Origin of the sequence: Kribbella pratensis, from assembly GCF_004365355.1 — a bacterium.
Taxonomy (GTDB): domain Bacteria; phylum Actinomycetota; class Actinomycetes; order Propionibacteriales; family Kribbellaceae; genus Kribbella.
Window position 1 is genome coordinate 568,520 of the sequence record NZ_SODP01000004.1, and the last position, 56,849, is coordinate 625,368.

Here is a 56,849-nt window from a genome sequence, read left to right on the forward strand (position 1 = left end):
CCCTCGCTCCAGCTGAAGCTGCTGGGGTCCGGCCAGCCGATCGCGGTGGTCGGCGGCCGCGAGATCGCGCTGACGTTGCGGCGGGCCGAAGTACTCGCACTGTTATTACTGCACCCGTCGGGTCTCACTGCGGAGCAGCTGATGCTCCAGCTGTACGGCGACGAGGGCAACCCGACGACTGTGCGCGCGGAGATGCACCGGCTACGCAATCTGCTCGGCGGCGGCGTACTCGACACCAAGCCGTACCGCATCATCGCCGACGTCACCGGAGACGTGACCCAGGTCCAGACCGCTCTGCGCCAGGGAAACCTGGACACCGCGCTCAGTCTGTACGCCGGTCCGCTCCTCGCCCGATCCGATGCCCCGGCTCTCCGAGCGGAGCGCGACGAACTCGACGCCACCATCCGCCGCGCTGTCCTCGACACGCACAGTCCGGACGTCCTGTGGCAGTTCGCCCAGACGACCACCGGCGCGGAGGACGTCGAGATCTTCGAGTCGCTGGCCGCCGTACTGCCGACGGACGATCCACGCCGCGCCGCGGTCGCCGCACGTCTCGCCCGGCTGCTCGACTGAGCACAACGTGACACACAACACGCGGGCGTGATGATGACCGCAAGCACATGACTGACGAGTAACCAACCAATAACATCGCTGGTATGCAGATCCTCGCCATCGTCGTCTCGCTCGCGGTGACGCTCGTCGCCGTTGCGCTGTTCGGCAAGACGATCGGGCACATCGTGTCCGTCATCAAGCTCGGACAGCCGGCCGGCCGGACCGACAACCCAGGCAAGCGGACCGCCACCCTGGCCAAGGAGACCCTCGGCCACACCCGGATGCTGCAGTGGAGTCACATCGGGGTGATGCACTGGTTCGTCGCGTTCGGGTTCATCGGACTGTTCCTGACCCTGGTGACGGCGTTCGGCCAGCTGTTCGACCCGCACTGGGCGTTGCCGGTCATCGGCCACTGGTTCGTGTTCGAGTGGGTCAGCGAGGCCCTCACCTGGACCGGTCTGGTCTCGATCATCGGGCTGATCCTGATTCGGCTGCGTCATCTGCCGAACGGCTCAGAGGGTCGCTACAGCCGGTTCTACGGTTCGACGTCCTGGCAGGCGTACTACGTCGAGTACACGATCCTCGGCGTACTGGTCTGCATCCTGCTGCTCCGCGGACTCGAGTACCAACTCGGCGACGGTGACAAGTTCCACTTCCCGATGACGTTCTTCATCGGGTCCGGGCTGTTCGGCGGGCTGAGCGAGCACGGACTCGAGAACGCGATCTACCTGGTCGCGATGATCAAGATCCTGATCTCGTTCGCGTGGATGATCACGATCTCGCTGAACGCGACGATGGGTGTGGCCTGGCACCGGTTCACCGCCTGGCCGAACATCTGGTTCAAGCGCAAGGCAGACGGCGGTACGGCGCTGGGCGCGCTGCAGCCGATCATGGTCAACGGCGCACCGATCGACTTCGAGAACATCGACGAGCTCGACGAGGACGCGGCGCTGGGCGTCGGCAAGGTCGAGGACTTCACCTGGAAGGGCCTGCTCGACTTCACCACCTGCACCGAGTGCGGCCGCTGCCAGTCGCAGTGCCCGGCCTGGAACACCGACAAGCCGTTGTCGCCGAAGCTCATCATGATGAACCTGCGCGAGCACGCGTACGCCAAAGCGCCGTACCTGCTGGCGAGCGACGACGACACCCGCAAGTCGCTGCCGGAGCTCGTGCTCGCCGAGCAGGACAAGCCGTTGGTCGGTCCCGCGGATGTTGCGGTCATCGACGAGGACGCGCTGTGGGCCTGTACGTCGTGTGGCGCGTGCGTGCAGCAGTGCCCCGTCGACATCGAGCACGTCGACGCGATCATGGACATGCGCCGGTACCAGGTGCTGATCGAGTCGTCGTTCCCGTCCGAGCTCAACGGGTTGTTCAAGGGCCTGGAGAACAAGGGCAACCCGTGGAACATGAACCCGTCCGGCCGGATGGACTGGGCCAAGGACCTGCCGTTCGAGGTCAAGCAGGTCGGCACGGACGTCGAGTCGCTGGACGAGGTCGAGTACCTGTTCTGGGTCGGCTGCGCCGGCGCGTTCGAGGATCGCGCGAAGAAGACCACCCAGGCGGTGGCCGAGCTGCTGAACATCGCCGGCGTGACCTTCGCCGTACTCGGTGACGGCGAGACCTGCACCGGAGACCCGGCCCGGCGGTCCGGCAACGAGTTCGTCTTCCAGCAGCTGGCGATGCAGAACGCCGAGGTCTTCAAGGAGACCAAGGTCCGCAAGGTCGTCTCCACCTGCGCGCACTGCTTCAACACGTTGAAGAACGAGTACTCGCAGCTCGGTGTCGAGCTCGACGTCATCCACCACACCCAGCTGCTCAACCGCCTCGTCCGCGACGGCAAGCTGACCCCGGTCGCGCCGGCGGACAGCTCGCTCAACGGCCAGACGATCACCTACCACGACCCGTGCTACCTCGGCCGCCACAACCAGGTGTACGACGCCCCCCGCGAGCTGCTCGACATCATCCCGGGAGCGCAGTACGCCGAGATGCCGCGCAACCAGACGAAGTCGTTCTGCTGCGGCGCGGGCGGTGCCCGGATGTGGATGGAAGAGAAGCTCGGCACCCGCATCAACCTCAACCGCACCACCGAGGCGGTCGAGACCGGCGCCGACAAGATCGCCACCGGCTGCCCGTTCTGCCGGGTCATGCTGTCCGACGGCCTCACCGCGAAGCAGGCGGACGGCTCGGCCCGCGAGTCCGTCGAGGTCCAGGACGTCGCCCAGCTGCTGCTCGCCTCTGTAAAGCGTGGCGAAAGCTGACCTGCAACTAGCTGCAAATCTCTTCCTCCCCAGGTGGTCCAGACCGTAAGATCCGACGGCTGCGCATCACCTGGGGAGGACAAAGTCCATGAAGTACCGCGCTGCGGTGGCCACGCTGGCCGCCGTACCACTCGCTCTCGGCCTGGCCGCCTGCGGCAACAGCGACCCGAAAGCCACCGGCTACCGCCCGTCGATCCCGGCCGAGACACCGACCGCGGTCACCACCAAGACCGCACCGCCGATCGTGAAGGCTCCGGCCGCCCGCTTGAACCGGGTCACCTTCGTCCCGGCGATGAACTCCGCGCTGACCAAGCAGAAGTCGTGGCGCATCGTCGGCAAGATGACCGTGGACGGCACGACCGTGATGACCATGGACGGCTTCCAGACCGCGAAGCCGCCGGCCGCGTCGCTGACGATGACCGGCGGCGCGTTCGGGGGCAAGAGCTTCAAGGTGCTGGCGATCGGGAAGACCGCCTACCTGTCGATCCCGGGGATGACCCCTGCCGGCAAGTACCTGAAGGTCACGGGCGCGCAGGCCGGTGACGTGGGCCAAATGCTCGACGGCGGCGACCCGACCAAGATCGTCAAGTCGTTCGGCGGGGGCGTCGGCAGCGTGAATTTCGTCCGCTCGGAGCGGATCGACGGCGAGCTGCTCGACCGGTACGACGTCTCGATCAGCACCGCCAAGGCGCTCAACCTGCAGGGCAGGAAGCTGCCCGCCGGAGCACCCAGGACCATCACGTACAAGCTGTGGATGGACAAGTCCCACCTGGTCCGCCGGATGACCTTCGAGCTCGAGGGCCTGTCGATGGTGATGACCATGTCCGACTACAACAAGCCGGTCCACATCACCACCCCACCCGCCTCGAAGATCGTCACCCGCTGAGGCCGGATGCGGTCATATCCCCACCCGATTGTGTGAACTTCTCGTAATCTCCCGTTACGGATGTGATCACCTCTCGATGATCGGGTGGGGCCTGTGCCGATGCGGAGTAGTCGACGAAGCTTTCTGACAGCGACCGGGGCGGCGGCAGCGCTCGCGCTGACCGGCAGTCTCCCGGAGATCAAGAGTGCCGCGGCCGGCTGGACCGGCCGTCCGGACCGGCGGGACCCGTTCACGCTCGGCGTCGCGTCCGGCGATCCGCTCCCGGACGCGGTCGTGATCTGGACCCGGCTCGCGCCGGATCCGCTCGCGCCGTTCGGCGGGATGGATCGCCGCCCGGTCGACGTGGAGTGGCAGGTCGCGGAGGACGAGCACTTCCGTCGCGTCGTCCGCCACGGTGCGGTGAAGGCCGGTCCCGAAGCGAGTCACTCGGTCCACGTCGACGTCCGCGGGCTGCGTCCGTGGCGGCACTACTGGTACCGCTTCCGCGTGAACGGTCACCTCAGCCCGGTCGGCCGGACGAAGACCGCGCCGACCGCCGACACCGAGCTGTCGAAGCTTTCTCTGGCGTTCGCGTCCTGCCAGGCGTGGTGGGAGGGCTGGTACACGGCGTACGCAGATCTGGCGCAGCGCGACCACGACGTCGTGTTCTTCCTCGGCGACTACATCTACGAGTTCGGCATCGACCGCGGCATCCGCCCGCACTCGAACGAGCCGTACATCACCCAGCAGACCGTGACGCTGGACGAGTACCGGCAGCGCTATGCGGCGTACAAGCTGGACGCGGATCTCCAGACCGCGCACGCGAACGCGCCCTGGATCGTCACGCTCGACGACCACGAGGTGGTCGACAACTGGGCCGACGAGGCGCATCCGAGCGCTCCGCCCGCGCAGTTCCGCGTACGCCGCGCCAACGCGTTCCGCGCGTACTGGGAGCACATGCCGCTGCGGCTGGCGCAACTGCCGACAGGCCCGGACATGCAGCTCTACCGGCGGATCAAGTACGGGCGGCTCGCGGAGTTCAACGTGCTGGACACGCGGCAGTACCGATCGGACCAGGCGTACGGCGACGGCACGAAGGCGCCCGGACCGGAGACCGCCGATCCGGCCCGCACGATCACGGGGGACGCGCAGGAGAAGTGGTTGCTCGACGGCTGGTCGGCGTCGCAGGCGCGGTGGAACGTGATGGCGCACCAGACCGCGATCGCCCGCCTCGACACCAAGGACGGGCCGGAGGTGCTCGTCCCGATGGACACCTGGGACGGGTACGAGGCGTCGCGGAACCGGATCCTCGGTGGCGCCGCGCAGCGCAAGGTCCGCAACCTCGTGTCGATCGCCGGCGACCTGCACCGCAGCGTCGCGTCGGATCTGAAGCTCGACTTCACCGATCCGGCGTCGGCGACCGTCGGCGCGGAGTTCGTCGGTACGTCGATCTCGTCCGGGATGGACGGCGAGGACCTGGATGCGGGTGGGGCCGCCTTGCTGCGGGAGAACCCGCACATGAAGTTCGGCAACTTCCAGCGCGGCTACGTCAGCTGCACGATCACACCGCAGCAGTGGGTCTCGGACTACCGCGTCGTCGACAAGGTGTCGGTCCAGCACGGCACTGTCAGCACCCGCGCCAAGCTCCTCGTCGAGGACGGCCGCCCCGGCATCTCGGAGGTCCAGGAATGAACATCCCCCGGCAGACCGTGATCGCGGCCGGCACGCTCGTGGCGGCCGCGCTGCTCGGCTCCAGCTCGGTGCCCAAGGCAACTACTTCGGACGTGGCGGTGAGCATCGCTCCGGAGCAGCTGAGCGTCGTCGGCCTCCCGTGCTTCCCCGGCCTGCTCAACCTGACGATGACCAACACCGGCTCGCAGGACCGGTACGCCGACCTCACGCTCGACCCGACCGGCCCGCTGCAACTGTCGCGCACCTTGTTCTCGTCCTGGCTGCCCGCACTCGATCCCGACCAGCCGGTCTCTGCGCCCGTGGAGGTCCGCGTACCGCGCGACGCCAAGCCCGGCTCGTACACGATCGGCGTCGAGGTCGACCGCAAGCGCGTGACCGTACCGGTGACCGTCACCCCGCTACCGCCGAAGGGTCCAGGCGACAACCTCGCGCTCGGCGAGCAGGCGACAGCATCCTCCACCCACGGCAACTTCACCCTCTGCGGCGCCGTCGACGGCGACAAGGACTCCGAGCACTGGGACACGCTGACCGGCTGGAACGACGGCACCCGCGCCGCCTTCCCCGACACGTACGATGTGGCTCTGTCGACGCCGGCCACCATCAACAGGGTCGAGCTCTACACGCTGGACTCCGCGAAGTACCCGGCCCGCGTCAACGGCCTCAAGGACTGGGACGTCCAGGTCAAGTCCGGCGGCACCTGGCAGACCGTAGCCCAGGTCCGCGGCAACACCGTCGGACACGTCACCTCCACGTTCACCCCCGTCCAGGCGGACGCCGTCCGCATCCTCTGCCTCGACGGCAACGACCACACGTACTCCCGCATCGTCGAACTCGAGGTCTACGGAAGCTGACAGACCGGCAGCTTCAGACGGAGCAGGGCACCGGTCCGGGACGGCACGGCTTCGGCCGTCCCGCCATGCGCCTCGGCGACCTGCCGGACGATGGCCAGACCTAGCCCGGAGCCGGGATGCGCACGGGCGGCGGGCGAACGGTAGAAGCGGTCGAAGACGAACCTGAGGTCGCTGTCGGGGATCCCCGGGCCGGCGTCCGCGACATCGAGAGCGCCCGCCTCGAGGCTGATCAGGACCCTGCCGCCAGGCGGGCTCCACTTCACGGCGTTGTCGACGAGGTTCGCAACGGCGCGTTCCAGGGCGTCAGGATCGCCGTGGACGAGGGTGGGCGCACACGCCAGATCGAATCCGATCTCTGTTGCCCGGCGTGCCGCCCGGGCCGCGACGCGCTCCGCGACCAGATCGAGACGGACGTCCTCGGTGTGGAAAGCGGGTTGACCGTAGCGGGCGAGGTCGACCAGGTCATTGATCAGTGTCCTGAGTTCGCCGGCCTGGCCGAGCGCTTCGGCAGCCAGGTGCGGGGCCTGGGTGTCGGCCAGGTTCTCGGCCAGGAGCTCGAGATTCACGGTCAGGCTCGTGAGTGGTGTGCGCAGTTCGTGCGACGCATCTGCGACCAGGCGCCGCTGGGCACCGACGGAGTCGTCCAGCGCGGCGGTCATCCCTGCGAACGCGGAGCCGAGCCGGCCGATCTCGTCCTGGCTGTCGGTGGGGATCGGGATGGCCAGGTCTCCGGTCGTGCGGATCAGTTCGACAGTCTCCGTGAGCCGGCGCACCGGGCGCAGTACGCGGCGTGCCGCCAGGCGTGAGGCGAGTGCGGCCAGGAGTCCTGCGGCTACCGTCGATCCGGCGAGCAGCCAGGCGAGTTGGTGCAGGGTAGGCGCCGGATCGGATTGCGGGATCGCTGTGCGCACGAGCGTTCCGGGTGCCCCTGGGAAGGGGGCGGTGTAGATGCGGTAGGCGACACCGTCGTACACCGCCGTACGGAAGTAGGCAGCGGCCGTTCCTTTCGCCACCTCGACGTCGCGGGCGGTGACGTCGACGAACTCCGTCGACGGCCCGGCCCGGACCGGGTCCGGCACGATCTGCAGCTGGGTACTCCCGATGCCCAGCGGAACACTCGGGAAGGACGATTCGTTGGCCGTCCCCTTGAACTTCTCCTTGATGGCTTTGGCCACGTCCGGGGCCTTTCCGGCCGCGGCCACCAGCGAGCTGTCGATCTGGCCACGGAGGTTGGCCTCTACGGCCGGGTACAGAACCACCGACACGAGCAGCATCGCGCCCGCGGCGATGGAGCCTCCGGCGATGGCCAGCCGGGTGCGCAGGTTCACGGCTCCTCACGCAGGACGTACCCGAGGCCGCGCACCGTCTGGATCAGTCTGCTGCCGCCGTACGCTTCGAGCTTCCTGCGCAGGTAGCTGATGTAGACCCATAGCGCGTTCGACTCCGGGCCGAAGTCGTAGCCCCACACCGACTCGAAGATCTGGGTCCGGCTGAGCACCCGTTCGGGATTGCGCAAGAACAGCTCCAGCAGGGACAACTCTGTCTTGGTCAGCTCGAGGCGCCGACCGGCGCGTTCGACCCGACGGCCGCTCAGGTCCAGATCGACGTCGGCGAAGTGCAGCACCTCGGCTCGTGCGCCGCTACGCCGCAGCAGGGCTCGAAGCCGAGCCCGCAACTCCTCCAGCGCAAAGGGCTTCGCCAGGTAGTCGTCGGCCCCCGCGTCGAGCCCGGCGACCCGGTCGGTGACCAGATCCCGGGCCGTGAGCATCAGGATCGGCGTGTCGTGCCCGCCCGAACGCAGCCGCCGGCAGACCTCGAGGCCGTTCGGTTCGGGCATGAGGACGTCGAGCACCACCGCGTCCGGACGGAAGACACCGTGCTCGGCGAGGGCGGACGACCCGTCCATGGCGGATGCCACGTCGTACCCGTCCCGGCGCAACGCACTCTCCAACGACCGCCGTACCGCCGGGTCGTCGTCCACGACAAGTATCCGCATGGTCGTCCATCCTCGCCGTCAATCATGAAGGTCTGATGAGGTCAGACACAACGGCTGTCAGCCGTTGACCAAGGACTGCTTCAGCTCTCCCAACGCGGTCATGAGGCGGTCAGGGCTGACTCCGAGAGAGGCGGCGACCTGACGGAAGCCCTTGGAGGTCGGAGTGATGCCGTTCGGTGCCGACACCAAGGTGATCAGGGCGGCCTTGGCCTTGGCTTGCGAGACGCCGAGCTTCGCCGCCAACTGTGCCGCCGCGGCGTTCGACGCGAACGGCGAGTTCTTCGGGTCCCCTTCGCCCTTGCCCTTGGGCTCCTTGTCGCCGGCACGAGGGCGCCCGGGCTGGAGTAACAGCGGTTCCACGGCTGCTTTGACCCGGGAAACTGGCAGCCCCAGATTGGCCGCGACCGCCGCGACGAATGCCTGCGGCGTCACGTTGGTCCGGCCGGCCAGTGACCGCTTCGCGGCGACCAGCGCGGCGGTGAGCCGGTCGGTCGTCACCCCGAGCTTCGCCGCGATCCTGGCGAAGTCGGCATCCGCGGTCGGCTTGGACTTCCCGTCCGCCTTTGCCGCGGCACCGGATTTCGCAGCGGGTTTCGGATCCGAACCGGACGTCCCCGCCGACGCCGTACCGGTCGTGGCCAGCGCAGCGAGCACGACCGTGGCCACGATCCGCTGTGAGCGTTTCATCATCGTGAGTCCCCTTCGTCCACAGAGCGCGCCGGTCGAGAACCGGCGCCGTGGGAACAACACAAACAGCGCGCCCTCAGGTGTGGTTTCAGCCAGCTTTAGAGCTTCCTTAGAAACGCGGCCGCGCTACGGAACTGAACAACACGAACGGTTGGCCCGGGCAACGGTTTCCGCCTGGGTCAACCGTTTGAATCAGCCGAGCGCCGGGAGCAGGGTCGCGAGCAGGACCAGAGCGAAGATTCCCCCGACCACGCCGAGGAGCGTGCCGATACCCTTCCGCTTCACCTTGCTGTGGCCGATGCTCCCGGACGTGAACTGGTGGTACGGCGACGCGTAGAAGACCGGCACCGCCTGGTTGGGCTGCACCGTGCAGTCGAGCGCGGCCTTGCCATAGGTGCGAATCCACTGCGAGTGGATGTCGATGTGCAGCGGTCCGGCAAGGACCGGGATGTCGTTCCGTCCGTACTTGACCGGCACCGGATAACCGTTCAGATGCACCGTCGGCGGAATCATGTTGGACGTCAACGCGCTGCCCTGGATGGTCAGGTGCAGCATCCCCATCGGACCCTGCGGCGGGTACTGCTGCTGCGGCTGGTACTGCTGCGGTTGGTACTGAGGTGGCTGGAACTGGGGCGGCGGCTGCTGCGGGTAGCTCATGCCGCCAAACGATAGAGCGTGTCAGGAGCGTCACGGGCACACGACCGGTTCCAGGTCACTGACATGACTCAGCCCCGGGACGGAAACCTGCTTCCGACCCGGGGCTGAGGTGTGGAGCGGGTGACGGGAATCGAACCCGCACTGTCAGCTTGGGAAGCTGATGTTCTGCCATTGAACTACACCCGCGCGTCCGCCGGATCTCCCGGCAGCAGTGACGAGGATAGCCGATCACGGGGCTCGCAACCACGCCGGGTCCGCGCGTCGGTTGTTGCGCGGTCAGCGGCTTGTCCGCAGAAGGTGCCGAATGCATCGAAAAGAGGGGTACGGACGGTTTGCGCCGGGGGTTCTTGGGCAGTTTTCCACAAAGGGCGCGTTCAGGACTGGGCAGGTACGTCATCTTCTGGCAGATTAGAACGCGTTGCCGGGGGCAACATTCGACGCAACGTGAGGACGCGGTCCTCCGGACCGGACAAGATGGTTGCGGGGCAACTGGATGAAGGGGTGAACGGTGGCAACAGACACAAGTGACGCGGTGGACAACCTCGAGAAGGAGCTCGTCACGTTGGCACGGCGGCTGCGGGGTCTGCAGCGGACGCTGTCCGACGAGGCGCACCCGGACCTGGAGCCGGCGCAGTACGCGTTGCTGAACCACGTCGAGGACCTGGCGCCGGTGCGGATGGCCGACCTGGTGGCAGCACTCGAGGTGGACAAAGGTCCGGTCAGCCGGGCCTGCGCGCGACTCGAGGAAGAGGGTCTGCTGAAGCGTGCCGCCGACAAGTCGGACGCGCGGGCGACCCTGCTGACACTGACCGCGGCCGGCAAGCGCAAGCTGACGGCGGCCCGGAAGAAGCGGCACAAGGTGATCGAGGACCTGCTCAAGGACTGGTCGCCGGCCCAGGTGAAGACCTTCGCCAGCCAGGTGTCGAAGTTCAACAAGCTGTCCGACTGAGGTAGTTGCCTCAGGCCCAGGTTGGTGGTGCGATCCTGCCGGAGAGCTGAGGGCTCCGGACGACTTCACCACCAGCCCGCGGGAAGGGCCTGACGCTGTGCGGATGAGCAGCACGCTGCTAACGTGCGACCGTGCTGCTCTCCGACCGTGACATCCTGGCCGAGCTCGACGCGAAGCGGGTCCACCTGGACCCGTTCGATGCTGCGATGGTGCAGCCGTCGAGTGTCGACGTGCGGCTGGACCGGTTCTTCCGGGTGTTCGAGAACCACAGATACCCGCACATCGACCCCGCCGAGGAACAGCCGGATCTGACCCGGCTGGTCGAACCGGACGGCGAGGAGCCGTTCATCCTGCATCCCGGTGAGTTCGTCCTGGGATCGACGTACGAGCTGGTCACGCTCCCCGACGACGTCGCGGCCCGCCTCGAGGGCAAGTCTTCGCTCGGCCGGCTGGGGCTGCTGACGCACTCGACGGCCGGCTTCATCGACCCGGGCTTCTCCGGGCACGTGACGCTGGAGCTGTCGAACGTCGCGACACTGCCGATCAAACTCTGGCCGGGGATGAAGATCGGCCAGCTCTGCTTCTTCCGCCTCTCCTCCCCCGCGGAACACCCGTACGGCTCGGAGAAGTACGGCTCCCGCTACCAGGGCCAGCGCGGCCCGACGCCGTCCCGCTCCTACCGCAACTTCCACCGCAGCGACGTCTGACCACAGAAAAGTAAGGCCCGGGACGAGAGTCCCGGGCCTTTACGTCTGACAGCGATCAGGCGGTCGCCTTGACGAAGATGCAGACCGACTCGAGATCCGACGAGTCGTTGCCGGTCGGCAACTGCCGGTAGACGCCTCCGAACGGCGAGACGGCAACGGGCGACTCCTGCTTGCCGTTGTAGAGGGTCAGGCCCAGGTCGCCGTTGCCCGGCGTGCCGTTGTCCGACGGGGAGTCGCTCTCGGACGGGGTGTCACCGGTCGACGGGCTGTCACCTGACGAGGGCGTGACACCGGACGAGGGCGTGTCACTCGAGCTCGGGCCGCCCGACGGCGCCGCGCTCGGCAGGTCCTGGCCGGACTTCGCGTCGAGCAGCACCGGCTGCGCCTCGGCCTTCGCGTACACGACACCGTGGTATGCGGCCGTCACGGTGGGCACGACCCGGCTTCCGGACTTGCTGGTGAAGCCCCAGACCTTCTTGCCGGTCGCGTCGTCGAAACCCATGATCTCCTGCGGGCCTTGGGAGATCGTCGTGGTGGCGCAGACGACCGAGGTCGCCTGGTCCGCGTAGCAGGCAATGGTGGTGTCGGACTCGAACGGGACCGCGGGCACCGTCTGCACCATCGCGCCGGTCGACAGATCGACCGAGATGATCGCCTCGGCGGTCGTCCCCTGGCCGTAGTTCGTGTACCTCGAGCCGTAGAAGTACGCGTGCTTGGCAGCGCCGGCGACCGGCTTCAGCACACCCTCCTTGGCCGGGATCTGCTTGGTGACCTTCCCGCTCGCACCGTCGACGAGCAGGACCATGGCGTCCTGGGAGTTCTCGCCCGGGCTGGCGGCCTTCGCGCCCGCGACCACGCCGTTGGCTACGGCGGCCGCGATGATGCCCGGCACGACCGTCGACTTCTGCGTCTTCGGGTCCGCGAAGACCGTCATCTCGATGCTTTTCACGGACACGCTCCCGGCCGCCGACACTCCGACGGCGACCTGCCCGGTCTCCGGGTCGTACGCGGTGTTCATCAGGCTCGGGGAGCCGACCGCGCCGTCGCCCTCACCCTGCACCGTGCTCACCGGCGTGGACACCTCGCCGATCTTCTTGCCGGACATCACGTCGATCCACTGGACGACGACCAGGCCCTTCGGCTTCTGCGTGCCGTTGCCCTTGTCGGTCTCGGCGTAGGCAACCACCGCGACATCCTTGCCGTCGATCTTGGCCGCCATCGGCTTGCTGGCGCCGCTGACTGTGGTGGTGTCGGCCGCCTTCGACGGGATCATCCACTGGTTGTTCGGATTGGCGACGTCGTGCCCGCTGAGGCCGGCAAAGCCGCCGATCAGCGCGACCTGGCCGGCGATGCCCATCTGGGCCTCGTCGAGACTCGAGCGTCCTTGGTAGTCGGCCGACGGGAACGCTGCCGCGACGGTGAGCGCCTTGGGCGGATCGAAGGACGGGACCGTCGGAGTCGACGGTGTGGCGGAGGTGGTGGACTGACCGCCGTTGCCGGAGCCCGAGTCGGATTTCTTGTCGCTGCCGCCGCAACCGGCCACGAGGATCAGGGCGGCGGTGACGGCTGTAGTTGCCACCATCGGGCGCAACATCGTTGGTAACTCTCCCCAAGGTCGACCGAGAATGATCGACTGAACGCTAGCAGTGTCCATGGGTCGGCCCGGCAGTTATCCACAGGCGTTGCACCAAGCTGCAGCGTCCGGAGAATCTCAGCTCGTCCGGGCGAGTCCCAGACGCTGCAGCAGGTGATAGAGCGCGGCGGCAGTGCCGTTCAGCGGTACGCCGTTCTGCTTGACACCGTTCATCGGACGATCGAGAGCCCGGTCCGGCGGTGGCGGGGCTGCTGGTCGGCCAGGACCCGGGACGCGGGCTCGGCCAGGCGGCTGGGCTCCAGCCGGTCGGCCAGCCGGCGCAGTGCGCTGGCGAGGCCCTCGCGCGGGCTGGTGCGGTTCGCCTTGCGGTCGTGAAGCATGGCGCGGGCCTCGGCGGCGCGCAGCTGCTCGGCAACTCGGTAGCGGGCAACTTCCTGGTGTTCGGTGATCATGATCGTGTTCCCCTTCGGATAATTCCGGTGCAGTAGTGGTTTTCGGCAATGCTTCGCCCGGGTCCCGCCCCAGTCGGCGGGACCTTGATCGCTTACATCAACCCAACGAACCCGACCGCGCCGATCCGACGCGTGCGGCGTTACTCGGGGTCAGACCTTGTAGACCGTGATGTCGCCGGAGACGGTGCGGGCCCGGAGCATCAGGGCGCGCTCCCCCTCGGCCGGCTTCTCGCCGGGCTCGAGATCACAGCTGATCTGCCCGGTGACGGTCTTCAGGTCGAGGTACGTCGGGAGGCCTTCGGGCACCCCGATCTGGACATCGCCGCGGGCCGTCTCGGCCTGGACGCTCGGTCCGTCGGCGATCTCGACCCTGACGTCGCCGGAACCGGAGGTGGCGACCGAGTGGTCGCGGATCCGCTCGATGGTGATGTCACCCGAGCCGACCTTGACCGACGTGGGACCGTTGGCCTCGCCCACGGTGACGTCGCCGGAGCCGGTGCTCAGGCCGAGCGCGTCGCCGGCCTCGTCGATGTCGATCGAACCGGAGCCGGTGCTGGCCTTGACCGCGCCGTCGACCTGCTCGACCTTGACGTCACCGCTGCCGGTGTTGACACCCAGCTCGCCCTCGACCCGGGTCAGCTGTACGTCGCCGGAGCCGGTGGACAGTCGGGCCGGACCGAGCGGAACCTCGGAGGTGATGTCTCCGGAACCGGTCTTCACCCTGGCCTCGAGGACCGCCGAGGTGGCGATCCGGACCTGGATCTCCGGTCCGCGGCGGACGTTGCGCGGGCCCTCGATGATCAGCTCACCGTCGACGACCTCCACGATCACGTCCTCCTCCCGGCCCTGGTCGACCTCGATGGCGACCGCGGTCCCCGCACCGTCCGGGTTGGCCTTGAGCTCGACCAGGCCGGAGCCGATCTCGATCCGGATCCGCTCGATCCGATCGTTCTCGTCGTCAGTGATCTGCTGGCTGAAGCCGCTCATTCGACCCATCCCGTCATCCGTTGTCCCGGGCCGTGTCCGCTCTTGCGTCGTTCCTTGTCCTCGCGGCGCCGGTCGCGGTCGTCACGCCGGCGGTCGCGGTCCCGGCGGCTGCGCTCCGGGCCGAAGACGCCCTCGTCGCCGAAGGGTCCGTTCGGGCCGAACACGCCGTTCGGACCGAAGACACCGTCGGGGCCGAGCGGGCCGTTCGGGCCCAGCGGGCCTTCGGGACCGAAGACCGGACCGCGCGGCGGACGCGGCGGCCGGGGCGGACGCGAGCCGCCGCGGCGGCCACGGTCGCTCAGCTCGGTCATCACGGTGCGCATCAGCCACGCGTTCGAGGAGATGCCCTCGGCATTCGCGGCCTCGTCCACCTTGTTCTTGATCGACATCGGCAGCCGGAGCGTGATCCGTGCGGTCGGCTCGTCGGCGTCGAACACGAACTGCTCGCTCGCCTCCGCGTCGGCCTCGTCGTCGATGTCGTCGTCGGTCTCGTCCGGACCGGTCAGCTGGCTGGGCGCCGGCGTGACCACGAACTCAGGACGGCCACCGGCCATCCGGAGCTCGACCGAGCCCGGGGACAGCTCGCGGCTGATCTCCCCGGCGGCGTCGGACAGGGCTGAGATGAGGGCCAGGCGGCCCGCGTCATCCAGCGTTGCCCCGAGGCGCTGGGCCACGGAGCGGGTTTGCTCGTCGGCCAGGGCGGTGGCGTTCTCGACGCTCCGCCGCACCGACTCGAGGTAGTGGTCAAGTTCCATGACAGCAAGCATGACGTCATCGTGACGTCACTGTCAACCCCTTCTGATGTCAGGTCGTCGTCAGAGTGGCGGCACAGGCAGAATGACGTGCAGTCAACCAAGGGAGGATCCGTGTCCAGAGGGGTACTCATCACCGGCGCGTCCAGGGGCGTCGGCGCGGCCGCCGCGCAAGCGTTCGCACGAGCCGGCGACCGGGTCGTGCTGCACTGCCGCGGGGCGGTCGACCGCGCCGAGGAGATCCGGGCCGGACTGCCTGGCGACGGCCATGCGGTGATCGCCGCGGACCTCGGCGACGCGGCCGCAATCCCTGCCCTGGTTGACGAATCGGCCACCACGCTCGGACGGATCGACGTACTCGTCAACAACGCGGCGATGTTCGTCGACGAGCCGGTCGGCGGTTCGCGCCGGGTCGGCCACCCGCTGGCCGAGACGTCGTACGAGGAGTGGGTCGCGACCTGGCGCCGTACGTTGGCCGTCAACCTCGAGGGGGCGGCCCATGTGACATGGTGTGTGGCGCGGCAGATGCTCGACAAGAACCCGGCGGACGGCGTACGGCGGGGCGCGATCGTCAACGTCGGATCGCGCGGCGCCTATCGCGGCGAGCCGGATGTGCCCGCGTACGGCGCCTCGAAGGCCGGACTGCACTCGCTCGGGCAGTCGTTGGCGGCATCGTTGGCGCCACATGACATCAGCGTGACGTCAATCGCGCCCGGATTCATCGCCACGGACATGACCGAGAGCTTCCTGGCGGGTCCCGGCGGCGACGCGATCCGGGCGCAGAGCCCGTTCGACCGGGTCGCCACCGCCGAGGAGGTCGGCGACGCGATCTTCTGGCTCGCCTCACCGCAGGCGAACTGGGCGAGCGGAGCGGTCCTCGACTTCAACGGCGCGTCGTACCTGCACTGAACCGGCAACCTGTTGCCGATGGCCACGGACGTCCGCTGCACCCGTCTGAGCCCGGTCCCGTAACAGATCCTTGTTGGCTCAGTTATCTAGTAACAACGGGTGAGCTTCCGGATACCTGGAGAGGGGTCCGGACCGGTCAACCCGCCGTCCGGTGCACCCGTCCGTCGCCGGGCTCGTCGTACAACGGGAGCCTCTTCATGCGTTTCGCCCGCATCACCCTGGGCCTGCTGCTGTCGCTGGCAGGCCTGGTGGCCACCGTGGCCGGAGCCGTCGCCGCCTTCTGGCTGGTCGGTCCGGACAACACGATCTCGACCCCCAGCCGTGAGTTCGCCAGTTCGGGTCTCGCGGTCGTCACCGCGCCCACGCTGCTCGACCGGCACGGCCCGACGCTGCACGTCAACGCGTCCGGCGACAAGCCGCTGTTCGTCGGTATCGGGCAGGACCTCGACGTTCGCGACTATCTCGCCGGGTCGGCGCACACCCAACTGATCCGCTTCGAGCCGCCGGGCACGTTCGGCACGCAGGACCTGCGCGGCCGCAACGGCAAGCTGACGCCGCCCGGCCAGCTCGACTGGTGGGTCGCGCAGTCGGCCTCCGGCTCGCAGTCGCTGAGCTGGCCCATGCAGGACGGCCGGTACGAGGTCGTCGTGATGAACGCGGACGGCACCCCGGCCGTCGGAGCGCACGTGAGCTTCGGGGTGCAGATGCACCGGCTCTTCGGTATTTGCCTGCTGGTCTTGGGTGCGGGTGTCTTGGTGCTGGCGCTGGGGCTGGCGCTGATGTTCCGTCGCCCGAAGGTCGCGGTCGCGGCTGACGCCGAGGCGACGACCGAGATCCCGCTGCCCGTCACCTCGCGCATCCCGGTCCTGGTTCCAGTCGCAGCCAGTACGTCGGACGCCAACGAGCCGGCGTACCGGGTGTCGCCATTCGCGCCTGAGCGGGTCAGCCCGTTCGCCACTACCCAGCCGAAGCCCCCGGCCGCCAAGCCGAAGCCGGCAACGCCCGCTCCGATCAAGCCGACGCCGCTGCCGGCCGCGCCGATGTTCATGTCGGCCGCGGCTGTCGCCCGGGCCAAGTCGCCGGCCCTGATCGGCGCCGGCGCCTCCCAGCAGCCCGAGTCGCCGCTGTACGCCGAACCGGTGGACCGCACCGGGACCATCGAGCACGCCGAGACCGTCCAGAGCACCGAAACTGTCGAGCACGCGGAGACCGTCCAGCACACCGAGACGATCGAGCGCACCGAGACCGTCGAGCGCACCGAGACCGTGGAGCGCACCGAGACCGTCGAGCCGGAGACCGTTCCGCTCGCCGCGTCGCCCGAGTTCGAGAAGAGCGACGAGGCGGTCCGCCGTACGGCCGCCCTGCTGGCCAGCGGTGCTTTGTTGCTGACGACAACGAGCTGCGGTCTGATGCCGCCGAAGAACAGCCTGGCCGCGCCGGACAGCCGTCCGGCCGTCACGCTCGCCGACGCACAGGCCGTCGTCCAGCGCTACAACCAGCTCAACAACCAGGCGAACCGGACACGCGACGCCAAGCTCTCCGCGACGATCGAGGGCAACCCGACGCTCGCGCAGACCCAGGCGGGCTTCGCGATCGGGCGCAAGCTCGATGCCGCCGGCAAGGACGTCTCGAAGCCGTTCAGCTACACCGACCCGGAGATCGGCGCACCGCAGTTCGCGTCGTACCCGATGCGGTTCGTGGTCAGCTCGGGCGTCTCCAATGCGCCGGGCAACCGGCAGCTCGGCGTCTGGCAGCGGCAGAACGCCGGCAGCCCGTGGCTGTTGACTCACTCGGTCTACCCGCCGAAGGGGGTCGAGTTGCCGTCGGTCGACGGTATGCGCACGCCGGAGAAGAGCGACCTGAAGAAGCTGCAGAGTCAGCCGGCAACAGTCGCGAAGGACCTCGCGGCGTACCTGAGCGGCGGCCCGAACGCGCCGCAGTCGAAGCTGTTCACGCCGTCACCCGCCCTCTCGAGCCTGCGCAAGCTGCGTGCGACGTCGAAGGCCAATGACACCGCGGAGCCGTACATCGCGAGCGTGACCGACGCGTTCGCAGCGTCCGGCGAGCCGCTGACCTTCATCACGTCGTCCGGCGACGCACTGGTGTTCCTCACGCTCACCGAGCAGTATCTGCAGCGTGTCGAGCCGGGCTCGAACGCGTACTGGACCAGCGGCGAGGCGACCGCCTTCAGCAGCATGGTCAAGTACACGCAGAGCCTGCACCAGGACTACCTCCACCAGGTCGCCCTGGTCATCCCCACCAAGTCCACCGACGAAGCAGTCCGCGTCCTCTCCATCGACCCCCAACTAATCGGCGCCGGCGGGTCCTGACATCAGCCACCGCCATCGCGGCTGCTCAGTCACCACACAGGCAGCCGCGAGCACGCTGACGACCACCGCGACGATGACCGGCCACGCGAACCACGCGGCCACGACGGCGGCGACCAGTTGCAGCAGCACCAGCAAGACGGTGACGACGCCAGGCACCGGTACGACGACGCGCGGCTTGTCGCCCGGCGTCTGGAAGATCGTCGGCAGGCCGATGAGCACGACGACCGAGGCGATCGCCAGCAGGATCGAATGCGGCGCGAGCGCCCACGGTGTACCGATCCAGGCGATCAACTCGGTGGCAAAGCGGAGCGCTGAGGCAAGGCGACTGTCCGGCGCGGTCTGCGTGGTCACGGCGGAACGATGTCATATCTCGTTGAGAAGTCAGTGGCAAGCGGTTGCCGGAAGATAGTTCCGGCTGATTGACTCTCGGGGTGAGGTTTTTCCCACCGCCTGGGAGTTTCAGTGGATATCACCCGTCGCCGCCTGCTGTCCTTCGTTCCCGCCACCGCCCTGTTGACCGCGGTCAACCCGGCTCCGGCCGCCCGTGCTGACGGGCGGACGGTGAGCGCCGAGCCCGGTCAGTTGCTGGCCAATGCGATCGCGATCTACGCCGGTACGGCGGAATCGAACGCGCGCGCCGAGGTCGCCGCGAAGGTCGCCTCGATCGACAGCACGGCGCGGACCTGGTTGGCCGCGCTCGACCGCGCCGGTGCCGGCGAGCTGTTCGCCGGCCTGCCCCTGGGCACGAGCGATCCGAACCTCAGCTCGTCGTACCAGCACCTCTACGAGATCGCGCTCGCCTTCCGCCGGCCCGGTCCGGCATCCGACCTGCAGGGCAACGAGCAGGTGCGCGCCAGGATCGCGGAGAAACTGCTCTGGCTGCACGAGAACTATTACGGCGACCAGTCGAAGGGCTACTACGGCAACTGGTTCACCTGGGAGATCGGCATCTCGACGTTCGTGTCGAAGACGCTCGCGCTGATCGACGCCCCGACCGACCTGATCACGCAGTACGTCGCCTCGATGGACGCGTACCTGCGCAACGGGAAGGACGGGGACGTCGACCTCGACTCGCGCTTCCACACCGGCGCGAACCTCGTCGACATCACCGCGAACCGCGTACTCCAGGGCGCCCTGCTGAACGACGACGCGCGGATCCGGAAGGCGCTGCAGGACCAGTTCACGGTCTTCGCGACGATCGACCCGTACAACCTCCAGCACGACGTCACCGACGGGTACTACGCGGACGGCTCGTTCATCCAGCACGCGTCGGTCGCGTACACGGGTTCGTACGGAAAGGGCCTGCTCAGCCGGGTCGTGCAGACGATCAAGACACTCGCGGGGACCGACTACGCGCAGGGTGGCGACCTGGTCGGCGTGGTGCAGGGCTGGGTCGAGGACGGGTTCGCGCCGCTGATCTTCGAGGGCTGGATGATGGAGATCGTCAAGGGTCGCGCGGTCTCGCGGACGGCGACCGGGTACGACGACGTCGCGGTCGTCGTCGAGGCGATCGTCGACCTGGCCGACTACGCGACCGGCGTGGATGCCCTGCGCCTGAAGGCGTTCGCGAAGTTCACCGCGCGGCCCACGATCAACCTGAACTCGTTCGTCTCGCCGGTCAGCATCGGCCGGTTCGCGGATCTGAAGAACGATCCCGCCATCGTCCCGGCTGACCTGAATCCCGAGGCGAGTACGACGGCCTTCAACGCCATGGACCGGACCGTGCATCGACGGCCCGGGTACGCGTTCGCGGTCGCGCGGAACTCGCAGCGGATCAGCAAGTACGAGTACATGAGCGGCGAGAACCTGATGCCATGGTTCCAGGGCGACGGCGCGCACTACCTCTACCTGGCGGGCGAGGACCAGACGAAGTCGTTCGGCATCGACTACTACACGACGGTCTCGCCGTACGCGCTCGGCGGCGTGACGGCGCCGGTCGAGACGCGCAAGACGGTGCCGGAGCTGTACGGGACGGCGTACTACGACAATCCGCCGACCTTCACCGCGTCGTCGGAGTCGCAGAACACCTACGTGTACTTCCCGAGCGGCACCAACGTCCACTCCGGCGGCGCGACCCTCGACGCGTACGGCGCGGTCGGCTGGATGCAGTCGGACGATTTCGCGTACGCGTCGCGCGCGAGCCTGCCGGACGACTTCGTGGTCTACAAGAACGCGTCGGCGACCAAGTCGTGGTTCCTCCTCGACGACGAGGTCGTCGTACTCGCGGCCGGCGTCGGCGACGCGACCCGCGCGGTCACAACCACCCTCGACACCCGCATCGCCGGCGCAACCGACCCTGTCACGATCACCGGCGTACGTCGCGACGGCCGCCCGTGGACCGGCTCCGGCACGGTCACCCCACGATGGCTCCGGTACGCCAACAGCACGGCCTCCATCGGCTACCACTTCCTCCAGCCGACCGAGCTTTCAGTCGATGTGCAGGCGATCACCCGGAGCCGGCGCGTCGTACGCACGTCCAACCCGGACACCGCGATCACCAAACAGGTCTTCGCTCTCACCGCCACCCAACCCGCCGGCGCCAACGGATCCTTGGCTTACGCATTGGTGCCTAACGCAACAGAGTCCGCGCTGAAGGCGTACCAGCACAACCGGATCCTGACCCTTGCCAACACCGTTAAAGTGCAGGCGATCCAGCACCTGGGCCTGCGCCTGACGGCTGCCAACACCTTCACCCCCGGAGCTCACAACCTTCCCGGGCTCACGATCGACGGTCCAGCGTCGCTGCTCCTCCGCCGTCAATCGTCGAGCGTGCAGGTTGCGGTGTCCGATCCGACGGCGCAGCGCGACACGATCACCCTCAACCTCTGGGCGCAGTACCTTAAGCCCGCGACGCCCGTACCAGGCGTTCAGGTGACGCGGACACTCACCGGCACGCGACTGACCTTCACCACCCGCCACACCTACGGGAGCAGTCTGGCGATCAAGCTTCTTCCAGCTTGGTGATGATCGCCTGCATGGTGGCGAGCGTCGTCCGGAGGTCGTCGAGGTCGACGGCCTTCGCGAGCTGCGACGTCCACGGGTGCTGGGCGACCGCGATCTGGCGGATCGCCCAGTAGCCGGCCTCGGTGCAGGCGAGCAGCTTCGCGCGCCGGTGGGCCGGGTTCGGTCGGTACTCCGCCAGCCTGCGCTCCACAAGCAGGTCCGCGATGCGCTGCACACCCTGCCGGCTGACGCCCATGATCCGGCCGACGTCGGCGACCGACCGCGGCTCGTCGAGCACCCCGCCCAGCACCTGCCACCACGCAGCCGTCAGGCCGCCGTGCGCAGCGAGGTCCTGGGCGGCCTCCATCAGCCGCGCGTTCAGCCGGAAGGTGGCGAGGACGACATCCGTCAACACCGCACCACCTTCCGACTGTTTCGTCGGCTTCGGCCACTCTTCCCGAGGTGGAACCGTCATCCGACCATCATCGGGTACGCCGGTCCGCGCCAGCCGAACCGGCTCTCGCGTCATCCCACCAGTACCGCGTACGCCGCGGGGTCGGCGCGATGGAACACGCCTTCGTACGCATCCAGCTTTCGCTCGTCCGCCAGCTCGAGCCGCTGCAACACCGCCCGCGCGAACTGCACCGGCGAGTCCGGCCCCGCCGTGATCAGGTCCCCACCGACAACAGCCCGCTCGTCGACGTAGTTGCCGACGCCCTGGTATCCGGTCGCCTGCAGATACTCCTTCGCGGCACTCGTGTGCTTGCGCTCATCCAGCAGCCCCGCCCGAGCGAGCCCAGCAGTCGCGCCGCAGATAGCCGCCACCGGCACCGATGCCTCGAGGAACCGCGCCGCCAACTTCGCGAACGCGTCCCCACCCCCGTTGTCCCACTGCCCCGACCCAGCCAGCACCAGCAGGTCACCCGTATCCGGCTCGACGTCGGCAATCGTCACGTCCGGCACGACCCGCATCCCACCCATGGTCACCACCGGCTCCAGCGACTCCCCCACCGTCACCACAGCCCACGGCACCCCGGTAAACCGCCCCGTCCGCAACTCCACCACCAGGTGCCCGATCTCCCAATCCGCCAACGTCTCATAAACCGCCACATAAGCTGTCCTCATAGACAACATGCTGTCATTTAGACAACATATTGTCAATGAGTCAGGTAGGTGCGTCGACAGTCAGGCCGGCTGCTCGGGCCGCGTCGGCGAGGCGTTTGTCGTAGGTGACGAAGGCGGTGAGCGGCTGGATGCGGAGGGCGGTCGCGAGGTGGATAGCATCCAGGCTCCGCACGGTCGCCGGCCGAACGGTCTGCGCGAGAATCCGCGTACCTACATCCAGGTCGACGAGGTCGATGAGATCCAGGACCAGATGCAGTCGAGACACCGCGTGAGGAGCGTGCCGGGCCAAGGCCCGGAACGACTCGATCTCGGCGAGGACGGAGCTCACCCAACCCACCTCGGCCCGCTCGTCCAGCCAGTCACGGAGAGCCTGCGATTCGGTCTCGGCGTGGACCAGCTTCACGATCGCGGCCGAGTCGAGGTAGATCATTCAGCGCTCACCGTCCCGGTCCTGGGACAGCTCGCCCCCGACGTCGATGCCATCCGGCTCGCCGAGCGGCATTCGCAGTACGGCTCGGCGCATCTCCGCGGCCCGCTCCCGGCGGGACGCCGCCTCGAGCACCGCTTGTCTGATGACCGCCGAGCGCGAACGCCCGCCCTGCGTCAGCACCGCCAGCGCATGCTCGGTCTCCGCGTCGGTACGAATCGTGATCGTGTCCGCCATACCACCAGCGTAAGACGATCTGTCTTACGAAACCAGAAATTGGATGGTTGGAAGGTGGGTCTACTGGAAGGGTGAGGGGATGGGTGTGCGGGAGTTGGCGGTGGAGGACTGGAGGCGGCTGTGGCCCTTGGTGAAGGGGTTCGGGACTGAGTTTTCGGAGGTGGAGTCGCGGGGGTTCTTCGAGGAATTGGTGGAGGATCCGCGGTGGGTGGCGTTGGGGTACGACGATGCTGGGGAGCTGATTGGCTATGCCGTGGTGCAGGACTACGGGACGCACTTGCGGGCGGGGCGGAGACATCACGGGCGGTTGCACGATCTGTACGTCATGCCGGGGCGGCGGCGCGGTGGGGTTGGGCGGGCGTTGATGGATGCGGTCGCGGAGTGGGCGTCGACGCGGGTCCGGCATCTCGAGTGGCAGGGCCATCACGAGCGGGCGGCGCCGTTCTACGAGAAGCTGGGGTATCGCGGTGAGCCGTGTCCGCAGCCGGACTACCCGACCTTCGAGATCGACTTCGGCAGGTAGGCGCGGACCTGGAGGAGGCCGGCGAGTGCGGTCGCGGCGGCGAGGATGAGCGCACGGTGTACGTCGAGCGTGGCGAGGAGATTCGTCGACACGATCAGCGGAAGGGTCTGCACCAACGACAGCAGCGACTGAAGCCGAGTCAGATGCGATGTCGGCGTACTGCGAACGAACACCGGCGCAAGGTGGGACGTGAAGAGCCCGATACCGACGCCCTGGAGAAGAGTCGCGCCGACCGCCAGGGAGACGGACGGCGCCACCACGAGACCCGAGATCCCGAGCGCGGCGAGAAGGCACCCGACGCCGCCCGCCAGTTCGGCGCGCTCGAACGTGCCGAACCGGGCGACCAGGATCGTCACGACCAGCCCACCACAAACGTTGCCCGCCACAACAAATCCTGCTTGCCCGGCCGCCCAGCCGTGCGATCGGGCGAGCAACGGAATGCACAACGACGTGACCGGCAGAACGAATGCTGCGACCAATGCCACCACAGCCAGAACCATCCGCAGCACAGGATCCCCAGCAGCAACCCGCAACCCATCCAGCGCCTCGCGGACAACGGAACGGACGACGGAACGGCCGACGCGGCCCGCTGGGTTCACGTCGTACGGCGGCCTGAGCATGAACAGCACGAGGAACTGCACCGCGAACGTCAGCCCGTCGAGCATCAGCGCCCCGACCAGCCCGACCGTCGCAACGAGCAACCCACTGAGCGGTCCGCCGGCCAGCGTGATGAGCTGCGTGGCCGACGTGCGCAGAGCCATTGCCCTAGGCAACTGATCGTCCGCCACGAACAGCCGCGGCAGCACCCCCGCCGCCGGCAGCGCGAAGGCATCAACCGTCCCGACAGCCACCGCCGTCAGCAACAGCAGACCGGCCGCAGTCCCACGGATCCCGACCACCGCGGCCAGCAGGAAGCAGCACGTGCCGACGATCGCGCTGCAGGCGAGCAGCAGCCGGCGCGGACCGATCCGGTCGCCAAGGACGCCACCGAGCAGGAGCAGTACGGCACGCGGCAGGGTGAACCCGGTCAGCACCAGCGCGGCGACCTGCGGGCCGATGCCCGTCGCCGCCCAACCGAGCGCGAAGAACAGCGCGGTGTCGCCGAGTACCGAGAGAGTCGATCCTGCCAGCCAGCCGTAGTACGACCGCGTCACCCGTCCAGCCGGACGGGCATAACGAGCGTGGTGAACGTGCCCTGGTCGGCCGACCGTACGACGACCGGTCGCGCCGGCTCGCAGATCTCGAGCAGCACGTCCGGCCCGACACTCGTCTCCAGCGCGGCGGCGAGCATACTCGCGGTGAGCCCGACCCGCACCGCCCCGGACCCGATCGCGTCGAGCTTCACCTCGTCGCCGATCGACAGGCTCCCGGAGTCGATGTCAAAGGCAACAACATCCCGCCCGACCAGGGCGTCGAGCAGCTGGACCCGATCCACCACCACCCGGCAGACCGGCGGCGTCAACCCGTCGAGAATCTGCTGGTACGCCGGATACTCCGCATCAACCACGGCCAGCTCACGCGACTCGTCACCCCGCACCAGCACGAGCCCGCCGTCGACCTCGACCCGCACAACATCCCCTGCCGCGGCCCACCGACTCACCTGCGCGAGCTCGTCCGCCCGTACCAGGACGCGCCCGGCCACCCCACCGAATTCCACCGGCCGAACCGTCCGCACCGCCAGCCGATAGCGATCGGTCGCCACGAACGTGATCTCGTCGGGCGAGAACTCGATCAGCACACAGTCCAGGCCGGGGTACTCAGCTGTCGCGGCCGCGGTCGGCGAGACCTGGCGGATCGCGCTGGCAAGTTCAGGTCCACCCAGGGCTGCTGTCGTTTGGTGCGAGAGGAGCTGAGTGAGGAGGCGGGTGGCAGCCTCCCGGGTGGCAGTCGACTTGGCTTCGAGCGTGCGGAGATGGGAGCGGACGAGGTCGGCAACGTCGGCAGGGTCGGCATCCAGCGCGATGCGGACCTCTGGGAGCGGGAGGTCGATCTCGCGCAGGTCGCGCAGCAGCCGAGCCCTGGTTTGTTGCGACCTGTCGTAGTACCGATAACCGTTCGCCGCGTCCACAAAAGCAGGCGGCAGCAGCCCGCAGTCGTCGTAGAACCGCAGGGCGCTCGGGGCCAGCCCCACTACCCGCGCAAACTCACTGATCGTCAGCCTCATGGGCCCGACCCTGATCCCTGAACCAACTCGAAGGTCAACTCCGGAGCCGGCCCCACAGGTTGAGGGTCTTACCGAAGCGTTCACCGCGGATCCAGTCGAGGATGCTGCGGGCGACGCGGTCGGGCGAGAGGTCGCCGCGGACCGAGCGCGGGACCCGGGTCCGGAGTTCGGCCGCGTCGGCGAGGGCGTCGGCGATCTGGTCCTCGGCCCAGCCGCGGAGCGCGAGCCGTTTGCGGCGAATGGCGTCCGGACAGTCCAGGTGCAGCCAGCGGCCCTCGGGCAGCTCGGCCGGCAGCAGCGGGGAGAGCAGCAGCACCGGAATCCCGGATCGCCTGATCAGCTCGGTGATCCGCAACCAGAGCGCGTTGTACGCCGGCCAGATCGGCGCCGCCGTCGGACTGGCGATGTCGATCCCGAGCAGCCGTCCGTTGTCGTCCAGCAGCTCGTCCATGTCCATCACGACCAGGTTCCCCGGGCTGAGCCGCACCAGCTCCGGCACCACCGTCGTCTTCCCCGACCCGGGTGCTCCCGTCACCACGAACATCCTCGTCACAGCACTAGTGTGCGGTCACTGGACCAGAAGGCGCATTGGAGGTCGTGCCTCGCCCGAAATCGTCGGTAGTCCGCTCAGCCCGGGCGTGACCGAGCCGAGCACGCTGGAGTGCCTGGCGCCGGTGCAACTCGGCACGGTCCCGCCGAGGCCGTGCACACTCAGGAACCCGAGGACGGCGAACGCGTACGCCTCCTTCGCCGCCGACGGCATGCCCAGCTCGTCCGTGGTCCGCACCGGAATCTCCAACTCGTCCGCCAGCAGATGCATCAGCGCCGGGTTCTGGATCCCGCCTCCCGATGCGACCACCTCGGTCCCGCCGTACCTCCGCACGGCGTCGGCGACCGTCCGAGCGGTCAGCGTGGTCACAGTGGCGACCAGGTCCTCCGCCGGGATCTCCGGTAGCCCCTCCATCGCCTTGGCAACGTAGGCGAGGTTGAACAGCTCCTTGCCCGTCGACTTCGGCGCCGGCCGCGCGTAGTACGGCTCGGCCAGCAGCCGGGCGAGCAGCTCCTCGTGTACCTGACCCCGCGCCGCCATCACCCCGTCGGCGTCGAACGGCTGCCCGGTCAGCTCCGTCACCACGGCGTCGATCAGCGCGTTCGCCGGACCGGTGTCGAAGGCAACCGGCTCGCCGTGGACGACGGTGATGTTCGCGATCCCCCCGAGATTCAGAGCGACCGGTACGCCGGGACGCCCGCGCAACCACAGCACGTCGATGATGCTGACCAGCGGCGCACCCTGCCCGCCCGCCGCCACGTCCCGCGCCCGCAGGTCCGACACCACCGGTACCCCCGTCGCCTCGGCGATCCACGCCGGCTGCCCGAGCTGCAGCGTCCCGCGCACAATTCCGTTGTCGACCCAGTGGAACACCGTCTGCCCGTGCGAGACGATCAGGTCGGCGTACCCACCGCAGAGCTGCTCAACCGCCTGCTGAGCCACCGCGGCGAACGCCTGCCCGATCCCGGTGTCGAGCCGGCAGACCTGCTCGACCGTCGTCGATGCCGGTGGCAACGACGCCGCGACCGCAGCCCGCAACTCCGGCGGATACGGCTGGCTGAGCATGCCCAGCGGCGTCAGCACCAACACGTCGCCGTCCAGCCGCAGGTCCGCGGCAGCGGCGTCGATCGCGTCGTACGACGTCCCGGACATCAGCCCGATCACTCGCATATCAACTCCCGTCGATGGCGGTCGAAGCGTCCATCTTCATCCACAACCCCGCCACGCCGCGACCCGGGCGGGGCAAGCCTTCCGGTCCTACCGTGAACTCTTGACACCGGGTTTCGCCGGATCGATGATCGGTGTCGCTATACCGGTTTATCTCCTGCCGCCGCCTCGGCTCTCGCCCGAGCGGCGACCGGTACTTAACCGATATAGCGACACCGCCCACCTTTGACGAGGAGTCGATCGGATGAGTTCATCGCTCATGAAACGAAGGACCCTGTTGTCAGCCCTGGCCGCCGGTACCGCCGCGGCCGCCACCGGTGCCGCGCTGCCCGCCGAGGCCGCGACCAAGCGCCGCCGCGCGCAGAAGACCGGTCCGGTCACCGTCGCGTACATCGAGGTCAACAACTACAGCATGCTCAGCGCCGGCAAGTACACGCTCGCGAACGGCGGCGCGCAGGTGATCGACGTCGCGGTGATCTTCGCGGCGAACATCAACTATGACGGCTCGAACGCGTACCTGTTCTTCAACGACCAGGTGACCAACGTCCTGAACAACGTCGCCACCCAGGTCCGCCCGCTGCAGCAGAAGGGCATCAAGGTCCTGCTGTCGGTCCTGGGCAACCACCAGGGCGCCGGCTTCGCGAACTTCCCGAACCAGGCGGCCGCCGACGCGTTCGCGCAGCAGCTCGCCGACGCGGTCAACCAGTACGGCCTGGACGGCATCGACTTCGACGACGAGTACGCGGAGTACGGCAACAACGGCACCGGTCAGCCCAACGACTTCTCGTTCGTCTACCTGGTCCAGGCCCTCCGCGCCAAGCTCCCGAACAAGCTGATCACGCTGTACGACATCGGCCCCGCGGCGGACCGCCTCACCTACAACGGCCAGAGCATCGCGGAGACCTTCAACTACGCCTGGAATCCGTACTACGGCACCTGGGGCGTCCCGAGCGGACCGAGCGAGAAGTCCCGCCTCTCGCCGGCCGCCGTCTCCTACACCGACACCAGCTCGTCGACCGCCGCGAGCCTCGCCCAGCGAACGGTCAGCGAGGGGTACGGCGTCTTCCTGACGTACAACCTGACCGAGTCCGACACGTCGTCGTACATGTCGGCCTTCACCAAGAAGCTGTACGGCAGCGCGACCGTCTACACGCTTTAGACCCGGTACTCCCAGCCCGGCTGCCAGTTGAACGGGGAGACGATCAGCTCCTCCATCGAAGCGCGACCGCCGAGGAGGTGCTCGAGGGCCCACCGGTTCGCCGAGTGCGCGACCACGAGCACCACCCGGCCGTCGTACCAGCGCTTGGCGTCCTCGAGGAAGGAACGGGTCAGCTCGACGACGTCGGTGTAGCTCTGACCGCCGGGGAACGGACTGTGGACGCGCTTGACCCTCGGGTCGAGCGCGTCCACGGGTGCGCCGTTCAGCTGGCCGTAGTTGCACTCGCGCAACCGCCAGTCCTGCAGATGCGGCACGGTCAGGCCGGACAGCTCGACGGTCTGTACTGCACGACGCAGGTCGGAGCTGAACACCACGTCGACATCTTGTCGGCGCGGCCCGAGCTCAGCCGCGAGCCGCCGCCCCTCGTCGGACAGCTCACCGGGCAGCCAACCGGTCGCGATCCCGCGTTCGTTGTCGACAGTGATCGAGTGGGTCTCGTAAATCAGCTTCATACCTCACAGTCAATCTCCCTTTGACCTCGTTACCGGCGGGTATATACTCAAGTTACCGGCGAGTAAACATGCGGCTATTAGGTATGGGGAGCTTCTGTGAGCCACTACAAGTCGAATCTGCGGGACATCGAGTTCAACCTGCTCGAGGTATTGGGCCGCGGTGACGTCCTAGGTCAGGGCCCGTACGCCGACATGGACGTCGACACCGCCCGTGAGGTGCTCGCGGAGGTCGACCGGCTGGCCAAGCACGAGCTGGCCGAGTCGTTCGCGGAGGCCGACCGGAACCCGCCGGTCTTCGACCCGGACGCGCACGAGGTCCGGATGCCCGAGGCGTTCAAGAAGAGCTACCACGCCTACATGGACGCCGAGTGGTTCAAGCTCGAGCTGCCCGCCGAGCTCGGTGGCCAGCCGACGCCGCCGTCGCTGCGCTGGGCCGCCGCTGAGCTGGTGCTCGGCGCCAACCCGCCGGTCCACATGTACGCCGCCGGCCCGAACTTCGCGCACGTGCTCTGGCGCAACGGCGTCGACCGTGACAAGAAGATCGCGCACCACATCATCGAGCGCGGCTGGGGCGCGACCATGGTGCTGACCGAGCCGGACGCCGGCTCCGACGTCGGTGCCGGCCGCACCAAGGCCACGCTGCAGGAGGACGGCAGCTGGCACCTCGAGGGTGTCAAGCGGTTCATCACCTCGGGCGAGCACGACCTGACCGAGAACATCATCCACCTGGTTCTCGCGCGGCCGCAGGGCATCGAAGGCGTCGGCGGCCCGGGTACGAAGGGCCTGAGCCTGTTCGTGGTCCCGAAGTACGACTTCGACCTCGAGACCGGTGAGCTGACGGGCGAGCGCAACGGCGCCTTCGTCACGAACGTCGAGAAGAAGATGGGCATCAAGGTCTCCACGACCTGCGAGATCACCTTCGGCGATGGCGTGCCCGCGAAGGGCTGGCTGCTGGGTGAGGTGCACGACGGCATCGCGCAGATGTTCCAGGTCATCGAGTACGCACGGATGATGGTCGGCACCAAGGCGATCGCCACCCTGTCCACCGGCTACCTGAACGCGCTCGAATACGCCAAGGAGCGGGTGCAGGGCGCCGACCTGACCCAGCCGGCCAAGGACGCGCCGCGGGTCACGATCACGCACCACCCCGACGTACGGCGTTCGCTGATGACGCAGAAGGCGTACGCCGAGGCGCTGCGGGCGCTGGTGCTGTTCACGGCGACGTACCAGGACCGGGCGGAGCAGGCGCGATACGCGGGTGAGCACGACGACCTCGCCGAGCGGGTCAACGACCTGCTGCTGCCGCTGGTCAAGGGCTACGGCTCGGAGAAGTCGTGGACGCTGCTCGGCACCGAGTCGCTGCAGACGTTCGGCGGATCCGGCTTCCTGCAGGACTACCCGATCGAGCAGTACGTGCGGGACGCGAAGATCGACACGCTCTACGAAGGCACGACGGCCATCCAGGGCCAGGACCTGTTCTTCCGCAAGATCATCAAGGACCAGGGCAAGGCGCTCGGTCACCTGGCCGAGCAGGTGCAGGCGTTCGTCGCCTCCGAAGCCGGCAACGGCCGGCTGAAGGAGGAGCGCGGACTGCTCGCCAAGGGCCTCGAGGACACCCAGAAGATCCTGGGCATCATGGGGCAGGCCCTGATGGCCAGCAACCCGCAGGCGGAGAACGGCGACCCGCGCAACATCTACAAGGTCGGCCTGAACACCTCGCGGCTGCTGTTCGTCCTCGGCGACGTGGTCTGCTCGTGGCTGATGCTCCGCCAGGCGGAGGTCGCGCTGGAGCGGCTGGGCGGCGAGCTTTCCCCTGCTGACCAGGACTTTTACACCGGCAAGGTGGCGGCGGCCCAGTGGTTCGTCCGCAGCACGATGCCGTCGGTCCGGGCCGAGCGGGTCAAGGCCGAGCTCACCGACCTCGACGTGATGGACCTCCCGGAGTCCGCCTTCTGACAGCTCCTCCGGCTCGGGTGCTTGCGCGGTCGAGCCGGAGGGTTCCAACTCGGGGCAGATTCATCTGCCCCGGGATGCCCCGCGATCTGCCCTGTTGTAAAGCGGGGCGTTGTAGCAACGTTTCTGCCCTGCAACACCGTGACCCTGGCTTGGCTTCCCCTGTCCGAGCCAGGGTCGCGTCTATCTCGGGAACCGCGCGGGAGGATTCGGCGTCCGTGTGAGTGTGTCCAGATCCGGTCGTCGTAGGCTGTCCGCGATGTCCGCCCGACTCTTCTGCGCCGTGGTTGCGGCCCTGGCGTTCCTGCCGGTGCTCCCCGCGCAGGCCGATACCCCCGAGCTGCCCGACCGCATCGCCGCGGCCTGGCGGACCGACCACCTGTCCGTGGACGAGCGACTGCGAGCGACGATGCCGGCGTCCGAGCTGGCCCGGATCCGTACTGCGATGCGGACCGCCGGTCTGCCGGTGTACGTCGCGCTCGTGCCGCAGTCGCCGTACCTCCGGGCGAGCGGCTACGACCTGCCGACGTTGCTGCACGCGCGCATCGGCGAGCCCGGCGTCTACATCGTCGCGGTTGTCTACGACACCTACTGGTCGGACCGCGCCGAGCTGTTCCGGCCGGCCGGGCTGCGTGGCCGGGACCTCTCCAGCGTTCGGGCCGACGACAAGCAGGACTCCGATCTCGTCGACGAGCGTCCGGCCCCACAGATCGTCCGGACGATCCAGCAGGCCTCCACGGCGTACGACGGTCGTCCGCTGCCGCAGGTCCCGGCCGCTGATCTGGATCCGCGGCGCAGCGACGGCGGGCTCTCGGTGACCGACAAGGAGGATCGGTCCGCGTACGTCGGCCTCGGGGCCGGCGCGGTGATCGGGTTCGCGCTGGTCCTGTTCCTCGGGCTACGTCGCCGTCGGCCGGCCAAGCGGACGAAACGGCAACGCGCCGACGAGCCGCCGATCGACGCGTGGGACGTGGAGCTCAAGGCCGACGACAAGATCAAACAGGCCGAGCGCGCACTCGCGCGGCTCGACGAGCGCAACAACAAGTCGACGAAGCAGCTCGACCAGCGCGATGACGCGTACCGCCGGCTGGATGCGGCGCGCAGACTGCGCGCGGATCAGCCGGAGGACCTGCTCGCGGCCGCCGGTGCGCTCGTCCTCGCGCGGCAGGCCGAGCGCGTGGCCTCGGGAGCTGCCGTGCAACCGCCGTGCTTCTTCAATCCGACGCACAATCCCGGAACGGCCACGGTCGACTGGGAGGACGAGGTCGAAGTACCCGCATGCCAGTCGTGTGCGAGCGTCATCCGGCGCGGCCGGACGCCGACCGGGTTGCGGGTGTGGAGCAAGTCCGGGCTGCTCGGTCACGACCGCAAGCAGGTGCCGTACTGGACGCTCGATCCGGAGGACAACCCGATGGTCGCGACCGGCTTCGGCGCGCTGTCCGACGACCTGCCCGAACGGATCGCAGTCCGATGAGGCGCCTCGTTCTGTTGCTGCTGGCCACTGCCTTCGCCCTGACCGGGACCGCCTGGGCGGCCTTGACCGGGACGGCCTGGGCGGCCACGCCCGCCGATCCCCGGATCGCCGCGGCCACCGCCGCCTGGACGAAGCAGGGGCTGTACGTCGATCCCGACTTCACCTCGATTGCTGATGGCAACGAGATGCTGCGGGTGATCTCGTCGGCGAAGATGCCGGTCTTCGTTGCCGTCGTACCGACCGGCGAATGGTTCCCGGAGAAGGGCGACGCGGATCTCCTCGCCGGCCGGCTGGCCGCCGCGAACGGGAAGCCGGGCGTGTACGTCGTGATGGACGGCGACACGACGTACGGCGTGGCGCATCAGCTCGCGGCGTACGCGCCGGACAGCACCTGGCGGGAGAAGGACGAGACCCTGAGCGCGCAGCTGTCGAAGTACCTCGACAATGTCGAGCTGAACGCTCGCTACTCGCCCGAGCCGGCCCGGACCGAACCGGTGCCGACGGCGCCGGAGCGTTCGTACCCGGAGGAGAAGTTCACTGTCGGCAAGGCGATCGGGAACGGTCTCGGCGGTGGTGTGCTCGGGATGATCGGCGGCGGGATCCTCGCCGGAATCGTGTTGATCGTGGCGGCGATCGCCGCCCGGCGTCGGAAGGGAAGCGCGTGAAGGGCCTCTTGAGCTGCTTGGCGGCTTTGGTGTTGTTGGTCGCGGTCCCGGCTGAGGCCGACGCGGATGCGGCGCGGACGCCGGCGGAACGGGCTCGGGAGATCGCGACCGCGTTGACCAAGGATCCGCTGTACATCGATCCGGCGTACGCGTCGGCGCTGCCGGAGAAGCTGCGGGCCGACGTACGGACGAAGGCCAAGGCGGTCGGGTACCCGATCTACACGATCATCCTGCCGCTGACGCCGAGCGACGAGTTCCAGGGCGAGGAGAGCACCGTGCTCACCCTGGTGATGGACGCTTTGCGCAAGCCGGGGTTGTACGTCGTGGTCGACGGCGGCGACCGCTTCCCGTGGTACGAGGCGCGCGACGTACCGCAGGTCAGCGAGGACAAACTGCAGGCGGCGCGCGAACGTGCGCTGGACGACGAAGGGTACGACGCCGGGCCGACCGAGGTCCTGGCCCGGATGTACGAGCTGCTCGCGGCGCCGGGGATCCCTTCGACCACGCCCCGTGCGACCACGCCGGGCAGCCCCTCCGACGCTTCCGACTCGGACTCGGGTGGGCATGGCTGGGTCGTTGCGCTGTCGATCGTCGGCGGGCTCGTCGTACTGATTCTGCTCGGTTTGGTGATCGGGCTGCGGCGACGCGCGCCTCAGCGGGAGAAGGCCTTCCGCATCCCGCCGCACGTGGCCGCGACGGTCGCGGCCGAGCGGCGCCGGCGACTGGAACGGGACACGACGGCTGAGCTGACCACGCTCGGCACGAAGCTCGCCGCCCTGCCCACGACCGACGGGCCAGGTCTGGTGCATCAGCAGGCGGCGCTCGACGATCACGCGGCGGCCGGGAAGGTTCTGGACTCGTCCACGTCGTTGGTGGACCTGGTCGGCGCGATGGTGCTCCTCGACAAGGCTCGCCGGGAGTACGACGTCGCGGTGACGGGCCGGCCGGACGCCGTACCGGATCTGTGTGCCTTCAACCCGCTGCACGGTCGGTCGGCCGGCAAGCCCACCCAGGTAGAAGCCGACGGCACCACGCTCACGCTCCCCCTCTGCGCCGACTGTCGCCGAGCCCTCAAACGCGGCACTGCACCGGCGTCGCTCCCCGGCGACGCCGGCCCCTACTGGTACGACGACACCCTCTGGGCCCGCACCTTCTACGGCACCACCGGCGAGGACCTGGCCGAGTCCGTCTCGCGAGGCGAGCTACACCGCTAACCCCCCGGTGGTTTACCGTGCGTGGAGCTCGATGTCGCCCGAGGTCGTCGTGGCGGTGAGGCTGTGGGAGGCGTCGGCGGAGTTGCCGAGTGAGTTCTCGACGTCACCGGTGCGGGACTCCGTGGAGACCTTGTAGTCGCCGCCAGGCGCGGTGATCTCGATGTCGCCGCTCGTCCCCTTCACGCGGACATCGTTGGCCTCGGCGAGTTGGAGTTCGATGTCGCCGGACGAGGTCTCGACGTCGACCGGGCCGCCCTTCAGGCCGGCGGCCTCGATGTCGCCCGAGTTCGCCTTCACATCCAGCTTGCCGGTGAGGTCGCTGACGGACACATCGCCGGATGTCAGGTCCAGGTTCAGATCGCCGTTGATCTCGCGGAGTGTGACCTCGCCGGAGCGGGACTTCACGTCGACGCCGGCAACGCCGCTCAGCTCGAGGTCGCCGCTGCCGTTCTCACCGGTGATCTTTGTTCCCCGCGGGACGGTGACTTCGAAGTCGGCGCTGCATTGCCAGCCGCAATCGCCGTCGAGTTTGAGGACGCCGTCCTTCACGGAGTACGCGTCGCCGTGCTTGAAGAACCAGTACTTGCGCTGCTCCTGGACGGTGGTGGTGTCGTCGTCGGACACGTTGATCGTGATGTCGGAGTGTCCGGCGGCGAGCTGCACCGTGGTGATCTTGTCGTCGACCTTGTGCGTGTCGTCGGAGTCCTTGTCCCCGAACTGCCAGAACGCCAGCCCGGCCGCCACCACCAGCAGGATCACGCCGAGCTGCTTGTTCTCCGCCATCGTCCGCCTCTTCTCGAGCCCACCCACGTTGTCGCATCGACAGTAGGTGGCGAGGCGTGCTCGCTGGATCAGGCAGATCCCCCGAGCTGTCCCTGAGCGTTCCTCAGGGACGACCGGGAACTCCGCCTACTCCGTGATGTCGCGGTGGTGTTCCTCGACGACGCGGTACTCCTCTTCGACGGCCGGGTCGATGGCGTCGGTCGTCACGCGGCGGCGGCGGTTGGTGATGTAGAAGGAGAGCAGGATGCCGGCCAGACCGGCCAGCAGCAGGATGTAGCCGACCACTTGCAGGTTGACGGCGTCCCAGGTGTCGCGGACAGCGAACGCGAGCACGGCGCCGACCACCATCAGAAAGATCCCCACACCGATGCTCATCGACGTCCTCGCTTCGCTCCGGGCGCCGATGAGACACGTGGCGCACTGTGCTTGATGATGAGCTCGCTTCGCTCGCTCATGTGAGTCTCCCAGTGAGTCGTCCTACTTCGTCAAAGCTACCTCCCTGTACCCACACAAGAAACAGCTAACTGACGGAAGACCGGCGGGCAGTGCCGCGATACAGAGCCAAATGCCCCCCGAGGAACCCCGCACCCGCCATCACCAAGTTCCCGGCCATCGCAAGCTTCGTGCCCAGGCCGTGCCTCCCGCGCAGTCGCGCCACGAGCGAGCCGGCGAACAGGAACGTCGCGGTGTCCGCGCCGAGCGCGTGGACTGCCCCGATCCTCCGTTCCTCGCCCGACAGTTCCGCCCAGTCGCCCGCGCCCGCGAGAGCCGTCGGCAGGGACGCGAGCAGCCCGAACCCGGCCAGGAGCGTCGCCCCGCGACGCGACTGGGACCCACCCGCGAGATCGAGAAGCGACGTACCGAGCCAGCACCCGGTGGTCACATCGGTGAGCGATGGGTGCAACGAATGACCGAGTACGTCGGTGTGCAGCGGACTGTCTCGCACCCAGTCGATCAGCGGTTGGTAGGCCAGCTCCTGCGCACGGGCCAGCCGCTCGGAAAGCGGGCTTTCGCCGACCGCGTGAACTGCGCGCTGCGGCAGGGATCTGGACGCCACGCTCTCACGGTACGTCCCGGCCGTCGGCCCGGGAAGCGCTCGGTGACCGGTTACTTGCCGCCGGAGAGCACCAACTCGACCCGGGCCGGGCCGTCGGGAGTGACGCGGATCGGCACCCCCCAGTCCTGCCGGTGCATGTGGCACGCCGGGAACTCCACCTCGGACGCGTCGTCGCAGGAGGCTGCCTGTACGGCGACGTGGAGGACGCCGGTGCCCGCGTGCGGGTCGATGACCAGGCGGCGTACGAGGTCGCTGGAGTCGCCGGCACCTTCGCGCAGGAGCGTGTCCGGGGTTGCCGACACCAGCAGACGGGTGGAAGGGCCGTAGCGGTCGTCGAGTTTCTGGCCGGGCGGCGGAGTGAACACGACTTCCAGGGTGACCTCGCCGGCGGCCACGTCCATCGGCGGGCGCTGGGTCTGCGTGCTGAACTCGTCAGCGGTGGCGGACGCTCCCAAAGGCACCCGGGTGAGGCGATGGGCCGCCGACTCGACGACGACCAGTTCGTTGCCCACGACAACCGCACCGCTGGGCTCGGCCAGACCGGTCGCCATCGTCTCCACGACCTCGGTGCGCGGGTCATAGCGGCGTACGGCGCCGTTGTAGGTGTCGGCGATCGCTATCGACCCGTCGGGAAGAACGGTCACGCCGAGCGGGTGCTGCAGCAGGGCCTCGCTCGCCTTCCCGTCCCGCAGGCCGAAGTCGAACAGCCCGGTCCCGACGGCAGTGTGCACCTCGGTGTCGATCCATCGCAGCGCAGAGATCTCGGAGTCGGCCAGCCACAGCCGATCGCCATCCGCCGCCAGTCCGCTGGTCTGCGCGAACCACGCGTCCGCCAGCGGCCCGTCCTTCAAGCCTTCGTTGGTAGTACCCGCAGCAACCTCAGTCACACCGGTGAACGGATCGAACGTCCACAGCTGATGTACGCCGGCCATCGCGATCCACACCTTGTCGCCCCACCACGCCACGTCCCAGGGCGAGCTGAGTACGTCGGTGCCGTCGCCATCCATCCACTGCTTGCCCGTGCCAACCAATGTCCGCACCTGACCATCCGCCAACGAGATTCCCCGCAGTGCATGGTTGACGGTGTCCGCGACGACCACGTCGTACCCGAGACGACCGGCGACGTCGGGCGGAAGAACCACGAGCCCGTTCGGCTCCGAGAACGACGCTTCATCAGCGGAGCCGTCCGTGAAGCCACGCCGGCCGGTCCCGATCCGGCGTACGACGGTGGTCGCGTCGGCGGCGAGCTCGACGATGCTGTGGTTTCCGGCATCCGCGACGAGCAACCCGTTGTCCAGAGCAACGACCTTCGCCGGGAAGCGGAGATCGGTGGGCTCGGCAACAGGTGCGACGTACGGCGACTTGCCGCGGGTCAGCGTCCCCGCCTGCTCGTGCTGCACAATCAGCTCGGCCAGCAGCGCGTCCAAAGCGTGCGCGTGCCCCTCGCCGGAGTACTGCGCGACGATGTATCCGTTCGGATCGACCAGCACGAGCGTGGGCCAGGCGCGGGCGGTGTAGTTCTGCCAGGTGATCAACTCCGGGTCGTCCAGCACCGGATGACCCACCTCGTACCGCTCGACAGCGGCCCGGACCGCGGCCTCTTCGCCCTCGTGCGCGAACTTGGGCGAGTGCACGCCGACGATCACCAGCGCATCGCCGTACTTCTCCTCCAACGGCCGCAACTCGTCCAGCACGTGCAGGCAGTTGATGCAGCAGAACGCCCAGAAGTCCAGCAACAGGAAGCGCCCCCGGAAGTCAGCGAGCGACAGCTCCTGACCACCAGTGTTCAACCAACCCCGACCCCGCAACTCCGGCGCACGCACATGCATGGCCCCATTGTCCGCCGCCGCTCAACCCGATCCGCGCCGGGCCCGGCGGCTGAGATCAGAGCGGGAGGATCAGGGTGTCGGTCAGGAGTTTGGCGGTTTTGCGGAGGGTTGCCGGGGAGGACGAGAGATCGGTGGCGAGGGCGTAGGGGGTGAGGGTTTCACCGGGGCCGACGAGGCGGTGGCGGTGGGCGAGGAGCCAGACGATGGCTCGGGGCCAGGTGGAGAGGCGGGCCTTGGCGAGGAGGTCGGGGGCGTCGCGGACCAGGCGTTCGGCGATGTCGAACGCGTCGGGTGCGTACGCCGTCCCGAGGGTTTCGCCGGCCATCAGCCAGGCGTGCGGGGCCAGGACGGAGAGCGTGGCTGCTTGCGAGTTGTCGAGGCCGCGGAGGTCCGGTTGGGGCGGAGAACCTAGGCCGGCAAGGGCTCGGTAAGCGTCTTCCAGGTCGTTGGTGGTGTCGTCGAGGAAAACCCGCTCGCCGGGCTTCGAGCCGACCGGGTCGGTCATCGCGGCGGCCTCCAGCGCGGGCTGCCAGACGTCGACGGCATCGACTGCCTCGTCGATCGCATCCAGCGGCAACTGGGTGCGGTCCCCCGCGAACCGGAGCCAGGCCTTCACCACCACGGGAACCGCGTCGAAATACGTGCTGTCGGCAAGGACCTTGCGAGGCAGCCAGTGGGCAAGGAAAAGCTCGACGAGCACGGCACTGACGCGCAACGGACCGCCGACCGTGTGATCCACCGCGTGGTCGATCCACAGCCTGACGATGTCCGCGGCGTCATCCGGTAACGCAGGCGTGGACTCGAGGAACTCCTCGACCAGCTGATCGCGCTGACGCGGGGACAGCAGCGGCCGGACCGGCGGGCGGATCGGGCGCTCCGGCAACTGGGTCAGCCGGTTCACCAGCAGGCCGGTGAAGAACTCGAAGTCCTCGCTGACCGGCGGATCGTCGTAGTCGCGGGTCTCCCCCAGCGCCTGCAGGATGATGCCGGCCGCGGTCGAGGGCCGCACGGTCCGGATGGTCACCCGGCCGCCGCGCTGGTACGCCTCGAGCACCCGATCGACCGGTGGGCCGACGAACACGTCCTTGACGATCGCGCCGAGGTTGTTGTCGATGAACACCACCACGGTGTGCGGATGCTGCTCGTCGTCGTAGTCGAGCACGACGCTCAGGCCGTCGCCGGTGATGTCCTCGGACACGATCGCGCTGGTCAGCCGGAACCCGGCGATCCGGGTCACCCACTCGGGCACTTCGTCCTGGGTGCGTAACCGGGAGATATGGGCCCGTTGCAACGGCAACCGCCCGGCCGGACCGACCGTCCGCGCCAGACTCGTCAGCAGGACGAAGGATTCGAGATCGCGCCGCTCGGCGAGCACGCGCGCGGCGTCGGCCCAGAAGAACCGCTCCACCTCGCCGATCTCGTCCGGCCGCCCGGCCGGCCACAGTTGATCGGCGAGCATCGAGGCCGAGCGGGCCACCGACGCCTCCGCGATCACCGGATGCAGGGCGGCCGGCACCGCGGCCAGGTCGAGGGAGAGCGTTTCCAGCAGGGTCTCCAGCACGGCGACGCTCGGCGTCGTGTCGACATCGACACCCGCCGTCGGCCCGTGCGGCTCGCCCGGATCGGGGACGAGCCGTAAGTGGCTGCGCCGCCCGTCCCGTCCGCGTGGAGACTTGGTCACCTTCGTGAGATTACCGTCCGGAACCAGTCCGCCGCAGTCCCGTGCGCGCGTCCTGTGGACAACCCCGCCACCCCGGAGCCACCCCGCCCCGCCATCCGACGTCTCAGGGGTCAACCCCGCAGTTGGTGGGTTCGGCCACCAGAATCTCGGGGGCCAACCCACCAGCTCACGGGTTGACCCCTGAGACGTCGTCAGTCGGGCGTACGGGGGCGTCAGCCCTTGAGGGCGCCGGCCATCAGGCCGCCGATGAACCAGCGGCCGAGGAGGATGTAGACGATCAGCGTCGGGAACGACGTGATCAGCGCGCCGGCCATGCTCGCGGCGTAGTCGACCTTCTGGCCGCCGGCCAGCGCGGCCAGGCCCAGGGTCACCGGGCCGTTGTTCTGCTGGGTCAGGAACAGTGCGAACAGGAAGTCGTTCCAGACCGAGGTGAACTGCCAGATCAGCGTCACCACGAAGCCGGAGATGGAAATCGGAAGGATGATCCGCAGGTACGTCTGGACCAGCCCGGCGCCGTCCACCCGGGCCGACTCGATGATCTCGTTCGGCACGATCGTGGCGTAGTAGTTCCGGAAGATCAGCGTGCAGATCGGGATGCCGTAGATGCAGTGCGCGATGATCAGCGTCGGCACACCCCGGGTCACGTCCAGCGCGGTGAACGTCGTACGCAGCGGCAGCATCACCGCCTGGTACGGAATGAACATCCCGAACAGGATGAACGCGAACACGAGGTTCGCGCCCGGGAACCGCCAGCGGGCCAGCACGAACCCGTTCGCCGAACCGATCAGCGACGAGATGATCGCGGCCGGGATCGCCAGCGACAGCGACCGGATCATGTACGGCTGGAGAACGTCCCAGGCCTTGCGCCAGGGCTCCAGCGTCCAGGTCTTCGGCAGGTTCCACTGCGAGGCCGCGGTGGTGTCACCGGAGGTCTTGAAGCTGGTGATCAGTACGACGTACACCGGGATCAGCACGAACACCAGGAACAACAGCAGCAGGACGTAGCGGGTGGTCCGGCTGCGCCGGGTCGTGCCGTCGGCGATTCCGGCGCGGCGCGGCTTCTGGCGGATCGCTGCGGCAGTATGGCCGGTCGCAGCCTCTACGGCGGTCATTGCTCAGTCTCCTGCCGGACGGTCCACGCGAGGTACGGGATGACGAGTACGGCGACGACCGCGAGCATCACGATCCCGATCGCCGACGCCTTGGCCAGATCACTGCGTAGCAGCGTGTTCCACATCAAGATGGCCGGTACCTCGGTGCGGAACTGGTTCGGCCCGGTGATCGCGTAGATCAGGTCGAACAGCTTCAGCGAGATGTGGCCGAGGATGATCAGCGCGGACAGCGCGATCGGCGACAGCTGCGGGAACAGCACGTGCCGGTAGAGCTTGAACTCGGACGCACCGTCGACCCGGGCCGCCTCGCGCAGCTCCGGCGGGATTCCCCGGAATCCGGCCAGGAACAGCGCCATGATGTAGCCCGACATCTGCCAGACCGCGGGCAGCGCGATGGACGCCATCGTCGTCCATCTACTGCCGCCGGTCCACCACGGATTCTCCAGGAAATGCAGGTGGAGCATCTCGAACAACCGGTTCAGGCCTCGCGCGTCCTCGCCCTGGGACGGGTTCAGCAACCAGCCCCAGACGACGCCCGAGGCGATCATCGAGATCGCCATCGGGAACAGGTAGATCGACCGGAAGATCGACTCCCCGGGCACGCCCTTCTCCAGCAGCAATGCCCAGAGCAGGCCGAAGATCAGCGTGCCCACGATGAATACCACCGTGAGCACGCCGAGGTTCTTCAGCGAGTTGATGAACCGGTCCTCGCTGAACAGGTTCGCGTAGTTCTCGAACCCGACGTGCTGCGCCGGGCCCTTGCGGGCGGTGTGCCGATCCGTCAGCGAGGTGTTGAAGGACCACGCGATCAGCCCGTAGACGAAGTACCCGAGCAGCAGCACGGTCGGCAGCAGCACCAGGGCACCAGGCCCCCAGGTGCGGATTCTTCCGTGCACGCTCAGTCCTCCAACTCGTCGACCATACGGTTCCTCAACTCTGTGTTCATTTTCTTGGCAGCGTCAGTTGGTCTTCATCGCCGTGGCGAGCGCCGACTGCAGCTTGGCGACGTCCGGGCTACCGCTGAACTGGCTGAGCGCGGACAGGATGTCGTTGTTCTGACCGGCCGTGCAGGCGGCACCGTGGGCGCAGGACGGGACGATCGTGTCCTTCTTCCAGTCGGCCATCGCACCTTGCTGGTACTTCGGGTAGTCAGCCGGGTCGGCGTCCGAACGGGCCGGGATCGAGCCCTTCTTGGTGTTGAACGCCTTCTGGCCCTCGGCCGAACCGACGGTCTTCAGCCAGCACTTCGCGCCGTCCGGGTCCGCGCCGTTGGTCGGCAGCGTGAACGAGTCGGACAGGAACTGGAAGTCCTCACCGGTGCCCGGAGACGGCCAGTAGGTGTACGCGGAGTCCGGGATCTTGTCCGCCAGCTGCTGCGCGGCGACCCAGTCACCCATCAGCGTGTAGCCGGCCTTGCCGGAGTTCACGTAGCCCAGCGCGTCCGGCCAGTCGATCGCCTCGCGGTCGGTGTTGGTGAACGTGAGCAGCGTCTTGTACTTGTTCAGCGCCGCCGTCACGTCGCCGCCGGCCCAGTCCGTCTTGCCGTCCCACAGACCCTTGAACTTGTCCGGGCCCAGCTCACCCAGCAGCACAGCCTCGACGAGCATCTCTTGGGCGAAGCCCTTCGAGATCGCCAGCGGGGCGGTTACCCCGGCGGCCTTCAGCTTGGTCAGGTCGGCGATCCACGCATCCACGTTGGCCGGGGCCTTCGTGGCGTCGATGCTCGCCTTCTTCAGCACCGTCGGGTTCACCCAGACCATGTTCGCCCGGTGGACGTTGGCCGGGATCGAGTAGATCTTGCCGTCGACCGTCAGGTTGTCGATCAGGTTCTGCGGGAACGCCTTGTCCAGCCCGAAGTCCTTGTACAGCTGGCTGACGTCGTCCACCTGGCCGGCGTTGATGTAGTCCTTCAGCTCCGCACCGGCGTGCGCCTGGAACGTCGACGGCGGCTTGCCCGCCTGCAGGTCGTTGGCCAGCACCTGCTTGGCGTTCGAGCCTGCGCCACCGGCGACGGCCGAGTTGACGAACTTGTAGTCCTTGCAGGCGGTGCCGAACACCGACACCAGACCGTCCAGACCGGCCTTCTCACCACCGTCGGCCCACCAGGTGAAGACAGTGACGTCCTTACTCGCGGACGAGTTGCCTCCACCGCCGCCGCCGCTGTTGTCGCTGTTACCGCAGGCGCTCACCGCGAGAAGACCCGCCGCACCCACCAGCGCCAGGGTCTTACTCAGACCACCACGCATGATTACTCTCCGATCAGTTGATGGAGCCGCCTGTGACAACGATGCCCCCTTGACTGTGCAACTCTCGGACGGCGCGCACCGGGTGTCAACGTTCCGCGCAGGCGCGTTGCGCAGCCGTGACCCCGCAGACCTTGACAGTGTGAGAGCGCGCACATTCACGGCCCGACAGGGCACAGTGCGCAACCCGACTGCGCACAATCAGGGCCGCAGCAGCACCTTGATCGCGCGCCGCTCGTGCATCGCGGCGTATCCCTCGGCCACGTCGGCCAGCGGGAGCTCCGAGTCGAACACCTTGCCGGGGTCGATCGCCCCGCTCAGTACGTCGGCCATCAGGGCCGGCAGATACGCGCGACACGGCGCAGCACCGCCCGCGAGCCCGATGTTGTTCCGGAACATCGTGCTGATCGGCACCTCGACGCCGTGCGGCACACCCACGAACCCGACCGTCGCCCCCGGCCGGGCGACGTCGAACGCGGTCGTCATCGACTGCGCGGTGCCGACACATTCCAGCACCGCGTCGGCCCCGACACCCTTCGTCAGTTCGAGTACGGCGTCCTTGGCCGCGTCGCCGCGTTCGGAAATGATATCCGTGGCACCGAATTCCTTCGCCAGCTTTTGACGGGGCTCATGCCGCGACAGGGCAACGACCCGCTCCGCACCCATCCGCGAAGCCGCAAGTACGCCGCACAGTCCGACCGCACCGTCGCCCACGACAACTACCGTGTCGCCGGCCTTCACCCGCGCCGAGCGCGCCGCGTGCCAGCCGGTGCCCATCACGTCGGACAGCGTGAGCAGGGACGGCACGAGCGCGTCGTCCGGCACCTCGGGCGTCGCCACCAGCGTGCCGTCGGCGTACGGGAGCTTCACGTACTCACCCTGGCCGCCGTCGGCCTTGCCCTGGCCATAGCCGACGAGGTTCTGGCAGGCGGTCTGGTAGCCGGCCAGGCAGTGCGGGCAGGTGCCGTCGCTCACCACGAACGGCGCGACCACGAAGTCGCCCGGCTTGACCGTGCGGACGTCGAAGCCGACCTCCTGGACGATGCCGACGAACTCGTGCCCGATCGGCCGCGGCTGCTTCACCGGCGGATCACCGCGGTACGGCCAGAGGTCGGACCCACAGATGCATGAGGCAACGACTTTGACCACCGCATCGCCCGGTCCCTCGATCCTCGGGTCCGGAAGCTCTTCCAGCCGTACGTCGAACGGCGCATGGATCACTGTGGCTCGCATGCAGCCCACAGTAAGCTGTCCGGGATCCGCGGGATCATCAGGCCGGACTGAGCACAGCCTCCACCCGCTTCGGGCTCGACGCCAGCCACACGCACCCGACGGCGAGAAGCACACCGTGGACGATCCGCACTGCGGGCGGGGCGAAGAACTGCGGCAGGAAGAGAACGAAACCCGTCGCGAACAGGATCGCCGGGACGGTTCGCAGCCGGATCGCAACCATGACGGCGCCCGCGGCCATGGTCAGCAGGCCGAGACCGAACATCGTGATCGCGACCGGGTTGTAGCGCACAGATCCGGCCAGGTCGACCAGGTTCGGCTGCGCGGCGATCGCGTGCAGGCCGAAGTCCTCGGCGCCGTAGTAGGGCAGAGTCAGTCCGGCGCCGATCCAGAAGGTGATCGCCGACGGACGGTGGATGTCGAGCAGTGCGAGCGCTACCAGCACGAACCCGAGCATCGCGCATAGGTGCGCGACGACCCAGGCGGTGGAGCCCATCGCGGCTGCGGCGCCGGACGTGGTCGTCTCGTCATGCCAGGGGCGCAGGACGGGATACAGCAGGAACAGCACTCCTGCGACGGACAGTGGGATTCTCATGTGTCTTTCCTCAGGCTGGCGAGATACATCTGGATGAGCTGGTCGTAGGTGTCGTCGAGGCCTTCGGGCAGGCCGAAGCCGCCCGCGGACTCGATGGAGGCGAAGCCGTGCACGAGGACCCGCAGCCGGCGGGCCGCGTGGACCGCGGCCGGGCCCTCGAGTCCGTAGCTCCGCAGCGTCGCGAACATGACGTCGATCTGTTTCGCGCCGGCCGTCTTCTGGATCGGGTCGTGCAGCGGATCCATCGGCATCGCGGAGTACCGCTTCGGATGGTCGTTGACATAGGCGCGGTACGCACCCATCAGGGCTGTGACCGCCTCGTCGCCGCCGCGGCCCAGAACGGCGGCGGTGAACCGTTCCGTCATGTCGTCCAGCACCCGAACCCCGACGAGTGCTTTCAGTTCACCAAGGTTCGCCACGTGCTTGTACAGCGACGGGGTGGCCACCTCGCAGCGCTGCGCCACGGCGGCGAGCGTGAGGCCCTCGAGCCCGTGTTCGTCCACGATGCCGAGGGCCACGTCGACCACGACAGCGGGTGTCAACGGCTTCTTAACTACCATAGCTCATAGGCTAATGGCATTAGCCGATGAGCGTCAAAGGATTTCGATCGTCGTGCTGATTCGTCAGATCGTCACATAGCGTCCGCGCCGGTGAACCAGGGCAGGAACCCCGTCGTCGGTGAGCTCGACGTGGACGATCTCCAGCTGCACCTGCAAGCCCCAGCCGACCTCGGGCGGGTCCTGGTCGACCAGCGTGCAGCCGGCCCAGGTGCTGACCCCGACCGGTGCCGGCCCCCAGGCGGTGTCCGTCCAGTCGATCAACCGGAACGGCCCGCCCGGGGCCGGTGCGACGTACCCGAAGGCGTCCGCCAACTGCCGATGCGGCGCGCCGAGCAGCGACACCACCGCGGTCCTTGCCTCACGCAACGTTTCCCACAGGTCCGAGTCCGGGTCGATCAGCCCGATCACGTAGCCGGGCTCACCGTCGGCCACCAGCATCGACGACACCGTGAGCCCGGCCCGCTTCCCGTCGTACGCCGTCGTCCACAGCCCGACCGGTGACGGCAGCCGCCCGCGAAACCGCCGTACCGGACTCCGCTCGGACTCGGGCGGCAGGAACGGGTGGTCGCCGTGGATGGTCACTCCGCCACGGTAACGCGCTCCGGGAGAGTGAACGTGTCGATGGGGTGCAGGGTGAGGCCGCTGGAGCCGCGGACCGACTCGACGGCGCCGTTGGCGTCGAAGGTGAAGCGGTACGACTCGCCGTACGAGCCGTAGCCGTTCCCGCCGGTGACGCGCAGCGTGTCGCCGTCGGCTTCGAGCTCCTGGGGCTCCTCGGCCGGATTCGCGAGGGTCGGGTCGGTTGCGTACAGGCGGCCGCCGAGCAGGACGAAGTCGGTGATGCCCCACAGGTTCGCGAACCGGCCGGTGAACCGGCCCAGCCCGGCCTCCTCGACCCGGTCCTTGGAGTCGGCCAGGTTGAGGAGCCGAAGCAGGCCCTCGGCCAACTGCGCCGCGGGACCGTCGATCGCATTGGTCAGCGCCGACACGACGAGCCGGCGTTCCGGGTCGACGAGGGTCCGGGTGATGTGGCCCGGGTACCCGCCGCCGTGACCGAAGACGTCCACCTCGCCGACCTTCGTCACCGAGAGGCCGAGGCCGTACCGCGCCTTGTCGTCCGCGCCGGTGGTCCACAGCGGATGCTGCATCTCGCGCTTCGACTTGTCGGTGAGCAACCGGTCGTCGCCGGGCAGATGCGCGGAGAAGTACGTCACCAGGTCGCGGGCGTTGCCGAAGAACCCGGTCGCCGATGCCAGCGCCCGGGTGTTGATGTGCTCGATCGGCACGCGCTTGTCGGCGTACGCCAGTGCGCTGTAGCCGGCGGCGTACTCCGTCAGCCGGTCCGGATCGAGCTCCGGGCCGAGCCCGGCCAGCCCGAGCTTGTCGACGATCGCGGTCTGGACGTAGGCGTTGTACGGCGTACCGGACGCCGCCTCGATGATCAGACCGAGCAGGCCGTAGCCGATGTTCGAGTACTTGAAGCGATCGTTCTCGGGAATGACGGCCGATGACTCGTGCCGCATGACCTCGAGCAGCTCGTCGCGGTCCGGGAAGCTGGTGAACAGCTGCCACCAGTCCGCGTCGAGACCGTCCCGGGTGACACCGCCCGCGTGCGCCAGTAACTCGCGGACGGTCCGCTGGCCGAGCGGCGTGCCGACGATCTCGGTGACGTGCTGCTCGGCCTTGTCGTCCAGCCGCAGGCGGCCCTGCTCGACCAGCTGCAACACGGCTGTGGCCGTGAACGTTTTCGAGTGCGACGCGATCCGGAACAGGTGCTGCTCGGTCAGCGGTACGTCGTTCTCCACGTCCGCGAGCCCGTAGGCCGCCGAGAACGCGATCGCGTCCTCGGCGTACACCGCGACCTGGAGGCCCGGCACCCGCTGATAACGCTGGTTGAACGCCAGCCAGCTGTCGTAGTAAGCGAGTGCCTCGGTCAAGCTTTCAGTCACGGTGGGTCTCCTGGACGGATCGGCGGATGGAGATGAGTCAGTCATACCCTCCGTCTCAGGGTCAGCTCAACGACGCTCGGCAGCAACTTCAGCACTGTGGCGGCGGGACTGGATGACGCGGAAGCGGCTCGCGACGTACGCCCCGTCGGTGTACGTCGCGTTCGCGGCCGGATTCGCGCCGGTGCCGTGGAAGTCGCTGAACGCGGCGGACTGGTTCACGAACACCTGGCCGGTCAGGTTCTCGGACAGGGCGACGCCGGCGTCGAGGGCCGCGTCCCGGGCTTCGTCGAGGATCTTCGGGTCGGTCGAGTAGATGCCGGCGGTCATCGCGCCGCCCTCGGTCACGGTCGACTTGAACAGGTCGATCGACTGCGCGGTGTCCGCGGTCCTGACCAGGAACGAGACCGGCCCGAAGCACTCCCGCCGGTACACGTCGGCGTCCTCGGCGTCGATCGCGACGAGCAACGGCGTCCGTACGACGGCATCGGGGAAGGCCGGGTGCTCGATCGCGCGCGACTCCAGCACCACGTCGCCGTACTCCGGGGCGAGCTCGAGGCGACTGATCACAGCCTGGTTCACGATGCCGCCGAGGATCTCGACCGCACGGGCGTCGTCGCCGAGCAGCTTGCTGATCGCAGTCGCGATGCCCTGGCCGACCTCGTCGAACGACTTGTGGCCCTCGTCTGTCTCGATGCCGCCGGCCGGGATGAACAGGTTCTGGGTGGTGGTGCACATCTGGCCGGAGTACAGGCTCAGGGTGAAGGCGAGGTTGTTGCACAGCGCCTTGAAGGAGTCGGTGGAGTCGATGATCACCGCGTTCACGCCGGCCTTCTCGGTGAAGACGGTCGCCTGGGTCGCGTTCTGCTCGAGCCACTCGCCGAACTCGCTGCCGCCGGTGAAGTCGATCAGCTTCACCTCGGGCCGCTGCGCCAGCGGCTTGGCCAGGCCGTCACCGGCCCGCTCGGTGGCCAGGGTGACCAGGTTCGGGTCGAATCCGGCCTCGGCGAGCACCTCGCGGCACACGTCGACGGTGATCGCGAGCGGCAGGACGGCCAGGGGGTGCGGCTTCACGACGACCGCGTTGCCGGTGACCAGGGAGGCGAACAAGCCGGGCCAGGAGTTCCAGGTCGGGAACGTGTTGCAGCCGATCACCAGCGCGACGCCGCGACCGGTGACGGTGAACGTCTTCTCCATCCGGATCGGGTCGCCCTTCGCAGGCTTCTCCCAGGTCGCGGTGGCCGGGTAGCGGTGCATCTCCTCGTACGCGTAGGCGACCGCTTCGAGCGCACGGTCCAGCGCGTGGGCGCCGCCGGCCTGGAACGCCATCACGAACGCCTGCCCGCTGGTGTGCTGAACCGCGTTGGCCAGCTCGAACACCCGCTTGTGCAACCGATCGAGGATCTCCAGCGCCACGCCGGTACGGCCGTCGATCCCGGCCCGGCGCCAGTCCGCGAGCCCCTGCTGGGCAGCCGTGAGCAGCTCGTCCAGGCCCTCCTCGACGACGCGCGGGTACGCGACGTCCATCCGGATCCCGAACGGCGATTGCTCGGTGACGACCGTTCCGTGCGCGCCGGGGATGTCCAGCTCGTAAGTCTTGGCCAGATGCGCCTCGAACGCCGTCTTGCCGTCGGCCGCCGCGTTCTCGCCGTACACCCGCGGGCTCGGCGACTCGGGGAACGCGGAGTGGTAGCCGCGGCTGCGGATCGCGGTCAGAGCGGCGTCGAGTCGGTCACGATGAGCGGCGAGCAGATCGGTCATGCCTGCGATGTTACAGTCGTGGGCGCAACCGGGACTAGAGTGTCATAAACCTTCTTCTCGATGGGGCGGGCCGGATGGACTTGGCAGCCAGGGTGGCCGCGGCGATGTGGGCGGAGGACACCGCCAGCGCCGGGCTGGGCATGCGACTGGTGGCGGTCGGCGAGGGTACGGCGCGGCTCGAGATGAGCGTGCGCGACGACATGGTCAACGGGCACGGGATCGCGCATGGTGGATTCGTGTTCAGTCTGGCCGACTCGGCGTTCGCCTTCGCCTGCAACTCGCGCAACCAGGTGACGGTCGCACAGGCCTGCGACATCGTGTTCGTCGCCCCGGCCCGCCGCGGCGATCTGCTGGTCGCCGAGGCGCAGGAGCGGACCACGTTCGGCCGGAACGCGATCTACGACGTGACGGTCACCCGCGGCGACGCGGTGATCGCCGAGTTCCGCGGCCGCAGCCGCCAACTGTCCGGCACCATTCTCGAGGAGCAGTCATGAACTGTAGTGAATGCGCGCCTCCGGCGCGCGGGTCATGGGGCTGTTGCTCCCGGCCTTCCCTCGTCGCTCCGCTCCTCGGTCCAGGCCGGGAGGCCCCATGACCAGGGAAGCGTTCCTGGTCGACGGCGTCCGGACCCCGATCGGACGGTACGGCGGCGCGCTGGCCGCCGTACGGCCCGACGACCTCGCGGCGAACGTGATCTCGTCGCTGGTGAACCGGACCGCGCTCGACCCGGCGCTGATCGACGACGTGATCCTCGGCTGCGCGAACCAGGCCGGCGAGGACAACCGGAACGTGGCCCGGATGGCGGTACTGCTGTCCGGCCTGCCGGACTCGGTGCCCGGTACTACGATCAACCGGCTGTGCGGATCCGGGCTCGACGCGGTCGCGTCCGCGGCCCGGTCGATCATTGCCGGAGACAACGACATCGTCGTAGCAGGTGGAGTCGAATCGATGTCGCGGGCACCCTTTGTGATGCCTAAGGCAACGACCCCGTTCTCGCGGCAGGCAGAGATCTTCGACACGACCCTCGGGTGGCGGTTCGTGAATCCCGCGCTGCAGGCGCAGTACGGGATCGACTCGATGCCCGAGACGGCGGAGAACGTCGCGGCGGAGTTCTCGATCTCTCGTGAGGACCAGGATCTGTTCGCGTTGCGGTCCCAGCAGCGGGCGGCCAAGGCGCAGGCGAACGGGCGGCTGGCCGAGGAGATCGTTGCCGTTGACGTGCCAGGGAAGCGTGGGGCTGTCACGGTGGTCGATGCCGATGAGCATCCGCGGGAGACGTCGCTCGAAGCTCTTGCCGGTTTGAAGACTCCGTTTCGCTCGCCCGGGACTGTGACGGCGGGGAATGCGTCAGGGGTGAATGACGGGGCTGCCGCGCTGCTCGTGATGAGCGGGGAGGCGGTGGAGCGTTTCGGGATGAATCCGCTGGCCCGGGTGGTCGGGACGGCCGCGGCCGGTGTACCGCCGCGGATCATGGGAATCGGGCCTGCGCCCGCGACGCGGAAGCTGCTGGATCGCACCGGGGTCGCTTTGTCCGATATCGACGTGATCGAGCTGAACGAGGCGTTCGCGTCCCAGTCCCTCGCCGTACTGCGGCAGCTCGGCCTGCCCGACGACGCCGAGCACGTCAACCCGAACGGCGGAGCGATCGCCCTCGGCCACCCGCTGGGGATGTCGGGGGCACGGTTGGCGTTGACCGCGGCGCTGGAGCTTCGCCACCGCGACGCCCGGTACGCGCTGGCCACGATGTGCATCGGTGTCGGACAGGGCATCGCGACCCTGCTCGCTCGTCCTTAGGGGTTCTCCATGCTCGGTGAGGCTTGTCCTTCGGAGTTGCAGGACGCCGGCGAACGGCTGTCCGTCGACGAACTCCGCACCCACCAGTTGTCGTTGCTGCAGGCAACCGTACGGCGTGCTTACGAGAATGTGCCGCACTATCGGGCCGCGCTGGACGGCGTCGGGTTCAAGCCTGGCGATCTTCAGTCGCTGGAGGATCTGAGCCGGCTGCCGTTCACGGCGAAGAAGGATCTGCGCGACAACTACCCGTTCGGCATGTTCGCCGTACCGCGGACCGAGGTGGCGCGGGTGCACGCCTCGTCCGGTACGACGGGGCGGCCGACGGTGGTCGGCTACACGAAGCGCGACCTGGACAACTGGGCCGACCTGATGGCGCGATCGATCCGCGCTGCCGGTGGGCGTGCAGGGGATGTGTGTCATGTTGCCTACGGCTACGGTCTGTTCACCGGCGGGCTCGGCGCACACTACGGAGCCGAGCGCCTCGGGTGCACCGTCGTACCCGTCTCCGGCGGGATGACCGAGCGCCAGGTCGACCTCATCCGCGACTTCGGCGCACGCATCATCATGGTCACCCCGTCGTACTTCCTCTCGATCGTCGACGAGATGTCCGCCCGCGGCCTCGACCCACACGACACGTCGCTGCGGATCGGCATCTTCGGCGCCGAACCCTGGACCGAAGCCATGCGCACCGAGGTCGAGGAACGCACCGGCATCCACGCCGTCGACATCTACGGTCTGTCGGAGGTCATGGGTCCAGGCGTCGCGCAGGAATGCGTGGAAACCAAGGACGGCCTCCACATCTGGGAGGACCACTTCTACCCCGAGATCATCGACCCGGTCACCGGCGAGGTCCTGCCCGACGGCTCCGAAGGCGAGCTCGTCTTCACCACCCTCACCAAGGAAGCCTTCCCGGTCCTCCGCTACCGCACAAGAGACCTGACCCGCCTACTCCCCGGCACCGCCCGCCCCGGCCTGCGCCGCATGCAGAAGATCACCGGCCGCACCGACGACATGATGATCGTCCGAGGAGTCAACGTCTTCCCCACCCAGATCGAGGAGCAGATCCTCCTGGTCCCCGGCCTGACCCCGCACTACCTCTGCATCCTGACCCGCCCCGGCCGCCTGGACGAACTAACCGTCCAGGTAGAAGCCACCCCCGACCTCGACGACTACGCCCCCGCCGCAGCCACCCTCTCCCGCCACATCAAAGACCGAGTAGGCGTCACCGCAGCAGTAGAGGTCGTCCCTCCCCACGCCCTGGAACGCTCCCTAGGCAAAGCCAAACGCATCAAGGACAACCGCTAGACCCGAAGGTCCTCAGAGGAGAGAGTCGGGTTGGGTTTGTGGGTGGCGGGGTTTGCGGAAGGCTGGTGGGCGGATGTGGGGGCGGACGAGAGCCTCCACCTCGAAGTCTTCCAGGTGGAACTTGGCTGCGATCTCGCGGTACGACGCTCCGGTGCGGACCTCGTCGATCACGTCCTCCACGGGTACGTCGTCAACCATCGGGCGGCCGTACGATCGCGCCGGGTCCACGATCACGTCGATGTCGTGGTAGATCACCAGCCGCAGCGTGCCGGCGTACCCGTCGTCGGCCCAGCCGATCGCGGCCGATCCACGGCGCAGTACGCCGGGGAAGCCGCCCTGGCTGTCGCGGATCCGCTCCCAACCCGCGTCACGCCCTTCCGCGGCGATCTCGACGAGCAGATCGCGTCCATCGTGAGCGAGCCCGGACCACGCCAGCGGATAGTGCCGCCCCGCCCGCGATCGCAGCGCCACCGCCGCCTCGCCGATCGCCTGCAATGACAACCCGGTACGGCGCAGGTGCCGCAGCATATGCGTCTCGACCAGCCCGGCGAACGTGATCGTCGGCTCACCACGACCGCCGCTGCCGGCCTCCAGCGCACCGGACCGCAGCCAGTCCCCGAGCGTCGTCGCCGGCAGGCCGAGGTGGAGGGCAACCTCAGCGCGGGTGTAGAGCGGCAGGTCGAACCGTGGATCCACGTGTCACCTCGTTGCGCGGTGCGGGCGCTTGTCAGAACTAGAGTGCCAGAAATGCGGTTTCCTCCCCGGCTGTGATCGGATACGGTCCTCCTGCCGGGGGCATCGACACCTCCGGCGGCGAGAGGAGGTGAGCGCGATGTCGAGTCCGATTGTCGTGCTGCCCGTCCGCCGTGCCCGCGGCTGACCGGGTGGCTCCGTTCCACCAAGGAGTTAGTCGCATGACCGAAGTACAACGTCCGTCCCTGACCGCCGACGAGCGCGCTCAGTTGACCGGATGGCTCGACCTGCAACGTTCCTTCGTCCGGATGAAGTGCACCGGGCTCAGCGAGGAAGATGCCCACCGCAAGGTTCTGCCGACCTCACCGTTGATGACCGCCGCCGGGCTCGTCGCCCACCTGCGCTGGGTCGAGTACTCGTGGTTCCAGCTCGGCATCGCCGGCGTCCCCGACACCGGTCAGACCCCGTGGGTCGAGGGCGCGCACGTCGACGCCGAGATGTTCGTCGACGACGTACCGCTCAAGCAACTCCTCGACGAGTACGACGATGAGTGCCGCCGGTCGAACGAGACCATCGCCGACCTCCCGCTCGAGGTCGTCGAGAAGGGTCAGCCGGCCGAGAAGGCGGCATCGCTGCGGTACGTGCTGTGCCACATGATCGAGGAGACCGCGCGCCATGTCGGCCACCTCGACATCATCCGCGAGCTGCTCGACGGAGTGACGGGATACACCAAGCCGAACTGACGAGGAGGTAACCCGGTTACACCTGCGCCGAGGGGTGGATAGGATGTCCGGCATCTGGCACGGGGTAGCGACAAGAGGTGTGATGAGGGAACCCTCCGTACGCCGTTATTCCGGGCGGTCAGTCGAGGAGTGGAAGGCCGCGCGCCGGGAACGGTTGCTGGCCGCCGCGCTCGAACTCTTCGGGACCGAAGGATATCCGGCGACATCCGTGGAACGCCTGTGTACACAGGCGAAAGTGTCCACCCGGCACTTCTACCACGAGTTCCAGAACAAGGAAGCCGTACTGCTCGCCGTGCACGCGCAGGTGATCGAGTTGGCGGTCCGGAGCACCGGAGATGCGCTCCGCCGGACCGCCGACCGACCGGTCCGGGAGCGGATCACCGCGGCCGTCGACTCGTACCTGCGCACGATCATGGCCGACCTCCGCCGGGCGCGGATCTCGTTCGTCGAGGTGGTCGGCACCAGCCCCGCGGTCGAGGAGCAGCGGATCGCGTTCCGGGAGTTGCTGATCGGCAATGTCCGCGACCTCGGCGACACCGCAGTCGAGCGCGGTGAGATCAAGCGCAAGGACTTCCGGTTCCTCGCGCTGGCGTTCTTCGGCGCGGTGAACACCGTCGTCTACGACTGGATGCTGGCCGAACCACGGCCGCCGGAGCAGAAGGTGCAGAACTCACTGCGGGACCTCGCCGTACAGCTGATCACCGCTTAGTCGGAGCTGTAGCGTTTGCGAAGCTCGGCGACCGCCTCTTCGCGGGTCAGTGCGGCGCCGGCGGCATAACAGGCGTCGTACTTTTCGTTGCCCAAGGCATCACGCAGGCGATCGACAGACCGTTGTACGTCGCCGTCCGGGATCGAGCGCATCCCCCGCAGTACCGTTGTCATCCCGAGGGTCCGCGCCGCCGTCTCGGTCTCGCCCGCGGCCAGGTCCACATCCACCGCGGTCTCGACGACGGAAGCGACGAGCGGCATGTCCTCTGTGGTCAGCGCCAACCGCACGGACTCCTGGTTGCGGCGTTGCGCCAGCTCGAGGTCGCCGGTGGCCGCGTTCGTCCGGCTCAGCTGCGCGAGCATGCTCGCCTGTCCGTGCGGCGCGACCCGCTCCGCCTCGAGGTCGAGCAACCCGTACGCGCGCTCCGCCAGATCCCTCGACTCGTCGAACTGACCGGTCCGGTACGCGATCCGCGCGAATCCCATGTAGGTCATGGCCTCACTGCCGCGGGACCCTGTCTCCTCGGACAGCCGCAAGGCGCGTTCCAGGTCCGCCCGGGCACCGTCCAGGTCGCCGAGCTCGATCCGGGCCATCGCGGCCCCGCCGAGCAACTGCGCGACACCTTCGGTCGTACCGAGTTCTTCGATCAGGTGGCGCGCTTCGATCAGCGACTCCAGCGCCAGAGCATGATCACCGGTGTTGGCCTGGTAGCCCGCGAGCCCGCGCAACGCCATCGACGTACCGAAGCGGTCACCGAGCTGCCGGAAGCCGGCGAGCGCGACCGTCAGGTTGGCCGCCATCTGCTCGACCTCGCCCTCGTTCTCGCGGAACATCGCGCCCATCATCACGCCCATGTTCCGGACCCACGGATCGCGATGCTCGCCGGCCGCCTCGAGCTCCCGGAAGCAGGTCGCCTTGTCCCGCCGGATCGCTGCCCAGACCGCGTTGGTGAACAGTCCGATCCCGGCGTCGACGAGCTGCTGGTGCCGCCGCGTCATCCAGCGGACCGTCGCCAGTCCGCGGATCATCTGCTGGAACGACTTCGCCGGATCATCACCGCTCGACATCTGCCCGAGCGCGAGTAGGTACAGCGCCTCGGCCTTGTCCAGCGGCACACTCTTTCCCGGCACGGCCAGAGCCGCCCGCATCCAGTTGACCGCCTCGGCCGGACGACCGCTCATCGTCCAGTACTCGCCCAGCACCGCAACCATCTGTACGGCGATCCGTGCCGAGCCGATGTCGATCGCAGTACGGAGGGCGTCGAGCAGGTTCTCGTTGTCGGCGGTCAGCCGGGCGATCCACTGGATCTGCTCACCGGTCCGCAGCTTCGGCCGCGCCTGGCGCAGCATCCGGCTGAAGTACGCCGTGTGCTTGCGCCGGAAGTGGTCGTACTCTCCCGAGGCCTTCAGCTGCTCGGCCCCGTACGCACGGACCGTCTCCAGCATCCGGTAGCGCACGGACCGCTCGTCGGCCGCGGCCTCCACGAGGGACTTGTCCACAAGGGAGGCGAGCACACCGAGCACGGCCTCTGGCGGGATGCGGTCGTCGCTGCAGATCTGCTCGGCCGCGTCGAGCGTCGCGCCGCCGGAGAACAGTGAGAGCCGCCTGGCGACCGCCTGCTCGTCCGGGTCGAGCAGGTCCCAGCTCCACTCGACAACGGCTCGCAGGGTCTGGTGCCTGGGCAGTGCGGTCCGGGAGCCGCTGGTCAGCAACCGGAACCGGTCCGCGAGCCGGTCCACGATCTGCGGCGGCGTGAGCGCCCGCAACCGAGCCGCGGCCAGCTCGATCGCCAGCGGCATCCCGTCCAGCCGGCGACAGATCTCGGCGACCGCGTCCCGGTTCTTGTCGATCAGCATGAAGTCCGGGCGTACGGCGCGCGCCCGGTCGACGAACAGCTGCATCGCCGGGTAGTCGTCGGTGTCGTTGTGCTCGTCGTCGGGCGGCATCGCGAGCGGACCGACCGGATGCAGGTGCTCGCCGGGGATGCTCAGCGGCTCGCGGCTGGTCGTCAGCACCCGGAGCCGCGGGCAGGAGGCAAGCAGGGAGTCGACCAGTCCGGCGACCTCCTGGATCAGGTGCTCGCAGTTGTCGAGCACGAGCAGGACGCGGCGGTCGCCGATCACCTCGACGAGCCGAAGCGTTGCAGCCCGGCTGGTCGGGATGTGCTTCGGCGCGAAGGTGGCCGGCTGCACGTCGACGTACTCGCTGGCGCCGAGAGTGGACAGGACAGCTGGTGCCACATCGGCGGCGTCTCCGAGTGGCGCGAGCTCAACGAACCAGATGCCGTCGCCGCTCTGGTCTACGAGCGTCCTACCGGCCTCGGTGGCCAGTCTGGTTTTGCCGGCGCCACCCGGGCCGACCATGGTGACCAGTCGGGTCCCGTTGCTCATCAACCGGGTCAGCTCGGCCACGTCCTCCCGGCGCCCTACGAAGCTGGTCAGCGGAGCACGCAGGTTG

At 68.2% G+C, this 56,849-nt stretch carries 55 protein-coding genes and 1 tRNA gene (2 of these 56 running past the window's edge); 21 read left to right on the plus strand and 35 right to left on the minus strand.

Translation table 11 applies throughout. The features are described 5' to 3' along the window. The 5 genes from EV653_RS37100 to EV653_RS37120 all read left to right on the plus strand — a co-directional run. Positions 1-573: the final stretch of a GAF domain-containing protein gene (locus EV653_RS37100; protein ID WP_134110594.1), read on the plus strand. Its footprint begins 879 nt before the window's first position; the window shows 573 of its 1,452 coding nt (coding positions 880-1,452); the start codon falls outside the window, past its left edge; it ends in the stop codon at positions 571-573. 83 nt (positions 574-656) lie between these two features. Further along, positions 657-2,810, plus strand: coding sequence for a (Fe-S)-binding protein (locus tag EV653_RS37105; RefSeq protein ID WP_134110596.1), 2,154 nt, complete (start codon positions 657-659; stop codon positions 2,808-2,810). Between the two features lie 88 nt (positions 2,811-2,898). Further along, on the plus strand, positions 2,899-3,696 hold the full coding sequence (locus tag EV653_RS37110; RefSeq protein ID WP_134110598.1) for a hypothetical protein: 798 nt from the start codon (positions 2,899-2,901) through the stop codon (positions 3,694-3,696). 99 nt (positions 3,697-3,795) lie between these two features. Next, positions 3,796-5,367, plus strand: coding sequence for an alkaline phosphatase D family protein (locus EV653_RS37115; protein WP_134111025.1), 1,572 nt, complete (start codon positions 3,796-3,798; stop codon positions 5,365-5,367). Next, the gene (locus tag EV653_RS37120) at positions 5,364-6,218 is read left to right on the plus strand and encodes a galactose-binding domain-containing protein (RefSeq protein ID WP_134110600.1); all 855 of its coding nucleotides are present in this window, start codon (positions 5,364-5,366) and stop codon (positions 6,216-6,218) included. The genes EV653_RS37115 and EV653_RS37120 overlap by 4 nt, the downstream gene beginning before the upstream one ends. Here EV653_RS37120 and EV653_RS37125 read toward each other — a convergent pair. The 5 genes from EV653_RS37125 to EV653_RS37145 form a co-directional block, all read right to left on the minus strand. After that, the gene (locus tag EV653_RS37125) at positions 6,206-7,546 is read right to left on the minus strand and encodes a HAMP domain-containing sensor histidine kinase (RefSeq protein WP_134110603.1); all 1,341 of its coding nucleotides are present in this window, start codon (positions 7,544-7,546) and stop codon (positions 6,206-6,208) included. The genes EV653_RS37120 and EV653_RS37125 overlap by 13 nt on opposite strands. Continuing rightward, a complete protein-coding gene (locus tag EV653_RS37130; RefSeq protein WP_134110605.1) occupies positions 7,543-8,214 on the minus strand; it encodes a response regulator transcription factor in 672 nt (223 codons plus the stop codon). The genes EV653_RS37125 and EV653_RS37130 overlap by 4 nt, the downstream gene beginning before the upstream one ends. Before the next feature lie 57 nt (positions 8,215-8,271). Beyond that, positions 8,272-8,904: a hypothetical protein gene (locus EV653_RS37135; RefSeq protein ID WP_134110607.1), complete on the minus strand. Its 633-nt coding sequence runs from the start codon at positions 8,902-8,904 to the stop codon at positions 8,272-8,274. A 189-nt stretch (positions 8,905-9,093) separates the two neighbouring features. After that, positions 9,094-9,558, minus strand: coding sequence for a hypothetical protein (locus tag EV653_RS41850; protein WP_202871998.1), 465 nt, complete (start codon positions 9,556-9,558; stop codon positions 9,094-9,096). 112 nt (positions 9,559-9,670) lie between these two features. Further along, positions 9,671-9,744 (minus strand) — tRNA-Gly (locus EV653_RS37145). Between the two features lie 322 nt (positions 9,745-10,066). Between EV653_RS37145 and EV653_RS37150 the strand changes: the two genes are divergently transcribed. After that, entirely contained in the window at positions 10,067-10,507 is a 441-nt protein-coding gene (locus tag EV653_RS37150; RefSeq protein WP_134110609.1) for a MarR family winged helix-turn-helix transcriptional regulator, read from the plus strand. A gap of 131 nt (positions 10,508-10,638) precedes the next feature. Further along, the gene (gene dcd, locus EV653_RS37155) at positions 10,639-11,214 is read left to right on the plus strand and encodes a dCTP deaminase (protein ID WP_134110611.1); all 576 of its coding nucleotides are present in this window, start codon (positions 10,639-10,641) and stop codon (positions 11,212-11,214) included. Positions 11,215-11,269: 55 nt separating this feature from the next. On the opposite strand, the gene EV653_RS37160 is transcribed toward dcd, so the two are convergent. The 4 genes from EV653_RS37160 to EV653_RS37175 all read right to left on the minus strand — a co-directional run bounded on the left by EV653_RS37160 (position 11,270) and on the right by EV653_RS37175 (position 15,002). Then, entirely contained in the window at positions 11,270-12,796 is a 1,527-nt protein-coding gene (locus EV653_RS37160) for a hypothetical protein (protein WP_134110613.1), read from the minus strand. 221 nt (positions 12,797-13,017) lie between these two features. Next, a complete protein-coding gene (locus tag EV653_RS37165) occupies positions 13,018-13,260 on the minus strand; it encodes a hypothetical protein (RefSeq protein ID WP_134110614.1) in 243 nt (80 codons plus the stop codon). Positions 13,261-13,410: 150 nt separating this feature from the next. Then, on the minus strand, positions 13,411-14,247 hold the full coding sequence (locus EV653_RS37170) for a DUF4097 family beta strand repeat-containing protein (RefSeq protein WP_134110616.1): 837 nt from the start codon (positions 14,245-14,247) through the stop codon (positions 13,411-13,413). Then, positions 14,244-15,002 (minus strand): hypothetical protein, encoded by a 759-nt coding sequence (locus tag EV653_RS37175; protein ID WP_134110618.1) that lies wholly within the window; start codon positions 15,000-15,002, stop codon positions 14,244-14,246. Before EV653_RS37175 ends, EV653_RS37170 begins: the two co-directional genes overlap by 4 nt. A 111-nt stretch (positions 15,003-15,113) precedes the next feature. Here EV653_RS37175 and EV653_RS37180 point away from each other — a divergent pair, with 111 nt between their 5' ends. Further along, on the plus strand, positions 15,114-15,908 hold the full coding sequence (locus EV653_RS37180) for an SDR family NAD(P)-dependent oxidoreductase (RefSeq protein ID WP_134110620.1): 795 nt from the start codon (positions 15,114-15,116) through the stop codon (positions 15,906-15,908). A 197-nt stretch (positions 15,909-16,105) separates the two neighbouring features. Further along, positions 16,106-18,238, plus strand: coding sequence for a hypothetical protein (locus EV653_RS37185; RefSeq protein WP_134110622.1), 2,133 nt, complete (start codon positions 16,106-16,108; stop codon positions 18,236-18,238). On the opposite strand, the gene EV653_RS37190 is transcribed toward EV653_RS37185, so the two are convergent. Continuing rightward, complete coding sequence (locus EV653_RS37190) at positions 18,215-18,589, minus strand: hypothetical protein (protein WP_134110624.1); 375 nt, start codon at positions 18,587-18,589, stop codon at positions 18,215-18,217. The genes EV653_RS37185 and EV653_RS37190 overlap by 24 nt on opposite strands. A 111-nt stretch (positions 18,590-18,700) precedes the next feature. Here EV653_RS37190 and EV653_RS37195 point away from each other — a divergent pair, with 111 nt between their 5' ends. Next, on the plus strand, positions 18,701-21,202 hold the full coding sequence (locus EV653_RS37195) for a polysaccharide lyase family 8 super-sandwich domain-containing protein (RefSeq protein WP_134110626.1): 2,502 nt from the start codon (positions 18,701-18,703) through the stop codon (positions 21,200-21,202). Here the strand turns inward: EV653_RS37195 and EV653_RS37200 are convergent. Genes EV653_RS37200 through EV653_RS37215 form a run of 4 tightly spaced genes read right to left on the minus strand, consistent with a single transcriptional unit; the run spans position 21,180 to position 22,970 of the window. Beyond that, positions 21,180-21,656 carry a MarR family winged helix-turn-helix transcriptional regulator gene (locus EV653_RS37200; protein ID WP_134110628.1) on the minus strand — a complete coding sequence of 159 codons (477 nt, stop codon included), beginning with the start codon at positions 21,654-21,656 and terminating at the stop codon, positions 21,180-21,182. The two genes, EV653_RS37195 and EV653_RS37200, sit on opposite strands and share 23 nt — an antisense overlap. Positions 21,657-21,706: 50 nt before the next feature. Then, entirely contained in the window at positions 21,707-22,306 is a 600-nt protein-coding gene (locus tag EV653_RS37205; protein WP_202871999.1) for a DJ-1/PfpI family protein, read from the minus strand. Between the two features lie 40 nt (positions 22,307-22,346). After that, positions 22,347-22,736 carry a type II toxin-antitoxin system VapC family toxin gene (locus EV653_RS37210; protein ID WP_134110632.1) on the minus strand — a complete coding sequence of 130 codons (390 nt, stop codon included), beginning with the start codon at positions 22,734-22,736 and terminating at the stop codon, positions 22,347-22,349. Next, entirely contained in the window at positions 22,737-22,970 is a 234-nt protein-coding gene (locus EV653_RS37215; RefSeq protein WP_134110635.1) for a CopG family transcriptional regulator, read from the minus strand. 160 nt (positions 22,971-23,130) lie between these two features. Between EV653_RS37215 and EV653_RS37220 the strand changes: the two genes are divergently transcribed. Then, a complete protein-coding gene (locus EV653_RS37220; protein WP_238160700.1) occupies positions 23,131-23,493 on the plus strand; it encodes a GNAT family N-acetyltransferase in 363 nt (120 codons plus the stop codon). Here the strand turns inward: EV653_RS37220 and EV653_RS37225 are convergent. The 4 genes from EV653_RS37225 to EV653_RS37240 are packed head-to-tail and all read right to left on the minus strand — an operon-like array spanning position 23,460 to position 27,377. Further along, a complete protein-coding gene (locus EV653_RS37225) occupies positions 23,460-24,647 on the minus strand; it encodes an MFS transporter (protein WP_166679679.1) in 1,188 nt (395 codons plus the stop codon). The genes EV653_RS37220 and EV653_RS37225 overlap by 34 nt on opposite strands. Beyond that, entirely contained in the window at positions 24,644-25,657 is a 1,014-nt protein-coding gene (locus EV653_RS37230; RefSeq protein ID WP_134110641.1) for a MerR family transcriptional regulator, read from the minus strand. Before EV653_RS37230 ends, EV653_RS37225 begins: the two co-directional genes overlap by 4 nt. Positions 25,658-25,691: 34 nt before the next feature. Further along, entirely contained in the window at positions 25,692-26,201 is a 510-nt protein-coding gene (locus EV653_RS37235) for an AAA family ATPase (protein WP_238160728.1), read from the minus strand. 24 nt (positions 26,202-26,225) lie between these two features. Beyond that, positions 26,226-27,377, minus strand: a complete 1,152-nt coding sequence (locus tag EV653_RS37240; protein ID WP_134110643.1) for an anhydro-N-acetylmuramic acid kinase — start codon at positions 27,375-27,377, stop codon at positions 26,226-26,228. A gap of 256 nt (positions 27,378-27,633) precedes the next feature. Here EV653_RS37240 and EV653_RS37245 point away from each other — a divergent pair, with 256 nt between their 5' ends. Continuing rightward, on the plus strand, positions 27,634-28,533 hold the full coding sequence (locus tag EV653_RS37245; RefSeq protein WP_166679680.1) for an endo-beta-N-acetylglucosaminidase H: 900 nt from the start codon (positions 27,634-27,636) through the stop codon (positions 28,531-28,533). Here EV653_RS37245 and EV653_RS37250 read toward each other — a convergent pair. Next, a complete protein-coding gene (locus EV653_RS37250; protein WP_134110646.1) occupies positions 28,530-29,045 on the minus strand; it encodes a histidine phosphatase family protein in 516 nt (171 codons plus the stop codon). The two genes, EV653_RS37245 and EV653_RS37250, sit on opposite strands and share 4 nt — an antisense overlap. 96 nt (positions 29,046-29,141) lie before the next feature. On the opposite strand from EV653_RS37250, the gene EV653_RS37255 reads away from it, so the two are divergent. The 4 genes from EV653_RS37255 (at position 29,142) to EV653_RS37270 (ending at position 34,351) form a co-directional block, all read left to right on the plus strand. Further along, positions 29,142-31,001 (plus strand): acyl-CoA dehydrogenase, encoded by a 1,860-nt coding sequence (locus tag EV653_RS37255; RefSeq protein ID WP_134110648.1) that lies wholly within the window; start codon positions 29,142-29,144, stop codon positions 30,999-31,001. A gap of 256 nt (positions 31,002-31,257) precedes the next feature. Continuing rightward, positions 31,258-32,472, plus strand: a complete 1,215-nt coding sequence (locus EV653_RS37260) for a hypothetical protein (RefSeq protein WP_134110650.1) — start codon at positions 31,258-31,260, stop codon at positions 32,470-32,472. Continuing rightward, entirely contained in the window at positions 32,469-33,137 is a 669-nt protein-coding gene (locus EV653_RS37265) for a hypothetical protein (protein WP_166679681.1), read from the plus strand. Before EV653_RS37260 ends, EV653_RS37265 begins: the two co-directional genes overlap by 4 nt. Next, on the plus strand, positions 33,134-34,351 hold the full coding sequence (locus EV653_RS37270; RefSeq protein ID WP_134110652.1) for a hypothetical protein: 1,218 nt from the start codon (positions 33,134-33,136) through the stop codon (positions 34,349-34,351). The genes EV653_RS37265 and EV653_RS37270 overlap by 4 nt, the downstream gene beginning before the upstream one ends. A gap of 12 nt (positions 34,352-34,363) precedes the next feature. On the opposite strand, the gene EV653_RS37275 is transcribed toward EV653_RS37270, so the two are convergent. The 14 genes from EV653_RS37275 to paaN all read right to left on the minus strand — a co-directional run bounded on the left by EV653_RS37275 (position 34,364) and on the right by paaN (position 49,148). Then, positions 34,364-35,134, minus strand: a complete 771-nt coding sequence (locus EV653_RS37275) for a DUF4097 family beta strand repeat-containing protein (protein ID WP_134110654.1) — start codon at positions 35,132-35,134, stop codon at positions 34,364-34,366. A 126-nt stretch (positions 35,135-35,260) separates the two neighbouring features. After that, the gene (locus EV653_RS37280) at positions 35,261-35,509 is read right to left on the minus strand and encodes a DUF6458 family protein (RefSeq protein WP_134110656.1); all 249 of its coding nucleotides are present in this window, start codon (positions 35,507-35,509) and stop codon (positions 35,261-35,263) included. A 145-nt stretch (positions 35,510-35,654) separates the two neighbouring features. Further along, positions 35,655-36,191 carry a DUF2231 domain-containing protein gene (locus tag EV653_RS37285; RefSeq protein WP_134110658.1) on the minus strand — a complete coding sequence of 179 codons (537 nt, stop codon included), beginning with the start codon at positions 36,189-36,191 and terminating at the stop codon, positions 35,655-35,657. 50 nt (positions 36,192-36,241) lie between these two features. Next, a complete protein-coding gene (locus EV653_RS37290; RefSeq protein ID WP_134110660.1) occupies positions 36,242-38,020 on the minus strand; it encodes an NHL domain-containing thioredoxin family protein in 1,779 nt (592 codons plus the stop codon). Positions 38,021-38,075: 55 nt separating this feature from the next. Then, a complete protein-coding gene (locus EV653_RS37295) occupies positions 38,076-39,701 on the minus strand; it encodes a hypothetical protein (protein ID WP_238160701.1) in 1,626 nt (541 codons plus the stop codon). 212 nt (positions 39,702-39,913) lie between these two features. Then, a complete protein-coding gene (locus tag EV653_RS37300; protein WP_134110662.1) occupies positions 39,914-40,813 on the minus strand; it encodes a carbohydrate ABC transporter permease in 900 nt (299 codons plus the stop codon). Further along, positions 40,810-41,709, minus strand: coding sequence for a carbohydrate ABC transporter permease (locus EV653_RS37305; protein WP_134110664.1), 900 nt, complete (start codon positions 41,707-41,709; stop codon positions 40,810-40,812). The genes EV653_RS37300 and EV653_RS37305 overlap by 4 nt, the downstream gene beginning before the upstream one ends. Positions 41,710-41,772: 63 nt before the next feature. Continuing rightward, positions 41,773-43,059 carry an ABC transporter substrate-binding protein gene (locus EV653_RS37310; protein ID WP_134110666.1) on the minus strand — a complete coding sequence of 429 codons (1,287 nt, stop codon included), beginning with the start codon at positions 43,057-43,059 and terminating at the stop codon, positions 41,773-41,775. A gap of 198 nt (positions 43,060-43,257) precedes the next feature. Further along, positions 43,258-44,289 (minus strand): zinc-dependent alcohol dehydrogenase family protein, encoded by a 1,032-nt coding sequence (locus EV653_RS37315; RefSeq protein ID WP_134110668.1) that lies wholly within the window; start codon positions 44,287-44,289, stop codon positions 43,258-43,260. Between the two features lie 37 nt (positions 44,290-44,326). Then, positions 44,327-44,881 (minus strand): hypothetical protein, encoded by a 555-nt coding sequence (locus EV653_RS37320; RefSeq protein WP_134110670.1) that lies wholly within the window; start codon positions 44,879-44,881, stop codon positions 44,327-44,329. Continuing rightward, positions 44,878-45,441 (minus strand): TetR/AcrR family transcriptional regulator, encoded by a 564-nt coding sequence (locus EV653_RS37325; RefSeq protein ID WP_202872000.1) that lies wholly within the window; start codon positions 45,439-45,441, stop codon positions 44,878-44,880. The genes EV653_RS37320 and EV653_RS37325 overlap by 4 nt, the downstream gene beginning before the upstream one ends. A gap of 63 nt (positions 45,442-45,504) precedes the next feature. Then, the gene (locus EV653_RS37330) at positions 45,505-46,023 is read right to left on the minus strand and encodes a flavin reductase family protein (protein WP_134110672.1); all 519 of its coding nucleotides are present in this window, start codon (positions 46,021-46,023) and stop codon (positions 45,505-45,507) included. Further along, positions 46,020-47,390, minus strand: a complete 1,371-nt coding sequence (locus tag EV653_RS37335; protein ID WP_238160702.1) for a serine hydrolase domain-containing protein — start codon at positions 47,388-47,390, stop codon at positions 46,020-46,022. The genes EV653_RS37330 and EV653_RS37335 overlap by 4 nt, the downstream gene beginning before the upstream one ends. 66 nt (positions 47,391-47,456) lie before the next feature. Next, positions 47,457-49,148 carry a phenylacetic acid degradation protein PaaN gene (gene paaN, locus EV653_RS37340; RefSeq protein ID WP_134110676.1) on the minus strand — a complete coding sequence of 564 codons (1,692 nt, stop codon included), beginning with the start codon at positions 49,146-49,148 and terminating at the stop codon, positions 47,457-47,459. 74 nt (positions 49,149-49,222) lie between these two features. On the opposite strand from paaN, the gene paaI reads away from it, so the two are divergent. The 3 genes from paaI to paaK all read left to right on the plus strand — a co-directional run bounded on the left by paaI (position 49,223) and on the right by paaK (position 52,247). Continuing rightward, entirely contained in the window at positions 49,223-49,642 is a 420-nt protein-coding gene (paaI, locus tag EV653_RS37345; RefSeq protein WP_134110678.1) for a hydroxyphenylacetyl-CoA thioesterase PaaI, read from the plus strand. A gap of 97 nt (positions 49,643-49,739) precedes the next feature. Beyond that, positions 49,740-50,942, plus strand: a complete 1,203-nt coding sequence (pcaF, locus tag EV653_RS37350) for a 3-oxoadipyl-CoA thiolase (RefSeq protein ID WP_134110680.1) — start codon at positions 49,740-49,742, stop codon at positions 50,940-50,942. A 9-nt stretch (positions 50,943-50,951) separates the two neighbouring features. Continuing rightward, a complete protein-coding gene (paaK, locus tag EV653_RS37355) occupies positions 50,952-52,247 on the plus strand; it encodes a phenylacetate--CoA ligase PaaK (RefSeq protein WP_134110682.1) in 1,296 nt (431 codons plus the stop codon). A gap of 12 nt (positions 52,248-52,259) precedes the next feature. Here paaK and EV653_RS37360 read toward each other — a convergent pair whose 3' ends face one another. Next, positions 52,260-52,943 carry a helix-turn-helix domain-containing protein gene (locus EV653_RS37360; RefSeq protein ID WP_134110684.1) on the minus strand — a complete coding sequence of 228 codons (684 nt, stop codon included), beginning with the start codon at positions 52,941-52,943 and terminating at the stop codon, positions 52,260-52,262. A gap of 218 nt (positions 52,944-53,161) precedes the next feature. Between EV653_RS37360 and EV653_RS37365 the strand changes: the two genes are divergently transcribed. Next, the gene (locus EV653_RS37365; protein ID WP_134110686.1) at positions 53,162-53,683 is read left to right on the plus strand and encodes a DinB family protein; all 522 of its coding nucleotides are present in this window, start codon (positions 53,162-53,164) and stop codon (positions 53,681-53,683) included. 82 nt (positions 53,684-53,765) lie between these two features. Next, complete coding sequence (locus EV653_RS37370; RefSeq protein ID WP_134110689.1) at positions 53,766-54,392, plus strand: TetR/AcrR family transcriptional regulator; 627 nt, start codon at positions 53,766-53,768, stop codon at positions 54,390-54,392. On the opposite strand, the gene EV653_RS37375 is transcribed toward EV653_RS37370, so the two are convergent. After that, positions 54,389-56,849: the 3' portion of a BTAD domain-containing putative transcriptional regulator gene (locus EV653_RS37375; protein ID WP_134110691.1), read on the minus strand. 782 nt of this gene lie beyond the right edge of the window; the window shows 2,461 of its 3,243 coding nt (coding positions 783-3,243); the start codon falls outside the window, past its right edge — the gene reads right to left on this strand; it ends in the stop codon at positions 54,389-54,391. The genes EV653_RS37370 and EV653_RS37375 overlap by 4 nt on opposite strands.

Bases quoted from the DNA above. Each gene is read 5' to 3' on its own strand.
- EV653_RS37105 (WP_134110596.1), top strand. From the start codon at position 657: ATGCAGATCCTCGCCATCGTCGTCTCGCTCGCGGTGACGCTCGTCGCC.
- EV653_RS37110 (WP_134110598.1), top strand. From the start codon at position 2,899: ATGAAGTACCGCGCTGCGGTGGCCACGCTGGCCGCCGTACCACTCGCT.
- EV653_RS37115 (WP_134111025.1), top strand. From the start codon at position 3,796: ATGCGGAGTAGTCGACGAAGCTTTCTGACAGCGACCGGGGCGGCGGCA.
- EV653_RS37120 (WP_134110600.1), top strand. From the start codon at position 5,364: ATGAACATCCCCCGGCAGACCGTGATCGCGGCCGGCACGCTCGTGGCG.
- EV653_RS37130 (WP_134110605.1), bottom strand. From the start codon at position 8,214: ATGCGGATACTTGTCGTGGACGACGACCCGGCGGTACGGCGGTCGTTG.
- EV653_RS37135 (WP_134110607.1), bottom strand. From the start codon at position 8,904: ATGATGAAACGCTCACAGCGGATCGTGGCCACGGTCGTGCTCGCTGCG.
- EV653_RS41850 (WP_202871998.1), bottom strand. From the start codon at position 9,558: ATGAGCTACCCGCAGCAGCCGCCGCCCCAGTTCCAGCCACCTCAGTAC.
- EV653_RS37160 (WP_134110613.1), bottom strand. From the start codon at position 12,796: ATGGTGGCAACTACAGCCGTCACCGCCGCCCTGATCCTCGTGGCCGGT.
- EV653_RS37165 (WP_134110614.1), bottom strand. From the start codon at position 13,260: ATGATCACCGAACACCAGGAAGTTGCCCGCTACCGAGTTGCCGAGCAG.
- EV653_RS37170 (WP_134110616.1), bottom strand. From the start codon at position 14,247: ATGAGCGGCTTCAGCCAGCAGATCACTGACGACGAGAACGATCGGATC.
- EV653_RS37175 (WP_134110618.1), bottom strand. From the start codon at position 15,002: ATGGAACTTGACCACTACCTCGAGTCGGTGCGGCGGAGCGTCGAGAAC.
- EV653_RS37185 (WP_134110622.1), top strand. From the start codon at position 16,106: ATGCGTTTCGCCCGCATCACCCTGGGCCTGCTGCTGTCGCTGGCAGGC.
- EV653_RS37200 (WP_134110628.1), bottom strand. From the start codon at position 21,656: ATGACGGTTCCACCTCGGGAAGAGTGGCCGAAGCCGACGAAACAGTCG.
- EV653_RS37205 (WP_202871999.1), bottom strand. From the start codon at position 22,306: ATGAGGACAGCTTATGTGGCGGTTTATGAGACGTTGGCGGATTGGGAG.
- EV653_RS37210 (WP_134110632.1), bottom strand. From the start codon at position 22,736: ATGATCTACCTCGACTCGGCCGCGATCGTGAAGCTGGTCCACGCCGAG.
- EV653_RS37215 (WP_134110635.1), bottom strand. From the start codon at position 22,970: ATGGCGGACACGATCACGATTCGTACCGACGCGGAGACCGAGCATGCG.
- EV653_RS37230 (WP_134110641.1), bottom strand. From the start codon at position 25,657: ATGAGGCTGACGATCAGTGAGTTTGCGCGGGTAGTGGGGCTGGCCCCG.
- EV653_RS37235 (WP_238160728.1), bottom strand. From the start codon at position 26,201: ATGTTCGTGGTGACGGGAGCACCCGGGTCGGGGAAGACGACGGTGGTG.
- EV653_RS37240 (WP_134110643.1), bottom strand. From the start codon at position 27,377: ATGCGAGTGATCGGGCTGATGTCCGGGACGTCGTACGACGCGATCGAC.
- EV653_RS37245 (WP_166679680.1), top strand. From the start codon at position 27,634: ATGAAACGAAGGACCCTGTTGTCAGCCCTGGCCGCCGGTACCGCCGCG.
- EV653_RS37250 (WP_134110646.1), bottom strand. From the start codon at position 29,045: ATGAAGCTGATTTACGAGACCCACTCGATCACTGTCGACAACGAACGC.
- EV653_RS37260 (WP_134110650.1), top strand. From the start codon at position 31,258: ATGTCCGCCCGACTCTTCTGCGCCGTGGTTGCGGCCCTGGCGTTCCTG.
- EV653_RS37265 (WP_166679681.1), top strand. From the start codon at position 32,469: ATGAGGCGCCTCGTTCTGTTGCTGCTGGCCACTGCCTTCGCCCTGACC.
- EV653_RS37275 (WP_134110654.1), bottom strand. From the start codon at position 35,134: ATGGCGGAGAACAAGCAGCTCGGCGTGATCCTGCTGGTGGTGGCGGCC.
- EV653_RS37280 (WP_134110656.1), bottom strand. From the start codon at position 35,509: ATGAGCATCGGTGTGGGGATCTTTCTGATGGTGGTCGGCGCCGTGCTC.
- EV653_RS37290 (WP_134110660.1), bottom strand. From the start codon at position 38,020: ATGCATGTGCGTGCGCCGGAGTTGCGGGGTCGGGGTTGGTTGAACACT.
- EV653_RS37300 (WP_134110662.1), bottom strand. From the start codon at position 40,813: ATGACCGCCGTAGAGGCTGCGACCGGCCATACTGCCGCAGCGATCCGC.
- EV653_RS37310 (WP_134110666.1), bottom strand. From the start codon at position 43,059: ATGCGTGGTGGTCTGAGTAAGACCCTGGCGCTGGTGGGTGCGGCGGGT.
- EV653_RS37315 (WP_134110668.1), bottom strand. From the start codon at position 44,289: ATGCGAGCCACAGTGATCCATGCGCCGTTCGACGTACGGCTGGAAGAG.
- EV653_RS37320 (WP_134110670.1), bottom strand. From the start codon at position 44,881: ATGAGAATCCCACTGTCCGTCGCAGGAGTGCTGTTCCTGCTGTATCCC.
- EV653_RS37325 (WP_202872000.1), bottom strand. From the start codon at position 45,441: ATGGTAGTTAAGAAGCCGTTGACACCCGCTGTCGTGGTCGACGTGGCC.
- paaN (WP_134110676.1), bottom strand. From the start codon at position 49,148: ATGACCGATCTGCTCGCCGCTCATCGTGACCGACTCGACGCCGCTCTG.
- paaI (WP_134110678.1), top strand. From the start codon at position 49,223: ATGGACTTGGCAGCCAGGGTGGCCGCGGCGATGTGGGCGGAGGACACC.
- pcaF (WP_134110680.1), top strand. From the start codon at position 49,740: ATGACCAGGGAAGCGTTCCTGGTCGACGGCGTCCGGACCCCGATCGGA.
- paaK (WP_134110682.1), top strand. From the start codon at position 50,952: ATGCTCGGTGAGGCTTGTCCTTCGGAGTTGCAGGACGCCGGCGAACGG.
- EV653_RS37365 (WP_134110686.1), top strand. From the start codon at position 53,162: ATGACCGAAGTACAACGTCCGTCCCTGACCGCCGACGAGCGCGCTCAG.
- EV653_RS37370 (WP_134110689.1), top strand. From the start codon at position 53,766: ATGAGGGAACCCTCCGTACGCCGTTATTCCGGGCGGTCAGTCGAGGAG.